The 57,671-nt window shown below is 50.4% G+C and carries 54 protein-coding genes (1 of these 54 cut by a window edge); 42 read left to right on the forward strand and 12 right to left on the reverse strand.

Going from position 1 to position 57,671, the window contains the following annotated elements; genetic code table 11:
- Positions 1-3 precede the first annotated feature (3 nt).
- Positions 4-1,137 carry a sodium ion-translocating decarboxylase subunit beta gene (locus OIM03_03745; protein HJI73391.1) on the forward strand — a complete coding sequence of 378 codons (1,134 nt, stop codon included), beginning with the start codon at positions 4-6 and terminating at the stop codon, positions 1,135-1,137.
- A gap of 389 nt (positions 1,138-1,526) precedes the next feature.
- On the opposite strand, the gene OIM03_03750 is transcribed toward OIM03_03745, so the two are convergent.
- Together OIM03_03750 and OIM03_03755 are read right to left on the reverse strand one after the other, a co-directional pair.
- Positions 1,527-2,153, reverse strand: a complete 627-nt coding sequence (locus OIM03_03750; protein ID HJI73392.1) for a LysR substrate-binding domain-containing protein — start codon at positions 2,151-2,153, stop codon at positions 1,527-1,529.
- A 15-nt stretch (positions 2,154-2,168) separates the two neighbouring features.
- Positions 2,169-2,441 (reverse strand): LysR family transcriptional regulator, encoded by a 273-nt coding sequence (locus tag OIM03_03755; protein ID HJI73393.1) that lies wholly within the window; start codon positions 2,439-2,441, stop codon positions 2,169-2,171.
- A 575-nt stretch (positions 2,442-3,016) separates the two neighbouring features.
- Between OIM03_03755 and fsa the strand changes: the two genes are divergently transcribed.
- The 3 genes from fsa to OIM03_03770 all read left to right on the forward strand — a co-directional run bounded on the left by fsa (position 3,017) and on the right by OIM03_03770 (position 6,474).
- Complete coding sequence (gene fsa, locus OIM03_03760; GenBank protein ID HJI73394.1) at positions 3,017-3,664, forward strand: fructose-6-phosphate aldolase; 648 nt, start codon at positions 3,017-3,019, stop codon at positions 3,662-3,664.
- A gap of 148 nt (positions 3,665-3,812) precedes the next feature.
- Positions 3,813-5,429: a gamma-glutamyltransferase family protein gene (locus tag OIM03_03765; GenBank protein HJI73395.1), complete on the forward strand. Its 1,617-nt coding sequence runs from the start codon at positions 3,813-3,815 to the stop codon at positions 5,427-5,429.
- A 10-nt stretch (positions 5,430-5,439) separates the two neighbouring features.
- Positions 5,440-6,474 (forward strand): uroporphyrinogen decarboxylase, encoded by a 1,035-nt coding sequence (locus OIM03_03770; GenBank protein HJI73396.1) that lies wholly within the window; start codon positions 5,440-5,442, stop codon positions 6,472-6,474.
- Positions 6,475-6,609: 135 nt separating this feature from the next.
- On the opposite strand, the gene potE is transcribed toward OIM03_03770, so the two are convergent.
- Positions 6,610-7,947 (reverse strand): putrescine-ornithine antiporter, encoded by a 1,338-nt coding sequence (potE, locus tag OIM03_03775; GenBank protein HJI73397.1) that lies wholly within the window; start codon positions 7,945-7,947, stop codon positions 6,610-6,612.
- 1,672 nt (positions 7,948-9,619) lie between these two features.
- Between potE and greA the strand changes: the two genes are divergently transcribed.
- The 12 genes from greA (at position 9,620) to OIM03_03835 (ending at position 22,361) form a co-directional block, all read left to right on the forward strand.
- Positions 9,620-10,093 carry a transcription elongation factor GreA gene (gene greA, locus OIM03_03780; protein ID HJI73398.1) on the forward strand — a complete coding sequence of 158 codons (474 nt, stop codon included), beginning with the start codon at positions 9,620-9,622 and terminating at the stop codon, positions 10,091-10,093.
- Positions 10,094-10,133: 40 nt separating this feature from the next.
- Positions 10,134-12,101 (forward strand): lysine--tRNA ligase, encoded by a 1,968-nt coding sequence (gene lysS, locus OIM03_03785; GenBank protein HJI73399.1) that lies wholly within the window; start codon positions 10,134-10,136, stop codon positions 12,099-12,101.
- A gap of 510 nt (positions 12,102-12,611) precedes the next feature.
- Positions 12,612-13,520, forward strand: a complete 909-nt coding sequence (locus OIM03_03790; protein HJI73400.1) for an NADAR family protein — start codon at positions 12,612-12,614, stop codon at positions 13,518-13,520.
- A 197-nt stretch (positions 13,521-13,717) separates the two neighbouring features.
- Entirely contained in the window at positions 13,718-14,110 is a 393-nt protein-coding gene (locus tag OIM03_03795) for a DUF2185 domain-containing protein (protein HJI73401.1), read from the forward strand.
- Between the two features lie 381 nt (positions 14,111-14,491).
- Positions 14,492-15,328 carry a hypothetical protein gene (locus OIM03_03800; protein HJI73402.1) on the forward strand — a complete coding sequence of 279 codons (837 nt, stop codon included), beginning with the start codon at positions 14,492-14,494 and terminating at the stop codon, positions 15,326-15,328.
- 16 nt (positions 15,329-15,344) lie between these two features.
- On the forward strand, positions 15,345-16,184 hold the full coding sequence (locus OIM03_03805) for a GIY-YIG nuclease family protein (GenBank protein ID HJI73403.1): 840 nt from the start codon (positions 15,345-15,347) through the stop codon (positions 16,182-16,184).
- Positions 16,185-16,245: 61 nt separating this feature from the next.
- The gene (locus tag OIM03_03810; GenBank protein ID HJI73404.1) at positions 16,246-17,571 is read left to right on the forward strand and encodes a hypothetical protein; all 1,326 of its coding nucleotides are present in this window, start codon (positions 16,246-16,248) and stop codon (positions 17,569-17,571) included.
- Complete coding sequence (locus OIM03_03815; GenBank protein ID HJI73405.1) at positions 17,571-17,819, forward strand: YkgJ family cysteine cluster protein; 249 nt, start codon at positions 17,571-17,573, stop codon at positions 17,817-17,819. The genes OIM03_03810 and OIM03_03815 overlap by 1 nt, the downstream gene beginning before the upstream one ends.
- Positions 17,820-17,821: 2 nt before the next feature.
- The gene (locus OIM03_03820) at positions 17,822-18,850 is read left to right on the forward strand and encodes a hypothetical protein (protein ID HJI73406.1); all 1,029 of its coding nucleotides are present in this window, start codon (positions 17,822-17,824) and stop codon (positions 18,848-18,850) included.
- Positions 18,851-19,337: 487 nt separating this feature from the next.
- Entirely contained in the window at positions 19,338-20,369 is a 1,032-nt protein-coding gene (locus OIM03_03825; GenBank protein ID HJI73407.1) for a zinc-binding alcohol dehydrogenase family protein, read from the forward strand.
- Positions 20,366-21,031 (forward strand): hypothetical protein, encoded by a 666-nt coding sequence (locus tag OIM03_03830; protein HJI73408.1) that lies wholly within the window; start codon positions 20,366-20,368, stop codon positions 21,029-21,031. Before OIM03_03825 ends, OIM03_03830 begins: the two co-directional genes overlap by 4 nt.
- A 100-nt stretch (positions 21,032-21,131) precedes the next feature.
- Positions 21,132-22,361: an RtcB family protein gene (locus tag OIM03_03835; GenBank protein HJI73409.1), complete on the forward strand. Its 1,230-nt coding sequence runs from the start codon at positions 21,132-21,134 to the stop codon at positions 22,359-22,361.
- Between the two features lie 57 nt (positions 22,362-22,418).
- Here the strand turns inward: OIM03_03835 and OIM03_03840 are convergent, their stop codons facing one another.
- On the reverse strand, positions 22,419-23,603 hold the full coding sequence (locus tag OIM03_03840; GenBank protein ID HJI73410.1) for a GGDEF domain-containing protein: 1,185 nt from the start codon (positions 23,601-23,603) through the stop codon (positions 22,419-22,421).
- A 519-nt stretch (positions 23,604-24,122) separates the two neighbouring features.
- Between OIM03_03840 and cytX the strand changes: the two genes are divergently transcribed.
- Positions 24,123-25,301, forward strand: a complete 1,179-nt coding sequence (gene cytX, locus OIM03_03845) for a putative hydroxymethylpyrimidine transporter CytX (protein ID HJI73411.1) — start codon at positions 24,123-24,125, stop codon at positions 25,299-25,301.
- Positions 25,302-25,444: 143 nt separating this feature from the next.
- Here the strand turns inward: cytX and OIM03_03850 are convergent, their stop codons facing one another.
- The gene (locus tag OIM03_03850) at positions 25,445-25,906 is read right to left on the reverse strand and encodes a hypothetical protein (protein HJI73412.1); all 462 of its coding nucleotides are present in this window, start codon (positions 25,904-25,906) and stop codon (positions 25,445-25,447) included.
- A 76-nt stretch (positions 25,907-25,982) separates the two neighbouring features.
- On the reverse strand, positions 25,983-26,738 hold the full coding sequence (locus OIM03_03855) for a hypothetical protein (protein HJI73413.1): 756 nt from the start codon (positions 26,736-26,738) through the stop codon (positions 25,983-25,985).
- A 169-nt stretch (positions 26,739-26,907) separates the two neighbouring features.
- Here OIM03_03855 and OIM03_03860 point away from each other — a divergent pair, with 169 nt between their 5' ends.
- Positions 26,908-28,641, forward strand: a complete 1,734-nt coding sequence (locus OIM03_03860) for a carboxylesterase family protein (GenBank protein HJI73414.1) — start codon at positions 26,908-26,910, stop codon at positions 28,639-28,641.
- 47 nt (positions 28,642-28,688) lie between these two features.
- Here the strand turns inward: OIM03_03860 and OIM03_03865 are convergent, their stop codons facing one another.
- Positions 28,689-29,120 (reverse strand): nuclear transport factor 2 family protein, encoded by a 432-nt coding sequence (locus OIM03_03865; protein HJI73415.1) that lies wholly within the window; start codon positions 29,118-29,120, stop codon positions 28,689-28,691.
- 120 nt (positions 29,121-29,240) lie between these two features.
- On the opposite strand from OIM03_03865, the gene OIM03_03870 reads away from it, so the two are divergent.
- The 9 genes from OIM03_03870 (at position 29,241) to OIM03_03910 (ending at position 36,890) form a co-directional block, all read left to right on the forward strand.
- Positions 29,241-30,128, forward strand: a complete 888-nt coding sequence (locus tag OIM03_03870; protein HJI73416.1) for a LysR family transcriptional regulator — start codon at positions 29,241-29,243, stop codon at positions 30,126-30,128.
- Positions 30,129-30,255: 127 nt separating this feature from the next.
- Entirely contained in the window at positions 30,256-31,887 is a 1,632-nt protein-coding gene (locus OIM03_03875) for a carboxylesterase family protein (GenBank protein HJI73417.1), read from the forward strand.
- A 224-nt stretch (positions 31,888-32,111) separates the two neighbouring features.
- On the forward strand, positions 32,112-32,615 hold the full coding sequence (locus tag OIM03_03880) for a nitroreductase family protein (GenBank protein ID HJI73418.1): 504 nt from the start codon (positions 32,112-32,114) through the stop codon (positions 32,613-32,615).
- Positions 32,616-32,634: 19 nt separating this feature from the next.
- On the forward strand, positions 32,635-33,843 hold the full coding sequence (locus OIM03_03885) for a GNAT family N-acetyltransferase (GenBank protein HJI73419.1): 1,209 nt from the start codon (positions 32,635-32,637) through the stop codon (positions 33,841-33,843).
- Positions 33,844-33,873: 30 nt separating this feature from the next.
- A complete protein-coding gene (locus OIM03_03890; GenBank protein HJI73420.1) occupies positions 33,874-34,323 on the forward strand; it encodes a hypothetical protein in 450 nt (149 codons plus the stop codon).
- 29 nt (positions 34,324-34,352) lie between these two features.
- Positions 34,353-34,799, forward strand: coding sequence for a hypothetical protein (locus tag OIM03_03895; protein HJI73421.1), 447 nt, complete (start codon positions 34,353-34,355; stop codon positions 34,797-34,799).
- Positions 34,800-34,834: 35 nt separating this feature from the next.
- Entirely contained in the window at positions 34,835-35,035 is a 201-nt protein-coding gene (locus tag OIM03_03900; protein HJI73422.1) for a hypothetical protein, read from the forward strand.
- Positions 35,036-35,246: 211 nt separating this feature from the next.
- Positions 35,247-36,116, forward strand: a complete 870-nt coding sequence (locus tag OIM03_03905; GenBank protein HJI73423.1) for an alpha/beta hydrolase — start codon at positions 35,247-35,249, stop codon at positions 36,114-36,116.
- Between the two features lie 99 nt (positions 36,117-36,215).
- On the forward strand, positions 36,216-36,890 hold the full coding sequence (locus OIM03_03910; GenBank protein HJI73424.1) for a hypothetical protein: 675 nt from the start codon (positions 36,216-36,218) through the stop codon (positions 36,888-36,890).
- 970 nt (positions 36,891-37,860) lie between these two features.
- Here the strand turns inward: OIM03_03910 and OIM03_03915 are convergent.
- A complete protein-coding gene (locus OIM03_03915) occupies positions 37,861-39,366 on the reverse strand; it encodes an IMP dehydrogenase (GenBank protein HJI73425.1) in 1,506 nt (501 codons plus the stop codon).
- A 399-nt stretch (positions 39,367-39,765) separates the two neighbouring features.
- Positions 39,766-40,332 (reverse strand): TetR/AcrR family transcriptional regulator, encoded by a 567-nt coding sequence (locus tag OIM03_03920; GenBank protein ID HJI73426.1) that lies wholly within the window; start codon positions 40,330-40,332, stop codon positions 39,766-39,768.
- Positions 40,333-40,759: 427 nt separating this feature from the next.
- Here OIM03_03920 and OIM03_03925 point away from each other — a divergent pair, with 427 nt between their 5' ends.
- From OIM03_03925 to OIM03_03990, 14 genes are all read left to right on the forward strand, one after another.
- Positions 40,760-41,392, forward strand: coding sequence for a hypothetical protein (locus tag OIM03_03925; protein ID HJI73427.1), 633 nt, complete (start codon positions 40,760-40,762; stop codon positions 41,390-41,392).
- A 365-nt stretch (positions 41,393-41,757) separates the two neighbouring features.
- Entirely contained in the window at positions 41,758-43,008 is a 1,251-nt protein-coding gene (gene sucC, locus OIM03_03930) for an ADP-forming succinate--CoA ligase subunit beta (GenBank protein ID HJI73428.1), read from the forward strand.
- Between the two features lies 1 nt (position 43,009).
- A complete protein-coding gene (sucD, locus tag OIM03_03935; GenBank protein ID HJI73429.1) occupies positions 43,010-43,912 on the forward strand; it encodes a succinate--CoA ligase subunit alpha in 903 nt (300 codons plus the stop codon).
- A gap of 127 nt (positions 43,913-44,039) precedes the next feature.
- Positions 44,040-44,267 carry an RNA helicase gene (locus OIM03_03940; GenBank protein ID HJI73430.1) on the forward strand — a complete coding sequence of 76 codons (228 nt, stop codon included), beginning with the start codon at positions 44,040-44,042 and terminating at the stop codon, positions 44,265-44,267.
- Positions 44,268-44,401: 134 nt separating this feature from the next.
- Positions 44,402-44,989: a phosphatase PAP2 family protein gene (locus tag OIM03_03945; protein HJI73431.1), complete on the forward strand. Its 588-nt coding sequence runs from the start codon at positions 44,402-44,404 to the stop codon at positions 44,987-44,989.
- Between the two features lie 4 nt (positions 44,990-44,993).
- Positions 44,994-46,031, forward strand: a complete 1,038-nt coding sequence (locus OIM03_03950) for a WYL domain-containing protein (GenBank protein HJI73432.1) — start codon at positions 44,994-44,996, stop codon at positions 46,029-46,031.
- Entirely contained in the window at positions 46,028-46,846 is an 819-nt protein-coding gene (locus tag OIM03_03955) for a hypothetical protein (protein ID HJI73433.1), read from the forward strand. Before OIM03_03950 ends, OIM03_03955 begins: the two co-directional genes overlap by 4 nt.
- The gene (locus OIM03_03960; GenBank protein ID HJI73434.1) at positions 46,839-47,279 is read left to right on the forward strand and encodes a spore germination protein GerW family protein; all 441 of its coding nucleotides are present in this window, start codon (positions 46,839-46,841) and stop codon (positions 47,277-47,279) included. The genes OIM03_03955 and OIM03_03960 overlap by 8 nt, the downstream gene beginning before the upstream one ends.
- A 161-nt stretch (positions 47,280-47,440) precedes the next feature.
- The gene (locus OIM03_03965) at positions 47,441-47,857 is read left to right on the forward strand and encodes an OmpH family outer membrane protein (GenBank protein ID HJI73435.1); all 417 of its coding nucleotides are present in this window, start codon (positions 47,441-47,443) and stop codon (positions 47,855-47,857) included.
- Positions 47,858-48,093: 236 nt separating this feature from the next.
- Positions 48,094-48,615 (forward strand): HD domain-containing protein, encoded by a 522-nt coding sequence (locus OIM03_03970; GenBank protein HJI73436.1) that lies wholly within the window; start codon positions 48,094-48,096, stop codon positions 48,613-48,615.
- On the forward strand, positions 48,608-49,081 hold the full coding sequence (locus tag OIM03_03975; GenBank protein ID HJI73437.1) for an 8-oxo-dGTP diphosphatase: 474 nt from the start codon (positions 48,608-48,610) through the stop codon (positions 49,079-49,081). Before OIM03_03970 ends, OIM03_03975 begins: the two co-directional genes overlap by 8 nt.
- On the forward strand, positions 49,078-50,130 hold the full coding sequence (gene mutY / locus OIM03_03980) for an A/G-specific adenine glycosylase (protein ID HJI73438.1): 1,053 nt from the start codon (positions 49,078-49,080) through the stop codon (positions 50,128-50,130). The genes OIM03_03975 and mutY overlap by 4 nt, the downstream gene beginning before the upstream one ends.
- Before the next feature lie 70 nt (positions 50,131-50,200).
- A complete protein-coding gene (locus OIM03_03985) occupies positions 50,201-51,319 on the forward strand; it encodes a metallophosphoesterase (protein HJI73439.1) in 1,119 nt (372 codons plus the stop codon).
- A 486-nt stretch (positions 51,320-51,805) separates the two neighbouring features.
- On the forward strand, positions 51,806-55,147 hold the full coding sequence (locus OIM03_03990; protein HJI73440.1) for a hypothetical protein: 3,342 nt from the start codon (positions 51,806-51,808) through the stop codon (positions 55,145-55,147).
- A gap of 69 nt (positions 55,148-55,216) precedes the next feature.
- Here the strand turns inward: OIM03_03990 and OIM03_03995 are convergent, their stop codons facing one another.
- The 3 genes from OIM03_03995 to OIM03_04005 all read right to left on the reverse strand — a co-directional run bounded on the left by OIM03_03995 (position 55,217) and on the right by OIM03_04005 (position 56,971).
- Positions 55,217-55,483 (reverse strand): hypothetical protein, encoded by a 267-nt coding sequence (locus tag OIM03_03995; GenBank protein HJI73441.1) that lies wholly within the window; start codon positions 55,481-55,483, stop codon positions 55,217-55,219.
- Positions 55,484-55,575: 92 nt separating this feature from the next.
- Entirely contained in the window at positions 55,576-56,214 is a 639-nt protein-coding gene (locus OIM03_04000) for a hypothetical protein (GenBank protein ID HJI73442.1), read from the reverse strand.
- A gap of 250 nt (positions 56,215-56,464) precedes the next feature.
- Positions 56,465-56,971 carry a succinate dehydrogenase gene (locus OIM03_04005; protein HJI73443.1) on the reverse strand — a complete coding sequence of 169 codons (507 nt, stop codon included), beginning with the start codon at positions 56,969-56,971 and terminating at the stop codon, positions 56,465-56,467.
- Between the two features lie 325 nt (positions 56,972-57,296).
- On the opposite strand from OIM03_04005, the gene gyrA reads away from it, so the two are divergent.
- Positions 57,297-57,671: the beginning of a DNA gyrase subunit A gene (gene gyrA, locus OIM03_04010; GenBank protein HJI73444.1), read on the forward strand. The gene runs 2,091 nt beyond the window's last position; the window shows 375 of its 2,466 coding nt (coding positions 1-375); the start codon lies at positions 57,297-57,299; the stop codon falls past the right edge of the window.

Here is a 57,671-nt window from a genome sequence, read left to right on the forward strand (position 1 = left end):
AACATGGATATGGGTCAGCTTTTAGCAGCTCTCCTCACAGAACTTCTTCATCAGACAGACCTCCTGGGCCTGACTCTTGGAAATCTCATTATGATTACCGCAGGATGCGTCCTGCTTTACCTGGGTATTGTAAAGAAGTACGAACCATTCCTTCTGGTCGGCATCGGCTTCTCCTGTATCGTCGTCAACGCTGGCGGTTCTTCCCTGACTGATCCTGGTGGCCTTTTCTATTTTGCGTATCAGGGCGTAGAACAGCTGATTCTTCCTCCGCTCATTTTCCTGGGCGTAGGTGCAATGACTGACTTTGGTCCTATGATTGCAAACCCGAGCCTTGTTATTCTTGGCGCAGCTGCCCACCTCGGCATCTTCGTTGCCCTGATCGGCGCTAACTGCCTCGGCTTCAACCTTGGCGAAGCTGCTTCCATCGGCATCATCGGTGGCGCAGACGGCCCGATGGCTATCTACACCACCATGAAACTGGCTCCACATCTTCTTCCGCAGATTTCCGTTGCAGCATACTCCTACATGGCACTGATGCCTCTCATCCAGCCGCCAATCATGAAGCTGCTCACCAACTCTGACGAAAGAAAGATCATTATGAAACAGCCGCGTTATGTATCCCGTCTTGAAAAGATTGCATTCCCGATCGTTATCGGCGTCATCGTTAACATTTTCCTGCCGCCAGTTGCTCCGCTGATCACCATGCTCATGCTCGGCAACCTGCTTCGTGAATGCCTCGTTGTTACAAAACTGGCTGAAACAGCATCCAACACACTCCTCAACATCGTAACTATGGTTCTGACCGTTGCAATCGGTTCCACGATGGCAGCAGGAACCTTCCTGACCTACAAGACAGTCCTCATCATTTTCCTCGGTCTCGTTGCATTTGCATTCGGCACAGCATCCGGCGTAGTTTGCGCTAAGATCATGTGCAAACTCTCCCACGGCAAGATCAACCCGCTCATCGGTTCCGCAGGCATCGCTTCCGTTCCGATCGCAGCTCGTGTATCCCACCTCGTTGGCCAGAGAGAATCCAGAAGCGTATTCCTTCTGATGCACGCTATGGGCCCGAACCTGGCAGGCGTATTTGGTACAGCTATTTCCGGCGGTATCATGCTCGCACTCCTCGGAGGCTGATTCTAAGGCTGTAAATGCTGGTCTTCCCGCCAGCTTGGCATAAAAAAGATGTGAAATCCCGATACCAGATTTCACATCTTTTTTTTATTTCCTAAAGGAAATGGGGAGGGGCGTGCAGGTGCAGCTGACAGTATCCGTAAGCGCCGAATCCAAAAGTCTTCCACTAGCACGAGCGAAGCACCGCTATACTCGCCTTCCCAGATGGGGAAGGGGGACCGCGGGACGCGGTGGATAGGGTTGATTTCCGACAGCCGCAGGCTGGTTGTATGGTTTTTAATCACCCTCTCGTATTAGCGAGGTTTTGCGTTTTTCCAATAACACAAATCCCATATCCCCGCACAAAAAAGGATGTGAATGACGACTGATCATTCACATCCTTTTATAGTTAATTATCTTTTCGGCGGAAGGCCTGCGTATTCTCTGGCGAAGTCAGAGAAGTTTTCCTTGATGTAATTCTTCAGCAGTTCAGCTGGCGGAGAGAGTTTTTCGCCCTTCTTCCAGGAGAGGGAAATATATCTCTGGCAGTTCGGGGAAGCAATCGGGACGAGTGCTACATGGTCGCCGCCTACGCCGTGCCAGGTGATTCTCGGAGCGAAGGAAACGCCGAGGCCTGCGCGGATGAATTCGCGGACTGTCGTCGGGCTGTCGCTTTCAAGGACGACATGGGGGACGAAGCCTGCCATACGGCAGTAGAAGTCCGTGATCGTACGAAGGCTTGCGCCTGCTTCCAAAGAGATGAAGCCTGCCTTTTCGAATTCGTCCAGATTGACGGATGGTCTCTTGGCATGCGGATCGGTATCAGGCATAGCCAGCATAATATCTTCCTTCAGGAGCGTGACGGAATGGTCATTCTCGATCGGATTGATCGAAGAAGAAAGAGAGAGGTCGACGTGCGTCTGATTCGTCTGGCCCGGCTTGTTATGCTGCTGCAGGATTTCGAAGCGGATATCCGGATGTTCCTGACGGAAACGGGTGAGGAAGGCCGGGATGATCATGGAAGCGGCAAAAAGCGAGATCGTGACGGTCAGCTTCTATGCTTCCTTCGTATCGGCCAGTTCCTTCTGTGCGCCATTCAGTTCCTGCATGATGCGGTTCGTGTGGCGGAGAAGGATTTCACCATAACGCGTGAGGACGATATTGCGCCCACTTCTGGAGAAAAGCGGCACGCCCAGCTCGGTCTCGAGCACTTTGATCGTGTGGGAGAGGGACGGCTGTGAAATATGAAGCGCCTCTGCAGCTTTCGTCAGGTGCTGCAGCTCAGCGGTTTTCTGGAAATAGCTCAGAGCGAGGAGTGTTAATTTCATGGGACCCTCCTAGGTTCAGGTATGGAAATGAATAAAAAAGGCATCTGATTACTTTGTCCCTAATTATACCTGTTTATCTATCAATAATCAATGAATAAGGTCTTATATGCATTATAAGTCAACTATCATGCAGATTTATTACTTGCACGTCAAGTTGATGAAATTTCCTCGATTCGAAACGATATCCATCAATGAATCGATTCATTTGACTATGAATTCCGCCATATATGGATGAATAAGGGAAAACAGGCGAGAAATACGCTTCTCACGGCGTCCCATCGCATTTTATAGATGAAAAAAGGATGAGAACGCCCCTGAAGGGGATTTTCCCTGCGTCTCATAATGTATACGCTTGTCTTTTCATCATGGAAGGGAAATGGAGGTCTTGCTCCCTTATCCTGAGAAATGCCGGAAAACACTGTATTTTGCGGCATTTCCTCCTATATCGCCCTGGATGAAATCCTGTTTCTAGTATGCTATTTTTACATGCATTCCTTTTATTATTGACATTCCGCTGAATCAGTGCAAAAATGGAATACATGCTGAATATATTATAAAGATAAAAGGAGAAAGAAATGGAATTTTTTATTGATACCGCTGATGTCGAAGCCATTCGCAAAGCCAATGACATGGGATTCATTTCCGGCGTAACGACGAACCCGTCCCTGATCGCCAAGGAAGGAAAGGACTTCCATGCAGTCATTAAGGAAATCGCCTCCATCGTGGACGGCCCTATTTCCGCTGAAGTGCTCGCTGATGACGCAGAAGGAATGATCGCAGAAGGTCAGGTCCTCGCAGGCCTTGATCCGCATGTAGTTGTCAAAGTACCGATGACCCCGGAAGGCATGAAAGCCGTCAAAGGTCTGAAGAAGCTTGGCATCCGTACAAACGTCACCCTCGTCTTCTCCGCTAACCAGGCACTGCTTGCAGCACGCGCAGGCGCATCCTTCGTCAGCCCGTTCGTAGGCCGCATCGACGACATCGGCTGGGACGGTGTGGAACTCATTCAGACCATCTCTGAAATCTTCGAAATCCACGACATCGATACAAAGATCATTGCTGCTTCCATCAGAAAGCCGCAGCACATCTCCCAGTGCGCACTCGCAGGTGCTGACATTGCTACCGTTCCGTTCCAGGTACTCATGGATGCCATGAAACACCCGCTGACAGACAACGGCATTGCACGCTTCAAAGCTGACTGGGCTGCTGCCAACATGAAATAAAAATAATAGAAAAAGGCTCCTCAACAGGGGTCTTTTTTTATTGCCCTAAACGGGTTGGGGAAGGGTGCATCGATGAAGTATAATAGAAAAAGAATCCCAGTATTTTCGAGGGAAATACGCGGCCAGTCCGCAAATCAGGGGAGGAATCATGAATATAAACTTTAATCTCGGGCAGCGCTACCGCTATCCGTCCAGAAGAAGCGTCGTCTTCGGAAACCGCGGCATGGTCGCTACGGCATCCCAGCTCGCGGCCGGCGCAGGCATGGACATGCTGAAAGCCGGCGGCAATGCCGTCGACGCAGCGATTGCGACAGCCATCTGCCTTACCGTCGTAGAACCGGTTTCCAATGGCATCGGAAGTGATGCTTTTGCCATCATCTGGATGAAGGATCATCTCTATGGATTAAACAGCAGCGGCTTTGCTCCTGGCGCCATCAGTGCCGATATCGTAAGAGGCATGGGACACACGGAAATGCCGATCCGCGGCTGGCTTCCCGTCACCGTGCCGGGCGCGCCTGCCGCATGGAGAGAACTCTCCCGCCGATTCGGGCGTCTTCCTTTCAGGAAACTCTTCGAACCGGCTATTGGTTACGCCAGGTACGGCTATGCCGTTTCACCTTTTGTTGCCCACGAATGGGAACAGGAGAGGAAGGCACTTTCCGTCTATGCAGAAGATCCTGCCTTTTCAGGCTGGTTCGATACCTTCCTGAATGCAGGAAGAGCGCCGCGCCCGGGTGAAATCGTCCGCCTGAAGGACCATGCCGATACACTGGAAGAAATCGCAGAATCCGAGACAGCCGCCCTCTATGCAGGACGCATTGCTGACATCATCGATGCCTTTGCAAGGGAGACCGGCGGGTACCTCAGGAAAGAAGACCTCTCCGCATGGAATCCTGAATGGGTCGATCCCGTCAGCATCAATTACAGAGGCTATGACGTATGGGAGCTTCCGCCGAACGGCCACGGCATCGTGCCGCTGATGGCGCTCAATATCCTGAAAGGATACGATTTCACGGAAAGAGACACCGTAGAGACACTGCACCGCCAGTTCGAAGCCATGAAGCTTGCCTATGCGGACGGCAAGAAATACATCACCGAGCCATCCTGCATGACAAGGACGGTGGAAGAACTCCTCTCTGACCGCTATGCCGAGGAGAGAAGATCCCTCATCGGAGAAACGGCACTGGAACCCGAAGCCGGCGATCCCAGATGCGGAGGCACCGTTTACCTTTCCACGGCAGACGGCGAAGGAAATATGGTTTCCTATATCCAGAGCAACTACAATTACTTTGGAAGCGGCATCGTCATCCCGGGGACCGGCATTGCCCTCCAGGACAGAGGCGCCAACTTCAGCCTGGATGAAAACCATGACAATTGCCTCGCACCGAGGAAACGCACCTACCATACGATCATCCCCGGCTTCCTCACGAAAGAGGGAAGAGCCGTCGGACCCTTTGGCGTCATGGGAGGCTTCATGCAGCCGCAGGGCCATCTGCAAGTCATCACAAATACCCTCGACTTCAGAATGAACCCGCAGGAAGCCCTCGACTGCCCGCGCTGGCAGTGGGTCGGCGGGAAATCATTCCAGGTCGAAAGAGGTTTTGATCCATACCTCATAGAACAGCTCCGGAAACGCGGTCACGATATCATCATCAAAGATGACCTGCAGGGCTTCGGACGCGGAGAAATGATCTGGAGAAATGAAGAAGGCGTCCTTATGGGCGCTACAGAACCAAGAGCCGACGGCACCGTCGCTGCCTGGTAAAGGAGGCATTATGAAAAAGAAGAAAATCCTGAAACCCATGACGAAGAAAGAACGCATCGAAGCCGCCATCCTTGGTGAACATGTCGACCGCATTCCTTACTCCCTCTGGTCGCACCTGCCCGGCATCGATCTCGATCCCGTGGCCAATGCAGAACATACCTATGATTTCTACAAGACCTACGACGTGGACATCCTGAAAACCATGAACAACGGCATGTACAGCGTCGAAGACTTCGGCGTCAAAGTCGACTACTCCGACATAGAAAAAGGCGGCGTAGCCAAGATCGTCGACACGCCCGTCAAGACTCCCGAAGACTGGGAAAAAGTCACATCCGTCTCCGTCAACGAGGGCGCCCTGGCCCGCGAGCAGAAATACCTGCGCCTCCTCCTTGATAAGACACAGGGAGAAGTCCCCGTCGTATTCACCATCTTCAGCCCGCTCACCACAGCATCCAAGGTCTGCCCGGACATGATGAAGCACATTCAGGAAGGCCACGGAGAACGCGTAAAAAAGGCCCTCACAGCCATTACCGAGACGACATGCGCACTTGTTCAGCGCGTCATCGAAATGGGCGCTGACGGCATCTTTTTCGCCACACAGCTCTCTTCCTATGCCAAGACAGAGGAGTCCTTCTACAAAGAATACGGCATGCCTTATGACCTTGCCGTCCTCTCCGCCTCCTCCGGCTGGTGCAACGTCCTCCACGCCCACGGCCCGGACATCATGTTCCCGCTCTTAAGGAAATACCCCGTCCAGATCTTCAACTGGCACGCATGGGAATCCCTCCCGGAAATCGGAGAAGCAGCCCTCCTGACAGGCAAATGCCTCATGGCAGGCCTCGAACGCATGGACATCACAGAAGGCCATAAGAACGAAATAGAAAGACAGATCTACGAAACCCTTCGCCAGACAGGAGGAAGAAGAATCATCGTATCTCCGGGCTGCGTCATCCGCTACCCACTGGACCGTGAAATGCTCTCCTTCGTCAGAAAAGCAAAAGAAGAAATAGAAGAGAAAATGTTCCCGAAACCCAAGATGAAATAAAGGGGAAGGGAAAATGAAACGGCCGTGCCAAATGCAGATGCTTTGGCACGGCCGTTCTTGCGTTGGGATATTCAATAAGAAGGTTACCTGGCACAAAAAAAATCTCCGCATTTCTGCGGAGATTTTCACATTCAATTATTTCTTGATTGGCGGATAGGTTTCCATACGCGGAGCGCTGTAGCGGAGCTTTGGGGAAACGATGAAGTAAATCAGGAGACCCATAGCTGTTACGAAAGCGCCTTCCATGATGACAGACCAGCCGCAGCCGTATACTGCGTATACACTGTAGATGCCGCCTACGATAGCTGCCATGTTGGCAAGTTTTGCTTTGTCATGCGGAATCTTTTCTACCTTCTGGAGATCGGCGACAGCTGCCATAGCCAGGAGGTAAGGAATCAGGTTGATCATGACGGCCAGGTTGATGAGTACGTTGAACTGCTTAAGCAGGGTCGGGCTCATGGTGGAGAGAGTCATGACAATCTGGATAGCTACCAGAGTACCGATAGCTGCATATGGAGAACGGAAACGGTTTACAGTGGAAAGGAACTTCGGGAAGAGTCCGATGGAGGATGCTTCTCTAGCTACTTCAGAAACGGTGAACTGCCAAGCGGTCAGGGATACGAAGCAGGAGCAGACGAGCATGCAGGAAACAATGTAGCCTGCGGTTGGTCCGAACATGGTAGCGTATGCAAGGCCGAAAGGAGCATTGGCATTCATCAGTTCAGTGTAAGGAACGAGGCCGCCGATGATAGCGGTGGAAGTGGTGTAGCAAGCGCCTGCGAGCAGTGTGCCTGCGAGAACAGCGATCGGAACATCCTTTTCCGGATTTTCAACAGTGTCGGAGTTAGCGCATGCAGTTTCAAGACCAAGGAAAGCCCAGAGGATAACTGCGATGGATTGCTTCATTGTTTCGTAGAAAGGAAGATCTCCCGGGTTCCAAGCCTGTACATAGACGTCAGGGCTGAAGAAGAATGCACCGGCGAAAAGCAGGCCGATGACCGGGGTTACGACGCACATAACGCCCAGAGTGGAGAACTTGCCGAAATTCTTAGGTCCTACGAGGCTGATCGTAGCAGCGGCCAGAAGGACGCCGATCGTAGCCAGGCAGACTTCAACCGGATCAAGGTTGAAACCGAAAACATAAGAACCGTAGCTGACAACGCCGCTTGCGATAGCAACGTTGGCGATGATCAGAGAAATCGTGTAGCAGAAGTTGGAGAGAAAATTGCCGGCTCTCCCGAAGCGGTATTCTGCATAACCGCCCATGCCTCCTACCTTTTTCGTGTACATCCCGCACTTAGAGAAAGCGTAAGCGAGAATAGTTGCACCGATGGAGGCAAGAATCCATGCGAAAATAGAGACCGTCCCGATTTCAGCCAGCGTAGCTGGAAGAAGAATAATACCGGAACCCATCATGTTGATGGCAGTGACTGTCGTTAACTGGACGACTCCCATTTTTTTGCTCTTAGACAAGGTTGTTCCCTTCTTTCTTTTGTTGCTTCCATAATCAGAGGGAACCCTCTGACAGGGGGAAAAAGTTGTCCCGGAATGAACCGGATGATGCTGTCGTGAAATCATCAAGGCATGCATGAACCCCATTTGCTTTCGTTATGGTGAAAGAAACAGGGTGAAAAAGAAAACCATCTGACGCAGACCGCCAGGCGCTGCTCTACTGCACTTCTGCAGGGCGCGGTGAATTTTTATTTACTGAAATATAACACAGATGAAAGAGTATGACAAGACCTTTTTTAAAACTTTTTTGTAAAATTTTTGAACACGAAGTACCATGGACTTTTGAGAACTTTGAAGGAAAAACGAGGAAAATGGAAGAAAACGCTAGCCATCACGGATTGGCATGGATTGGCATTATAAATCAATATGTATCCATTTTTACGACATAGAAATGCAGAAAATCCCAAAATGCCCATATTATGGCGCATCTCAGCTTTTACCCTCAAATTCCATAGTATCTATATGTAAATAATTATGCAATATAGAAAATAAAAATACAGAAAGTTGTATATTGCCTAAAATCCATTTGGCCCCTCAGCGCCTGAAAACGCCCGAAATGCCCCCAAATAACCCCACAGGGCAAAATTTCAAATTTTAAATGAGAAAAAAGAAGATAAAATGAGAATAAAAGTTTTTTTGGTATCGTAGGTAAAGAATTATTTTATATAAGGATTTCCTAGTCTGCCTCGAAGAAATCCCCACTTTTTACAGAGAGAAAAATCGTAAGAAAACAGGAAATCAATAAAATGAAAAACGAAGGAAAACGCACGCCATCATCCTCTATCCATATCTATCCCGGAAATTCACAGGAAATTCAGGAAATTTAAGGGTACTCACCGACCCAAAATTGACCGTCAGCCACCCAAGATCCCCGCCAGTCCCATAAAATCGGCCAAAAAAGAAGCAAAAGGGAGGAGAGAGGCAGACTTGGGTTGTACGATTTTTATTTCCCTCAAGGCGTTAGCCTTAGTTTAAGGGTGTCAGAGCTCGCCCCTTAGGGGGAGCTAGCGCGCATGCGCCTGAAGAGGTTCATCTCCCAGGCTGCAAGCCTGTTGTATGGTTTAAACTTGCCTTCCCAGACGGGGAAGGGCGTATGGGATGGGGTACGAAAGGTCCGAAACAAATCAGAGCTGAGCTCTTTCTTTTATTCCTTGCGAGGCTGCCTCCTTCGGGGGAAGTGGCCATTATACCAATGATTACATATGAAATCACAGAAATGTTTGTGTTATTTCCATAATGGCCGAAAGGGGTGCAGTTTCTAATAAGAGGGTTGATTTCCTGCAAGGCGCAGCCTTGGTTATATGGTTTTGATCTGCACAATGTTTTTCATTTCCTGGTTCTCTCCCTCCATCCCATAGAATTCCTGAAAGCAAGATTCTATTCTCAAATTGAAAGAGCATTTTTAACACGCACTGCTCCTCCCAAATTTCCATCCTTCTCTATAAGGTACTAAATATATTAATAATATATATCCTTATATATAAAGAATTTCAAAGACTTTTGAAACCTTACGGCGATATTTCCCGATTTCCATTGACATGACTTTTTATTGTGCTATATACTATGAAATATGCCCTTACGCAGGGTGTCTTGTTTGTGTTTAAGAAATACTTAAGAAAAGAGGCAAATTGTCATGGCAGAAATGCAGAAGACCCTGATTACCAAAGAAGGCCTTGAAAAGATGCAGAAGGAGCTGGAAGACCTTCGCACCACGAAACGTGCGGAAGTAGCCCAGCGTTTGAAGGAAGCCATTGCAATGGGCGACCTTTCGGAAAACTCCGAATATGATGAAGCAAAGAATGCCCAGGCATTCCTGGAAGGCCGTATCGTTCAGTTGGAACAGCAGATCCGTACCGCTCAGATCATCGTCAAAGGCAAGAAGAACCGCATTGACGTTGGTTCTACCGTTACCATCGAAGATATGGAAGAACACGTAAAAGAAACCGTTACCATCGTCGGCAGCGCTGAATCCAACCCATTCGAAGGCCGCATTTCCAATGAATCCCCGGTAGGCTGTGCCCTCGTAGGCGCTAAAGCCGGAGACATCGTTGAAGCAGACGCTCCGAACAGCGTAATCAAGTACAAAGTCATCAGCATCGACGACTAAGATCCTGATGAAGAAATATACTAGTTGAAAGGAATTTCTAATGGCAGAGAATAATCAGAACAAGAACGTACAGACCAGCGGCCCGAAGCTGAATGACCAGATGATCATTCGCCGTGAGAAGCTGGACAAGATTCGTGCTCTTGGCGTTGAACCATACGGTGAAAAGTTTGAATGGGACCACCATGCAGCTGATATCCGTGCAAACGCAGAAGAACTTGAAAAGAATGAAACCACGGTCCGCATCGCCGGCCGCATCATGATCCGCCGCGGCGCAGGCAAGGCAGCATTCGCAGTCCTCCGCGACCAGACAGGCGACATCCAGTTATACTTCAGAAAAGACGTCCTCTCCGAAAAGGAATGGGACCTCTGGAAACTCGTCGACATGGGCGATATCCTTGGCATCGAAGGCGTCGTATTCACCACACATACCGGTGAACTCACCGTCCGTGTACACCACTTCACCATGCTGTCCAAATCCCTCCGTCCGCTGCCGGAAAAATGGCACGGCCTGACCGACAAGGAACAGCGTTATCGCCAGAGATACCTCGACCTCATGGTCAATCCTGAAGTCCGCACCACATTCGTCAAGAGAGCAGCCATGATGGCAGCTATCCGCAAATGGTACACCGACCACGGATTCCTCGAAGTCGAAACCCCGGTTCTCCAGCCACTCTATGGCGGCGCAAACGCAAAGCCATTCACCACCCATTTCAATGCACTCGACATGACCATGTACCTGCGCATTGCACCGGAACTCTACCTGAAGAGACTCCTCGTGGGCGGCTATGAAAGAATTTTCGAAATCACCAGAAACTTCAGAAACGAAGGCATGGATACCCGTCACAACCCGGAATTCACTGCCATCGAAACATACCAGGCATACGGCGACATCGAAGACGTCATTAAACAGACGGAAGAAATCGTCGAAGCCTGCGCACTCGCATCCTACGGCACAACCAAATTCACCTATGAAGGCACCGAAATCGACGTCAAAGGCCCGTGGCCAAGACTCACCATGGCTGGCGCTGTCAAGAAATACACAGGTGAAGACTTCGATGCATGCGAAACCATCGAAGACGCTCGCAAGATCGCTGACAAACTCCATGTAGAATACGGCGAATTCGACGGATTCGGCAAGATCCTCTCCGCTTGCTTCGACGAATACGTAGAAGCAAAGCTGATCCAGCCAGTTCACATCACTGAACACCCGATCGAAGTATCCCCGCTTTCCAAACTCGATCCGAAAGATCCGAGATACACCATCCGCTTCGAATCCTACATCTACGGACGTGAACTCGCAAACGGCTTCTCCGAATTAAACGATCCGATCGATCAGAGAAAACGTTTCGAAATGCAGGTAGAAGAAAGAGCACACGGCGACGACGAAGCTCATCCGATCGATGAAGACTTCCTTACCGCTCTCGAATACGGCATGCCTCCTACAGGCGGCCTCGGCATCGGCCTTGATCGTCTCTTTATGCTCATGACCGACTCCTCCAGCATCCGCGACATCATCCTCTTCCCGGCAATGAAACCGGAAACCGCACAGGAAAAAGCAAATGCGAAAGCTGCTGAAGAAGCTGCCATGGCAGAAAGTGGCAACGACGGATTCTTCAAGCCGAACAGCGAAATCGACTTCTCCAAAGTCAAAGTAGAACCACTCTTCACAGACTACGTAGACTTTGATACATTCAGCAAATCCGACTTCAGAGCAGTCAAAGTCAAGAGCTGCGAAGCCGTCAAGAAATCCAAGAAACTCCTGAAATTCGTCCTCGACGACGGCACAGGCACCGACCGCATCATCCTCTCCGGCATTCATGCATTCTATGAACCGGAAGAACTCGTAGGCAAGACCCTCATCGCGATCGTCAACCTGCCACCGAGATCCATGATGGGCATCGACTCCTGCGGCATGCTCCTCTCTGCTATCCATGAAGAAGAAGGCGAAGAAAAACTCCACCTCCTCATGGTCGACAACCACATCCCGGCAGGCGCAAAACTCTACTAATCAACAAAAAAAGCGTTCTTTCCAGAAATGGAAAGACGCTTTTTTTCATTGCGAAATAAAGGAAGAAGGGCCGTAGGCCGGTCTTAACCTTGCCCTGGAAGGGAAGGTGTCGGCGGAGCCGACGGATGCAGCATTTCGTCGAGCGGAGTGAGGTTTAGCTGACCCCGTTAGGGGAAAGTGGTGCGCATGCGCCGAAAGGGGTTCATTTTCTAAAAGGGCCAGACAGGGTTGATTACCGCGCAGCAGAGCTGAAGTTGTATGGTCTCCTCTTTCCATTTCCTCATCCCTCCGTCCACAAACCTACATACTGCAAGATACGGTGCGTTTTTACATTCATGCTTATACGAAAGGACCTGCTTTTTGTGCAGATTTATTTAAAATTTTAAATAAATCGTCATAATAATGACGTGCATGTATATTTTTGATAAAATAAGCGTATAAGGTCATGTCTCTTCGGATTTTCGGGGGAAAATCTTGGAAGAGAATTTTTAAATCTGGAGGAAATGATCTATGAAAGTGAATATTACGGGGGATAACGAATTCCAAGGCAGGAGGATCATGCCTCCGCCCTGGATGGTCTGCCCATATATCCGGCGCTCATCCGTCGGCTGGAGGACAGGCTTCGGCGGAGCTTATGCAGAAAAGTTCCAGACATGGCTCAAAATGATGACGCCAAAGGAAAAGAAAGTCTATCGGGAAATGTTCCCGGAACCCATCACCTGGAAAGGCTGGTGGGACGGTGAAGATAATACCGAGCTTCTGCGTTACAAGAATTACTCGACCTGTGCATGGCGCGAAGGCGGAAAGCCCAATTACACCAAGGCGCAGCTCATCAAAGAATGGGAAGAAGGAAACAGGCGGCCTTTCTGTTACTTCTGGGACCATGATGAAAAAGACGGCACGCTGACGCAGTCCTGCCTCAGCCAGTGGTATCCGTCCAAATTTTCCGTCGGCATCTATCAGTACAACTGCATGGAGCAGTACATGATGGCCGAAAAAGCAGACCTTTTCAGCGATGAAAAAGTCAGGGAAAAGATATTTGAAAGCGACGACCCGGCTGTCATTCAGGCACTCGGACGCACCGTCATTTACTTGAAACAGGACGTCTGGGACGAGTTCAAGCACTCGATTGTCGTCAATGGCAACTGGCGCAAATTCACCCAGAACAAAAAACTGCGTGATTTTCTCCTTTCCACAGGAGAGAACATCATCGTGGAGGCAAGCCCGTACGACACCATCTGGGGCATCGGCGCTTCCGCTTACGATGAAGAAGCAAGAGATCCGCGCGACTGGAAAGGGGATAACATGCTCGGCTTTGCACTGATGGAAGTCAGGGATGAACTCCGCCGCGTCTACCGCTGCGAAAGCTCCTGCGACTGGACTTATGCTAGAAAGAAATCTCCGGGAAAGAACAGCTAATTTCATATGAACTTTAAAAGCCGGGCAAACTGAATACGATGCCCGGCTTTTCTTGTCCAATGGTCAAGAATGCCTCTGTTGCCAGAGCGATGAAATCATCATAAACAAAAACGATGAAATTCAATGACGAAGAGGCAGTCATCTGATAGAATGAATATATACAGGATAACAATCCTGGGAACAAGGAGGGCTCAGTCATGCGCTGTGGCAAATATAGAGAAGGCGTGATCCTGAATGAATCCAGCATGAAAATGGCTGTTTTCATGGAGGATAGAAAAATCCAGCTTACAGAATGGGAAGGCCCCGACGGCTGTATTTCCACAAAGCGTGTCGCTGTGGAAAAGATGCAGGTAGGCTTCTGCTATCGCACGAAACCTACCGGAGAATGGGACAGCGGCTGGCGCTTCATGGCAGGCGATGAAAGCCATGAGTACATGGACAAACCGGAAAACTCCGGCATCTACAAACTCATCACCATCGTTTCCATCGACCCTGACGTCCTCCCGCTCCTGAAAGCCCCCTGCGGCTCTGCCTTCGAGCGTGACGAAAAAGGCATATTTCATCAAGTCGACGACTGGCATTTGGAATAAATAAGAAGTACAAAAAGCTGTGACGAAATGATCCTGCACTTTGTCACGGCTTTTTTGCTGTCCGGAAAGTGACACCAGTTAGGAAAAATCGCAACCGAAGTCAAGCTGTCCCCGTTAGGGGAAAGTGGCGCGCATGCGCCGAAGGAGAAGGTGGCGCCGAAGGCGACGGATACAGTAGTTCCACGAGCAGCGCGAGGTTTTATGGTGTTTTCAGCCGTTAGGCTGGTTGTACGGTTTTCATGTTTTTCCTATTTTTCCTATTTTTCTCTTCCCCTATCTTCTCCCAAATCCCAAAAACATCTCCATTATCTCTTTCTTTATTTTTTTGATAGAATTAATATATAAATGAAGCAGTCTGAAATTTCTGGCGGAGGTGAGGGAATGGTTAAGGAAAAAGATTATTTCGTCCTTGTTTCGGAGAGGCCTTCCTTGAATGGGAGTCCGGATGATATCGTGGAACAGACTCTGAAGATCTCGGATACCGGTCTTGCCTGGTTTGCCACCCGCACGGCCAGACAGAAGGAAACGGGACGCGGATATCACGAAAAATACGTGTCGAGGATAGGGGAATGGAGAGCGGAGATTCTTCTTAGGATGACAGACCGGGTGAAACAGCAGGCGGAGTTTCCTTCCGGAGACAGACCTTACCTTTTGACCCGCCATTGGAAATTATCGGGAGACAAGATTGTCGTTGGCCAGCAGAACGGAGTTCCTGTTCTTTGGCAAGCGGATAGAAGCCTTGACCTGACGGAAATGTACCAGCGCTTTCTCCCCTTCCATGACATCTGGGCCTTTGGCAGATGCATGCCGCTTCCTCAAATGAACTGGAAGGAAAGGATTCATCAATTTGCCGAAGACTGGGTAGATTTGCTGAATCAACGTGAAAGTAATCCGAAAAGATTTTGGATCCACTTCATCGGACTTGGGCGTGAATGCGCGGAATCAGGGTTCTATATGGATACTGGAGTAGAATTTGGCAAACGTTATCCGGGTTGTTTTGATGTTGATGAATGTGACCGCTTGGAAAGAATCATTTCTTCCATTGATGACAGGGAAATTATCGGATCCGCCATCTTTTCCATGTGGCGTTACAAGACACATTGGGAAACTTTTGACGGCAGCATCATTTGGTCAGATAATGCGCAGAAATGGTTCCTGCTGCTCTTCCAGCGTCTTGAAGAAATGACGAGACCGGTGGCAGCAAAGAACGTTTTGTGAAATCGGGAGAAGAACTATGGAACAGGGAAAGGGGATTCAGGTATTCTTGCCGGAAGGCGTAGAAAAAGGAATAGCTGTTGCAACTATTGCAAACTGGAATGGTGAAGTCATAAGACTGCCACGCAGTGAAGTGAAGACTTATGAATCCGGAAAACTGAGCAAACCTGGCGTGTATTTTCTCTTTGCAAAAGAAGAAGGAGAACAAGAGCGTATTTATATTGGCGAATCAGAGAATGTTAAAAAGAGACTTATCCAGCATATACAGGATTATGCTTCAGAATCAGGAAGAGAAACATTCTATTGGCAGACTGCAATTGTTCTCTTGGGTGGCAATCTGAATAAAGCGATAATTCGTTATCTCGAGAATGCTTTTATTAAGATTGCGAAAAAGCGTAAGCAATATGTTCTCTTGAACAAAGAAATGAGCCCTGGCGTGCAGTTAGCAAATGCACAGATTACCGTAGCCGAAGAGTATATGGATTATGCAAAATTAGCTGGCTATATGCTAAAGACATTAGATTTGATAGACCAGCAGCAATCAGATGAAGATGAAACGTTATTGCTGCAGGCTGGGGATGCTGATGCAAAAGGGAAAGAAGTTCCGGAAGGTTTTGCTATTCTTAAAGGCTCCAAAGTGAACATGAATGGGAGTATGACGAATGCAAGTGATTCATTAAAACAAGAGAGAATCAGGCTGATTCATGACGGCATAATCAAAGACGGAATTGTAACGGAAGATATAACGATGTCCAGCCCGTCTGCCGCTGCTACGATTGTTCTTGGATATAGTGTCAGTGGTTTGATAAATTGGAAAGATGGGAACGGACGGACACTGAAAGAAATCATGGGATCATAAATCCTCCGCGCATACGGAGCCATGAATTCTTGCTTATCTTTTCCACCAGAAGGGGGAGTGTATGTCTTTGTATGAATCGATGAAGCCGGGCGCGATTGGAATCGAGAAGTATCCTGACGAAGAGGATTTGAAGCCTTATTTCTATCAGGACCGTTGCGACCGTTATGATTACCTCGCCGCTGCTGCGTGCGGTGCGATGGCGGGGTTGGTGGATATATTCCTCGTCGGCTCGCCGGCAGACAGCGCGCTCTCAGGCTGGACGGACGAGCAGGTCGACCATGCTGTCATGAAATTTGCCGACTACTGCGGATGGAGTCCCAGGCCCGGCAAGGAAGACAGCGTCGCCAGTGCGATCGGATTTCTTGAGAAGAAATATCCCGTCAATTACGATCAGGCATACACCACCGGCAGCGATGCTATTTTTGACATGTCCACGAAGAACCATCACATGAAATCTCTCGGTCATGCGCCGGACATCGTCGGCCTTTTCTTCTCCATCCTGAATCAGTTCACAGAGACCTCCACCTTCATTTCTGACGGTCAGCTCATCACCATCAAGAGCGATCCCATAGAAATGCAGGGAGGAGACCTTATTTCCAAACTCTTCTGCGGCGTGGCGAACTGGTTCGGCCATATTATGTCAGACGTCGTAGGAAGCTCCGGCGCATCAGGAAGAGGAAGCGGCCTTGCCATTCCTTTCTATGAGCTTTTCGGCCTCTGCGATTTCGGCACTTTCCAGGTCGGGCAGTACAGAAACACCCTTGCCAAAGTCGCGACGAAAGTCTTTCAGGAAGGCTACGACTTCCGCTTCGGCCTTACCATGGCGATTCCTGTCGTCCTCTGCGACCTGTCCATCCGCCTCATCTGGGCGCTCCGCCAGCATTTCTACTACCATCAGCCGCTTGAAGACTGCATTCCGAATCACCGCCATCCGAGCCTTCGCGTCATGCTACTGATAGGAAACGGGACGCTCTGCCTCATGGATGGCGCGGACGCAGCCCTTCGTTCTGGCGGGAATGCTCTGCTCTTCTTCACCCGCATGAATCTCATCGCCTGGGCGCGCTTCGGACTCCTCGCCGTGAAAGAAGTCCTCATCCGGATCGGCATCGCCTATCCGCTCCAGAGCCTCATCGACGCCTACAGGCGCATCAATATTTACCTCACCAATTACCTCAAGGAACTTGAAAAGATCGACTTCGAAGTCTTCGAAAGGGAAACCGCCCGGTATAACGAGCTCACGGCCCTCCTTTCCCGAGCAAAGACAGAAGAGGACCTCCATGCCGTCCTTACAAGCCAGTACGAAGCCCTCGGCATACCGCTGCCGTATAAAGAAAAGACCTTCGATGATTTCATGGAGAATCCTTCTTCAAGACTGGAGTTCAAATAATGTTCCACTGCGATATATGCGGAGAGTGCTGCCGCCATCTCGGACACTCTCTGATCTATAAAGACCTCGACGACGGCACAGGGAAATGCAGGTACCTCTCAGGAAACCGGTGCTCCATCTACGACCACAGGCCCGTCTTTTGCCGCGTCGATGAATGCTATGAGAAATACTTCAAGGAAACGATGGATTATGCAGACTACCTGCAGATGAACTACGACGCCTGCAGGAAATTAAAAGGGGAGGAATGACCATGCCAATACCATTTATCGTCGCAGGAATTGCCGCTCTGGCCGGAGCCGCAGGGGCTGCCAGCGCCGTCAAAGGCGTGTCCAAAATGAGAGATGCCAACAACCTCGTCGAAAGCGCGAACCGCCGTCACAAAAGAAATATCCGCCGGCTCGAAGAGTCCAATAAAGAAGCAGACAGAGCCATGGACGAACTCGGGACACTCGAGCTCCAGATCTTGAAAAGCTTCGAAGACTTCGCCAGCGTCTTTGAAAAGATCAAGAACAAACCGACCTTTGCTGCGTACGAAAAAGAAAATGTCAAGCTTCCTGAATTTGACGGAACGAAACTGAAAGAAGTCTCCGTCGGAGCCGGCGTTCTCTTAGGCGGCATCGAAGGAGCAGGCCTTGGTGCAGCCGGAGGCTTCGCTGCAGCAGGCGCAACAACAGCCGCCGTCATGGCACTTGGCACAGCGTCCACAGGTACAGCCATCGCATCCCTCTCCGGAGCCGCCGCCACGAACGCTACTCTCGCAGCCCTGGGCGGAGGTGCTATCGCAGCAGGAGGCGGCGGAATGGCACTCGGCAGCATGATCCTGGGCGGAGCCACATTAGGCGTAGGCCTCCTCGTAGGCGGCATCATCTTCAACATCACTGGCAGCAATCTCACTGACAAAGCCGACGAAGTATGGGGAGAAATGAAACGCGCCGAAAGGAAAATGGACAGAGCCCGCGCCTATCTGGACAAACTCCACCAGATCGCAGACACCTACAAAGACCAGCTAAAAACCGTCCAGCTCATCTACCAGGATCACTTAGATGACCTGAAAAATCAGGTAGAAGAGCAAGGAAGAACCGACTGGAGAACCTACACCAGCGAAGAAAAGAAACTCACAGAGAACACAGTTCTCCTCGTAGGCCTCCTCTACGCCATGTGCAAAGTCCGCCTCGTCCTCAAAGGAGACAACGACGAACTCAACACCATCAACGAAGCCGGCATCCAGAAATCCCTCACCGACTCCAAGAAAATCCTCGCAGACAACTTCGAGGGATAAAGGAAATAAGGGAATATAAAGGGGCTGTGGCAAAATGAGCAATCACTTTGCCACAGCCCCTTTAGTGCGCGAGAAATGATAAGGGATGCCATTGGCCTTGCTTCACTCAATGGAAATGATAAATCGAAGTTGATAATATCGGTAAGGATGACGGAGGGAGGTTTTGAGCTGCCTTGGAACAAGGATGACGCGAACGCTCACGTAGTGACAGGAAAGAGTGCGGTTTTCGAGCATAGCGAGGTTTGTTTGTTTTCCGTTTGCGAAGCAAGGAAATGGTTTCAGAGCTCGCCCCGGAGGGGGAGCTGGCGCGCATGCGCCTGAGAAAGTTCATTTCCACGGACGAAGTCCGGTTTTATGGTTTTCTTCTCTATTTCCATCACTTTATTTTCTTTATTTTTCCTTCATCTTCCCAATTGACTATATCTCATAGCGAAGACTACAATAATCTTAGATAAAAGATTTTAAATCTTAAGAAAGGGTGAGTAGGATGGCTGAAAAGATGAAGGCTGTGGGACTTTATAAATATCTGCCTATTACTGAAGGAGAGAGTTTCCTGGACGTGACTTTGGAAAAGCCTGTCCCCGAGGGACATGATCTTCTTGTCCGCGTGAAGGCGATTTCCGTGAATCCTGTGGACTACAAGGTCCGGGCACCAAAGGATACCGTCGAGGTGAAGCCTCGTATCCTTGGCTGGGATGCCTGCGGGATCGTCGAGGCTGTGGGCGAGGAATGCACGCTCTTTTCACCGGGAGATGAAGTATTTTATGCCGGCGATATCACTCGCCCGGGCTGCGACAGCGAGTACCACCTGGTCGATGAAAGAATCGTCGGAAGGAAACCGAATACGCTGGACTATGCAGAGTCCGCAGCACTTCCTCTGACATCGATCACGGCCTATGAAGCTCTCTTTGAAAGGCTCATGATTTCCCGTAAGAAAGAAGACAACCGCGGGAGGATGATCCTCATCATCAATGCGAGCGGCGGCGTCGGATCTATTGCGACCCAGATGGCAAAAGCAGCCGGCCTTACCGTCATTGGCACAGCCTCCCGCAAGGAAACAATCGAATGGGCAAAAGCACATGGCGCAGATTACGTCGTGAACCACAGGGAAAGCATCAAGGAACAGATCGAAAAGCTGGGCTATCCATTCGTTGACTACATCCTCTGCCTGAACAATACCGACTACCACTGGAAGAACATCACCGAAACCATCGCTCCCCTTGGCAGGATCTGCTCCATCGTCGAGACCGAGCATCCGCTCGACGTCGCACCGCTGAAGCCGAAGAGCGCTTCCTTCTCCCGGGAATTCATGTTCACGAAAGCCATGTTCAAGAAGGATATGATCACCCAGCACGACCTTCTCGACCGCGTCGCTGATTACGTCGACAAAGGCATTTTGGGGACGACCCTTCATGAAAAGAAATCTCCGATCAATGCAGAGAACCTCCGCCAGGCGCATCAGGAACTCGAGTCCGGAAAGACTATCGGCAAAATTGTCATCGAAGGATGGGAATCATGAAAAAAGATCACCATTCCAAGAAGAGACGCTGTCCCATTTGCGGCAGCATCCATACCGCGCGTATTCTCTGGGGACTTCCTCTTTTCGACAAGAAACTCGAAAAGGAAATCGAAGAAGAAAAGATCAGCCTCGGTGGCTGCAATATCTCAGATAATAATCCAGGATGGCACTGCTTCGACTGCCGGACAGACTTCGGAACGATTCCCTACATCCCGGAAACAAAGAGAGACTACCGTGACGATGTCGTCAGTATCACCTTCCGCTTAGGCCAGAAAGGGATGCCCTTCCGTGAATTGAATTTCACAAAGAGCGAAGATGGGGGAACATGTACCTTTTCGAAATTCTTTTCCCCTTTGGGCGGTCCGCCGCTTCGGGACATTCCGCTGACGATTCTCGAATGGATGGAACTTCTTGATACCCTGTACTACCATCTCCTCCTTCATGAATGGAGTCATGAATTTACAGGCACGCCCACCTTCAACGAAAAGAAATGGTCCCTCACCATCCGTCTGATCAACGGAGGGAAAGAGACCTACATAGGAAGAGATGCCTTCCCGCCATTCTGGCCCGAACTTCTCGAAACCTTCCGCCCTTTCGTCAAGAAAGCCGAAGCACTGCAGAAAAAAGAAACGGAAAAAGAAGAAGGAGAAGAAAGAAATTAAGCACAAAAAGAGCTGCAACGAAATGTACGATCATTCCGTCGCAGCTCCTTTTTTCGCCTGTGATATAATGCAGACAGAAAAGAATGGCAGGTGAAGCACGATGGAAAGAATAGAAGGCACAATAACGACCGCGATTTCCTTTGCAAAAATCATGGACGACAGAGCAAGGAAACAGATCCGGCGGATGTGCAGCAACGAACTGACAAAAGGAAGCAAGGTACGGATCATGCCGGATGTCCATGAAGGCAAAGGCTGTACAATCGGCACCACGATGACCATCATCGACAAGGCCGTACCCAATGTCGTCGGCGTCGATATCGGCTGCGGCATGTACACCGTCGATCTGGGATATCAGCCGATTGACTTTGCAAAGCTCGATAAAGCGGCCCACGAAATTCCCTCAGGGATGAATGTCTGGGACGAACCGCGGGTGTCTTTTGACCTGCAGGAACTTGACTGCTACGTCCGCCTCAAAGGCAAGAGCTGGATCAGCCGGAGCCTCGGAAGCCTTGGCGGAGGCAATCACTTCATTGAAGTCGATGAAACAGCAGATGGCCGTCATTACCTCGTCATCCATTCAGGCAGCCGCAACCTCGGAAAGAAAGTTGCCGAATACTATCAGCAGATTGCCATTTCCATGAATGGAAACGAAAAAACTCTGCACGAACGGACCGATGAGATGATCCAGGCCTACAAAGAAGCCGGCCGGGACCGGGAAATCAATCAGGCGATAAAAGACCTGAGAGCAGAAGAAAACAAGCATCATATCCCTGACGACCTTTGCTACGTGAAAGGAAAATACCTGGATCAGTACCTGCACGACGTTGCCCTCTGCCAGAAATTTGCCCGCCTGAACAGAGAGACCATGGCAAAAGAACTCCTCGCCCGCAGCGGCCTCGTGCCAGGAGAAGCCTTTCACACTATCCACAACTACATCGATGTCGACGAGATGATCCTTAGAAAAGGCGCCATTGCCGCCCATGCCGGAGAAAAAGTCCTGATCCCGATCAATATGAGAGACGGCAGCATCCTTGCCATCGGAAAAGGAAATCCAGACTGGAACTACTCCGCGCCCCACGGCGCAGGCCGCCTCATGTCACGGACAGAAGCAAAGAAACAGCTGACCATGGAAGAATACAAGAAAGAAATGGCCGGCATTTATACCACCTCCGTCAACGAAGGCACCCTCGACGAAGCGCCCATGGCCTACAAATCCCTGGATGATATTCTGGACATCATCGGAGACACCGTAGACGTCATCGAAGTCATGAAGCCAGTCTACAACTTCAAAGCCACAGAAGATGGTCCGATCGTCAAAAAGAAGAAGTGAAGAATAGTCCCATCAAAAAAGAGCTTGGCCGAATGAGTGGCCAGGCTCTTTTTATTATCAGATGAGATCTTCGAAGAAGCCGTTATCCAGGGCGGTGTGATGGCGTTTCTTGATTTCATACATCACAGCGTCGGCTCTGGAGAGGACTTCTCTTAGAGGGATATTGGGTTCAGTGAGTTCGAAAGCTCCGATGGATAAGTGGAGAGGAATCGCGAATTTGTTTTCTTCAGCAACATCCTTGATGGAGCGTCCGATCATGTGGTTCATGTTGTCGATGGTCTTCACCGTGCTCTTGGGAGCAAAGACGGTGAATTCATCACCGCCCCAGCGGGCGATTTTCAATTTGGAATGGCGCTGGAGTCTTTGGAGAGCTTCGGATACGATGATGAGGGCCTTGTCTCCTACGAGGTGGCCATATGTATCATTGATATCCTTGAAGCGGTCGATGTCGACCAGGCAGAAGATGAGCGGATTGCTGGGGCTCACGGACGGCGCATGGTCGTCATAGTCTTCACGAAGGCGGCGCCTGTTTCCTATGCCTGTCAGCATGTCATTGTAAATGCGGGCGGACTGTGTCGAGATGAAGACGAAGAAGATAGCGCTTAGGATGCCGATGGAAATGATCGGAGTCTGAGGAACAGCTACGTCGACGACGGCAGTGATGGCCGGGAAAATGATGAAAGAAATCAGGCGGATGTATCTCTGGCGGAGACGTTTCCTTCTTTCATGCGAAAGCTTGTAAGCAGCATGGAGCGTCGGGGCCATGACGAAGATGATATCCAGCGCGCCTACCATGAAGTAGAAAGGCCCGCGGATAATCTGGCCGTCATGGACGGCGAGGATGGATTCATTCTGGTAGCTGAAGACCAGGCAGAGGAAAATGACCATGAAAGGGACAAACGTGCAGATCTTGAAAATCGGCTTGTCCGTGAAGGCACTGTTCATCCGGTACTCTGCGTACCAGATCCATGCGAATTCAATCAACGACACAGCAAGGACGCCGACGGACGTGCTGATATAGATTTCCGTATCGGTCAGCGGCAGGTATCCTGGCACCATTAGCGCATATATACATTCCGTGACTGTATAGAGGCAGAAAGAGGCGCAAAGATATTTGAAGGCGCGGATTTCGTTTTCAGAACCGAAATCGTAGTTCGTCTTCCACATGATGATGGCGGTCACAATGAAAAGGGTGATTTCAATGGACACGTAGGAAAAAGTGTAGAGGAATGTGTAGTCCAACGCGGCCCCTCCTCCTTATTCAAGAAAATTAACTTTATAAATAAATAATATCATTTTTTTATAGATTTGTCTCCACCTAAATTGATAAATCTAAGTATATTGAATTAGGTATTAAAATATTTTTTGTGATTATATTTTGAAAAGCTCATATAATCGGGATTCATGGCCTAAATCTACATAAATAAGTGCAAATTTTATTCATTTTTCGTATATACAAATCTAACTAAATGACTAGAAACGTTAAATTTTCTAATGAATTTTGAGGAGGAAAAACAGAGGATAGTAAACCGGGAAACATACGGTTCGTTTATAATTTATAAACAATGCGAACAATTCGCAAAATCAATTCGCAAAATAAAGAAATAAAAAAGTACAAAAATGATGCAGCCCTTGTCCCGGCGACTATTTCTTTTGCTGTTTCTGCATTCCGGCTTTCCTTGAACTCATTCGGCCGTTATATTATACTTTTAGGAAATGATGAATGGCTCCTTAGGGAGCATTAAGAAAGCGGGGGCTTTTATGAGTGAGAATAAGACGAGTGTCTTTTCGAATGGGCTGCTCTGGTTCGGGGCAGGGATATCGATTGCTGAAATTCTGACGGGCATGCTTCTGGCGCCATTGGGACTGGCGAAGGGGCTTCTGGCTATACTGATCGGTCACGTGATCGGCGGCGCGGTGATGTTTGGCGCAGGGCTGATCGGCGGGCGCACGGGGAAGAGTGCTATGGAAACGGTGGCGATTTCTTTCGGCCATCAGGGAGCCAGACTCTTTGCCGGGCTGAATGTCATCCAGCTGATCGGCTGGACGGCGGTGATGATCGCAAGTGCTGCCGCGGCTGCAAATACGCTTTCCGGGATGGGAACTTCTGTATGGAGTGTCATCATCGGCGCTTTCATCGCTCTCTGGATCGTCCTTGGACTGAAGAATCTGGGGAAGGTGAATGTGGTCGTGATTGCAGCTCTCCTTCTTCTGACGCTTGTCCTGAGCGGTGTGATTTTCATGGGAGACCATGTGCCGCAGGCTGTAGGAGACATGACGCTTGGCGCAGCCATCGAGCTGACGGTAGCCATGCCTCTTTCCTGGCTTCCTGTCATTTCTGACTATACCCGCATCGCGGAGAAGCCTTTCAAAGCAACGGCAGCGAGCTGCCTGGCTTACTTTGCCGCAAGCTCCTGGATGTTCATCATCGGCATGGGCGCGGCTCTCTATACCGGGCAGGATGATATCGCCCAGATCCTTCTTCAGGCAGGCATGGGCCTTGTCGGAATCCTGATTGTCCTTCTTTCGACTGTCACGACGACATTCCTGGATGCTTTCTCTGCCGGCGTTTCCGGAAAGACACTGATTTCCGGCCTTTCTGAAAAAGCGCTCGCCCTCATTGCATGCGCAGGCGGCATCGGCCTTGCTGTCATGATGGACTCGAGCAGTTTCGAAGAATTCCTGTACTTCATCGGATCCGTCTTCGCTCCGATGACAGCCATCCTTCTTTCGGATTACTTCATCCTGAAGCAGGACCACAGCGAAGAAAGTGTAGACTGGCTGAACCTCGCCCTCTGGCTGGCAGGCTTCATCCTCTACCGCCAGCTCCTCGACGTCCAGACACCACTGGGAATCACATTCCCTGTCATTGTCCTCGTCATGCTGGCCAGCGCCCTCGTCCATAAAGCCGTAGGCGCAAGATGCGTGCAGTCCAGATAATGAAATCATAGAAGAAGAAACCCCGGGTCAGGGAAATGATGTTCCTGACTCGGGGTTTTGTAATGAGTAAAAGCTGCTTTCACGGAAGAGCTAGGGGAAGACAGAGGCAGATTTCTATACTGACGAACAGAAATTAAACAAGGCTATTGTTGCATTTTCCACTTTTCTATTTGCTTAATCACTTTAGGATCTTCCCAAGGCTGATAATTTGGGTCCGTCATGAGACTGACCTTCTTGCTGCTTTCGAGAATGGATACTGCAAAGCAGTCAGTAAAATCACCATATGCATCCCAGTTTTTATCCAAATCGATTCGAAAGAGAACGTATCCAACAAGCTCATAGGGATTAGGAACTGGTTTTTGGTCAAAGAGGTAGACAAAGTATAGATTAGTGGCGTTGTAGACTGACTCAGCGGTCGTACAGTTTTGTGTCAAATGCTTGAAAAAATAGCCATAGATCTCGTCCCAGCTGTAGGACTGCAATACCTTCTTCGCAAAATGTTGGTGGTCTTCATGACCTTCAGGATCAAAGGCGTCGTCAAAGAAATTGCAGTCAAACAAGTAATCCATGTCAGATTGTAAATTGGTTATATCCATATCTGTCATTCCCTTCTGAAATCTTTGTGGAACAGGGGAAAGTAAAACCTTTCGCAGTGCAGTTTACTGCTGTTATCGAAATGCGTTATCTTTCTTTCTTCTCTTTGTCTGCTGTCTGGCTGCCTGCTACGGTTTTGGCGAAGGAGGCGAGGGTGTCGAGAAGATTCTCGGCGTCATTCTTATCTTTGTTTGTTTTCTTGATGGTGACTTTCTTCCTGCCGTCTTTGGCTGTGGTCATGACGCCCGGGGTCTTGATGCCGCCCGGAGCGGGTTCTCCTCCAACGATGGGTCTCTGGTCGTCTTTCATGTAGTCTGGCTCTACGTCATCGGGTGTGGCTGCGGGGATGATGGCGGGTTTTCCATTGACACTTGCTTCAGTCGGAAGGGGATAGAGGGCGTCTTTGACGGGCGCGGCGCTCTCTTTTTCCTTTGCCATTTTCGCTTCATGCTCTTTCATGGCGGCGAGGACGAGGTTGTCGACGGGTTCGGGTTCCGTTTTGGCAGGGAGGACGTCGATGGTGATGACGGTGCTTTCGCCTTCGCCTGTCGTGCTTGTGGAAATAGAGGAAACAGCGACGTCTGCGTTTTCGCTGTTTTCATTGTTTCCTTCTTCCTGCGGTGCTGGTTCCTGCGTTTCCTCAGCCGTATTTTCCGAAGTTTCCTGTGTATCGGATGGCGTGATGGAGACGGTGACGGACGGATTTTCCTGCTGGGTTCTTGCGGCCGCGTCGGGACGTCCGTAGGCGTCGACGCCGTCTTCGGCAAAGGCAGTTCCCAGGGCGGGAAGGGTCGTAAGAGCAAGCGCCGTCAGGAGGGCTGCGGCAAGTCGTTTATGGTTCATGGATGAGTATCCTTCTTTCATTGGTGTTTGCTTATTATTATATACTGATGAGCAAATTTCCTCCTGTTACCCGCGTGATTTTGCCTGATAGTATTTCTGTATAAGACGCAGTAGCACTCAGGTAGTATACTAAATTCATGATTTTAATAATGAATCAGGAGGGATAGATATGAAAGGGAAACAATGGATTCTGGCGGCCATGGCTGCGGCCGCTCTTGTCATGCCGCTGTCTTCTTATGCGGCTGCTGCACCGCAGGCAGGTCCTGCTGCTGTCACGCAGAAGGCGCAGGTGCCGGCTCCGGCGTATGCGGATTCGACGCTGCAGGCGACAAGGTATGGTCTTCTTCAGGGCGCGCAGGAAGGCGATGATTTCGTCTGGCGCGGTGTGCCGTACGGTCAGGCAGAGCGCTGGAAAGCTCCGGAAAATCCTTCTTCCTGGACGGGCGTGCGCGATGCGCTGAAGACAGGCCCGATGGGAACGCAGGAAACGGCAAAGGGCGTGAAGGGCGTAGAAAGCTGCCTAAATCTCGACATTTTCCGTCCGGCTACGAAGGAGCAGAATCTTCCGGTCCTTTACTTCATCCACGGAGGAAATAACCAGAACGGTGCTGCCGATCAGGTGAACCTCTCGCAGTTTGCTAAGAGAGCGAACGTCGTCGCTGTCAGCATCAATTACCGTCTGGGGGCTCTCGGCTACAACCCGCTCCCATCTGTCCATCATGGCACGAAGGTGGAGAACTCAGGGAATTACGGGTTCCTGGATGCCCTGCAGGGTCTTGACTGGGTCAAGGAAAACATTGCAAGCTTCGGAGGCAATCCGGACAACATCACCGTCTCCGGCTTCTCTTCTGGCGGCCGCGACGTGATGGCGCTCCTTATTTCGCCGGAAGCAAAAGGGAAATTCCAGAAAGCTATTTCCTTCAGCGGCGGCATGACGACCTCCGACCCGTCCTGGGCCATCGGCATCTATGCCAAAGCCTTCGCTCCGCTCGTCGTCGCTGACGGCGTGAAGCCGAATGAAAAAGAAGCCATCGCATGGCTGAAGAAGGATACCCCGGAAGTTGCCAAGTACCTGAACGGCCTTCAGGCAGAACGCATTGCGACAGCCTTCGGCCACGCAGGTATCCGCATGGCAGCTTTCCCGCACCTCTTCACCGACGGCACCGTCCTTCCGAAAGACGGATTCAAGACAAAGAAATGGAATGAAGTGCCGCTCATCATGACGACCGGCACGGACGAATTCTCCCTCTACACGAGAACGGATCCTTACTTCGCACCATCCGTTAAGGACAAGACTGTCTTCACAGATGAAAAGAAATATGCGGAATTTACCTTCTCCAAGAAGTACGGCAGTGAAATGTACCGCCTCTTCAACGCAGAAGCTTCTGCCAGGCAAATGATCGACCGCTACAAAGCGCCGATCTACACCATGACGATCGCTTACGGAAATAATCCTGAACTCGTAGGCCCGGAAACAGCCTTCCTCTCCGGCTCCGTTCACGGCATCTGGATCCCGTTCGTCACGGGCTATGCGACATCCACAACTGCATCGTATCCGAAAGGCTCCTTCGATAACCCGGGCGCCCTTGATCTCACAAGAAAAGTCCAGCAGTACATCGCCAATTTCATGTGGGACGGCAACCCGAACGGCCAGGGCCTCCCGACCTGGAACCAGTGGACCAGCGCCAAGACCGGCCCATCCAACCTCGTCGTCAATGCCGATGGAGAAAAAGCAAACATCCAGATGACAGACACCCGGTCTTCCTATGACGAAGTCTTCAAGGAAATGGAAGCTGACAAGACTGTCGATAAGAAAGATAAAGAAGCTATCATCCACAACGTCCTCAATGGCCGCTGGTGGAGCAAGCCCCTCGATCAGCACTTCGGGACAAAAGAAAAATAATTTTTATGAGTTAAGTAAAAAGGACCTCTGAAGGTCCTTTTTACTTTTTATTTCATTTCTCTCTTTTCTACGATGACGAAGTACTGGTCGCGGATGGAGATTTTCCATGTGCCTTCTTCTTTGACGAGGGTGTCGACGTAGCGGATGCAGTTGTCGGTGATGTATGTCTTTCCGTTTTCTTCTGTGATGAGAGCGGCGCGGCAGTAGTGGGTGTCGGTCGCGGTGTTTCCTTCTATTTTAATGACCTGCTGCCCATTCATGTGGTGGGAGGCCTTGACGGCTTTGGTGAAGCCTTCGAACTGGTTTCGCATTTCTTCGGAGCCGTGGATGCCCATGGCAAGGGTTCCTCCCATGTGGACCATGATGTGGGCGTCCTTGGTGAAGAGTGCCTGCTGCGCGGGGACGTCGCATTCAAGGTTCGAAAAACGGTCGATGACTTCACGGATGGCTTCTTTTTCTTCTAAGATTTCAAGTGACATATGAATCGCTCCTTTTGGCTAATGAAATACTTTGATTGGTTTCATTATAGTTTTTGCATATTTAGAAATCTAATTGAGATATACTATAGTCAATAGAAAAAGTTGATTGGAGGAAGAGCCATGAATACGAAGCAGATCGACTATGCGCTCGAGCTTGCGCAGGTGAAGAATTTCAACCGGGCGGCGGAGAATCTTTTCATTTCCCAGCCTTCTCTTTCGTACCAGATCCAGGCGCTGGAGAGCGAGATCGGTTTTGCGCTTTTCCTTCGTTCGGGCCGCGGTGCGGAGGTGACGCCGGCAGGGGAGCAGTTCTTTCAGACGCTCAGGAATATCCGAGAGGAGCTGAGGGCGGCCATCGAGCAGGGGCAGAATTTCAGCGCGAGGTACCGGAGTGCGGTGACGATTGCTCTTCCGATGCGGTCGTGCCTGTACTATCTTCCTGAGGCGATGAAGGTTTTCGAGAAGTCGCATCCGGATGTGACGGTGATGCCGCATTTCTTTCCTTTCTCGGATTTCTCTTCATTCCTGAAGGGCGAGGAGGATCTGATCTTTGCCATGGCGGGAGATGCGAAGGGAATCCCTGATGTGCATTCCTATCCGCTTTTCGACAGCCGGATCTACCTTATCACAAAGAAGGATGATCCGCTTGCGGGGAAGGACATCGTGCATCCGGAGGATCTTCGCGGCCGTACTCTGATGGTGGGCGGCGGTTCGCCTCCGCCCCTTCGCCGTGTGCAGAAGCGGATGATCGAGGAGGTGGGCGTGGATTTCTTTACGAGCCATGATCATGAGACGACGCTGACAAATGTGGCAGCGGGAAGGGGTGTATGCCTGGCGCCCGGTTTTCTTGATGATCATAATGGGGAATTTGCCTGGACGCTCTTCGACTGCGAGGAGCGGATTCCCTGCGTCCTTCTCTCTCATGCGGAAGGCGGGAGCCGCGATGCGGAGGATTTCGCAAAAACAATCCTTTCTGTATATGATGCCCATCCGGATTTTGCTGTATAGATGTAATGAAATGTACATTTTGGGACATTATTTTTACAAAAAGTCATGCTGAAAATGGTATAATAAATAAAATAAAGAGAAAATGAACAAATTTGTTTAGATATATGAATACAGGGGGAATGAAGGGATGCATTTCAGAGACAGGGTGGCATCGAAGTACTGGTATGACACGATACAGAATACACGGTACGGATGCCTGGAAGGGTATCGCAGCGGAAAGACGCTTGTTTTCCGGGGTGTGCCCTATGGCAAGGCGGAGCGCTGGTCGCTTCCTGAATATCCGGATGCCTGGGATGGCGTGCGTGATGCGACGCTGAGCGGGCCGATGGGAATTCATGTGAACCGCGACGGCGTGCTGACGGGTGTCGAGGACTGTCTCAATATGGATATTTACCGTCCAGATACGCAGCAGACGGGTCTGCCTGTCATGTTCTTCCTGCATGGGGGAAATAACCAGATCGACGGGGCGGATCAGGTGGATTTCACGGAGTTCGCCTATGCCGCGAACGTCATTGCCATCAGCGTGAATTACCGTCTGGGGGCGCTTGGTTTCAATCCGCTTCGCGCCATCAAGGGTGAAGATCCGGCGCAGGCTTCAGGAAATTATGCCATCCTGGATGCGATCCGCGGTCTTTCCTGGGTGAGGGACAATATCACAAGTTTCGGAGGGAATCCGGGAAATATTACGATTGCCGGTTTTTCTTCTGGCGGACGTGATGTGATGGCGCTTCTTATTTCGCCGGATGCGAAGGGGTATTTCCAGAAGGCGATTTCTTTCAGCGGCGGCATGACGACGGCGGAGATCGAACCGTCACAGAAAATTTTTGCAGAGCACCTGGCTCCTCTTGTCGTGGAAGATCATGTGAAGCCGTATCTGTCAGAGGCAGAGGAATGGCTTCTTTCGGATGCGCCGGAGGTGAGGGATTACCTTTTGGGACTTCCGGCAGGAAGACTCGCGAAGGCTTTCGGCCCGGCTTATATCCGTATGAAGGAATTCCCGCATCTCTATCCGGATGGCATTGTGCTTGACTCGATGGGATTCAAGTCGAAGACGTTTACCACCGTGCCTCTTATGATGGAGACGGGGACGGATGAATTCTCGATCTATGCAGCACAGGATCCTTACTTCGCTCCGTATGTGGCAGACCGCTCCATCCTGACGAATGAGAAAATGAGGAAGGAATTCGAATTTGCCAAGAAGTATGGAAGTGCGATGTACCGCTTGTTCAATGCGGACGCTCCGGCAGCGATGCTTGTCGGGAAGTACAGGGCGCCGATCTATACGCTGACGATTGATTACGGCGACGATCCGAAAATTGGCGGGGATGCGGCATCGCTTCTCTTAGGCTCGGTGCATGGGATATGGATTCCGTGCGTGACAGGCAGGGCGACGTCGACGACGGCAGATTTCCCGATCCATGCTTTTGACAATCCGGGTTTCCAGGATATGAAGCGCATGATCCAGCAGTATATTGGAAATTTCATGAGGACAGGAAATCCGAATGGAAACGGGCTTCCTGAATGGCAGAAATGGATGACGGCCAAGGATGGCTTCGGCTCTCTTGTCGTCCACACGGACGGAAATACGGCCACGGCCGGACAGATCACGGCGCATGAAACGTATGAGGACGTCATCCGTGCTCTTGAGGCGGATGATTCGATCGATCCGGAAGCAAAGGATATCATCATCCACCATGTCCTTTCCGGACGCTGGTGGAGCGGTCCGATCGACCGTCATTTCGCGTATGAGGAAAATTGACTCTGAACCGAATCGGAGACGGCTGGACGACCGTAAGAAAAGACTCCATGAATCTTCTCCGTAAGGTATGACGGATTTGATTTCATGGAGTTTTTTTATTGACCGGTGCCTATTAAATCAATCGGTTTCTATGTGTTTTTATGGTATACTTAAGATGATCATAATAGCGCGGATGAGCGGCCGGGGATTGCCGCCAAAGGCCGCGTCGTCAAAGAAGGAGGCAGATGATGGATAATCTGTTCCACCGCGTAAGTGTACGTCAGTTCAAGGATCAGCCTGTAGAAGAGGAGAAGATCAAAGAGATGCTCCACGCAGGCATGCAGGCACCAAGTGCAGGCAATCAGCGTCCGTGGGTGTTCTATGTGGTCACGAATAAGGACACGATCCAGGCGCTTTCCAAGGTCAGCAGGCATTCCGCATGCGCAGCAGGAGCACCGCTCATTATTGCTCTGGCATGCAGGAAGGAAAAGCTCTCGTTTCCTGAAAAGATTCAGCAGGATATGGCGCTCTGCGCCGGCAATGTCTGGCTCGAGGCAGATAATCAGGGTCTGGGCGGCGTTTATCTTGGCGTCTATCCGGAAGAGGACCGCATGGCCAATACGAGAGCAGCACTCGACCTTCCTGCAGAATACGATCCTTTCTGTCTGCTTGCCATCGGCTATCCGGCTCGTCCGATGCGTCCGCAGCAGAATCGCTTCGACGAGACGAGGATTCACTATATCAAATAATTAGAAAAGGGGCTTACCATTGAAGTTAGTTAAGATCAAAATCAGTTCAGCCAGCACAGCATTCCGCCCGCGTCCGGAATTCAATGATGAAGTGGAGCAGCGGGTGACGATTCATGCCAGCGGCCGCGTACGTGTGCAGCGGATTCTTTTCGGCGATGAAACGGTAGATAATGTAGTCGCATCAAATGAGGAATTCCGCATCCCGCAGGGGGACGCAGAAGAAATCCTCGAAACATGCGCCGGATATTTCCAGTACTGGGAGACTCCGGAAATCACGACGGATATCGGCGGCTGGAAACTGACGATGACCGATGATGAAGGACAGAAGTACCGTGCAGCAGGACCGCTCGAGGGTGAGTACAAGCTTGGGGATAAGGATCTCAATCAGCTCATCCGTGAAAAGCTGGAACGCCGCTACGGTCTCTGGCTCTTCGATGGAAGACCCGGCAAGACAGGCTGGGAGGAAGGATACATCCTCCTCACGGTCGAATTCGTCAAGGGCGGCAGACGCTATTACTACCTGACGGATGATCCGCTGATCGAAGAAGGCGACCGCGTGGTCGTACCAATCGATGTGGATCTGACGAAGAAGGTGGCTGTCGTCGTCGAGAAGACGAAATTCACGAAAGAACAGGCACCGCTCGTTATCGATGATTTCAGCGCTGTCTTCGGCAAGGCCAGTCTTTTTGAGGAACCGAAGGAGAATAAGAAAAGCGAAGAGAATGAGGCAAGGGCTCATGTCGTCATCCGTCCTTTCAAGGGAGAGGATGCGAAGGAGGCCGCTCAGATATGGAATGAGGTCGTGGATGCAGGAAATGCATTTCCTCAGATTGAAGGACTCAAGACACCTGAGGAGGCAGAAGATTTCTTCCGTGCGCAGTATACAGCTGTCGCAGAGCTTGACGGTGAGATTGTCGGCCTTTACATTCTTCATCCGAATAATATCGGCCGCGTCGGCCATATTGCCAATGCCAGCTATGCGGTAAAGAGCAGCTGCCGGGGGCTCCACTTGGGTGAGCTTCTCGTGAAGGACTGCCTGAAGCAGGCAAAGGCGCTCGGCTACCAGATTCTCCAGTTCAATGCAGTGGTCGCTTCCAATGTCCATGCGTACCATCTATACCTGCGTCTTGGCTTCACGGACCTGGGCATCATCCCGGGAGGCTTCAAAAATAAAGAGGGCGAATACGAAGACATTCATGTGATGTATCGTCTGCTTGCAGGTGAATAAAGACACGGAGACGATCTTTCGGGAGGGATAATGAGAGACGGTATTCCGGAGCTGAAGAAGGTCAAGGTGACATCAGAAAATAAGAATGCCTTCAAGGCTCCCGCGGGAAGTGAGGTCCGCGAGGAGGTCACAATCCGCAGAAACGGCCGTATTTCGGTCAAGAGGTTTGCATATAAAAAGACAAAATCCGAAAAGGAACCTGTGCTCAAGGTCAAGAGCGAGGAAGATTTCCAGATCCCGGGAAAAAAGGCGAAGGAGCTTCTTTTCGAGTACCAGCGCATTTTTTCCATGCACCCGGACAGGGAGCCTGTCAGGGGTGATGAAATCTGGGAAGTGAAACTGCAGCTTGAGGACGGAACGAAGTGGACGGAGACAGGCTTTGCGGAAGCGAGGGACTCCTTCGCACGCTTCCTTGACGGACTGACAAGAAAGATGCTGCGGAGGAGGGATTTCCGGCTCTTCACCGGCAGTGATGAGTAGCAGCCGGATAATCCGGGAAAGGAGAGATCATGAAAGCAGCGAAGATTACGATCGAGTCGAGGCTTGCTTCCGTAAAGGATGCGGAAGCGCCGGGCACGGAAAAGGGCCAGACGGTCACGATCGGGCGCAGCGGAAACGTCACAATCACGGGACAGAATCCGGGCGAATCGGCTGAAACGAAGACGTATGACTGTCCGGACCAGCATCTCCAAATCCCATCTGAAAAGGCAGAGGAAATCCTGAATCTTCTGGAAGCCTTCTTCGGCGGGAAGGAAGATGGAGCCGACAAGGGCGAAGGAAACTGCTGGGTCGTCCGAATCGAGGGCGAAGACGGAAAGGTCCTGACGGTATCGGGAGAATATATACCGATCGATGAGAATTCGATTCCGTCATGCTCGGCAAAGCTGAACGAACTTGGAGACAAGATCCGCGAGGCAGTTTCAAGACCGCGCCTCTGGCTTTTCAATGAACCGTAACGGCCTTTGATGAAGGCCTAAGGGCAGGAGAGTATATGAAGAAACACAGTCAGTTGAGATGGCTTGCATCGCTCGCGCTTGGCGCAGGCGTGCTGGCCGCTTATGGTATCCATGATGCACAGGCAGCCTATGCAGCGCTGCCGGCAGACGGAACGGCATGGAAGCGGTTAAGGAAACATTCGGGAAGATGGAATACCCCTTCTTCTGATTGCATGGCACACGGCGTTCCTGGATAATTTCCCTGTCGTATGGGCGGGGATAGAATCCTTCCTTGATGCGAAGGAATCTGATCTCCTTCCGTCAAAGAAAGCGGCTTACAATGATAAGATTCTGGAGAGCGGGAATCTGGGAGACATTCATTAAATTAAATCCTTGGTGGAGAACTCCCTTCAGGGGAGTGGAGGATGGAAGTAAGACCCGGAGCGGGCATCGAAAGAGGGACATATTATGCGGTACTTTTTGCAGCCTCAATTTACGGAAGGCAGCGAAACCCCGTATGGGAATAATCCGGAAGCGGGGCACTATGTCACATCTGGTGACGCAAAGATTTACTACGAAGTGTATGGACTGGGGGATGATGTCGTCATCCTGAATGAAGGGGGCACCGGCTGCTCCTATGAGCTGGGGAGCATGATTGATGAAATACGCGAGTATTACCGCGTCATCGTCGTTTCTTCACGCGGACAGGGAAAATCGGAAATGGGCCATATGCCTTTTTCCCTTTCTCAGAAAGCAGCAGACGTCCTGGCTGTCATTCATGAAGAGGCGGAGGATCCTGTCATGATTGTCGGCGTGGGTGATGGCGCTTATGCTGCCATGGAAGCGGCCATCGAGGAACCTGAGATAGTCGACCGCATCGTCGCTATCGGAGCGGGAACGCTGAAGAAGGGATTCATCCCGGCCACGATTCCCTATTCGGACGTTGTCAACGCCGATCCGGATTTCATTGAGCAGCAGAAAAAACTCATGCCGGAATCCGAAAGGGCCGAAGAAATCTTCAATACGCAGATCAGCTACCTCCATTCGCTGGAGATTGACGAAGATTTCCTTTCACAGATCGAATGCCCTGTCCTCCTCGTATGCGGAGACGGCGATACCCACTGCCCGATGGTGACTGCTTTTGCCGCATCCCAGTGGATCCCGCACTCCTGCCTCTGCATCGTGCCAAGATCCTGGCATACCGTGTATATGTACAATTTCCCGCTGATCCGCGCGGCCATGCTGCCATTCATGGGAACATCCAAAGCCGGGCTTGTCACGACGAGGAAGATTGCATACAACATCGAAGCACTGCAGAGAGGCATGTATGAAGTGTAGGGAGAAGAACAGATACCTTTCGGAAAACCGATTTTATACTGATGGAAGGCGCAGGCAAGGGAAGGAAGAGCCCGGACCCTGCGTGAGTATGGAGAAACAATGAGCTTTGACAAAATAAAAATCATTTCCACAAGGCTGAAGTACGGCGTATCGCCGTCACCGGCCGATGAAGTGGAACAGCACGTGACGATCTGGTCAAACGGGGAAGTGAAGATCTCACGGTACGTATTCGGAGATATCAGAAGCGGCTATGTGAAAGCCTGGTCCGATACCTTCTTTATCACAAAACCGGATGTTGAAAACATCTTCGAACATATCAGCATGTACTTCGCTGAAAACTATGAAAAGAAGAAAAAGAAAGACAATCCCGGCTGCTGGGAAATGACAGTAACGATGGAGGACGGCATGCGCAAGAAAATCCGCGGCCACCTCTGTCATGACGAATACGAGGCAGGCGACATCGAACTCAGCCGCCTCATCAGAGAAACGCTGGCGCGGCCATATCCGCTCTGGCTTTTCAATGGCCGTCTGGAGGAAGGAAGGGGCCGGTATGTCCTTCGCGTAGAAACGAAGGATGGTTCCCGTCTTTACGTAACAGATGACGAATCGATCCGGGAGGGCGATACAGTCCTCCTTCCGGCTGGCATCGACGGCCAGAAGATGGAGGGAACGGTCACCGCAAGAAAGCCGTATCAGGAAAGCGAAGCTTCCAAAGTGCTCTACAGCCTGAGCACCATCAGCGGCCGCATCGAACGCCTCCAGGAAGAAGCGTAGGCAGGATAGAAGAATGGTATGAAGGATGGAAGGCAGAAAGGCTCTCGAAAGAGAGCCTTTTTGCGTGGGGACGGGGAAGAAGGAAGTTCGACAGGGAAGGACGAAAATGAGCGGAAGAGAAGACGGAAATGGGGCCCGTCGAAGGCTCCATTTACGCGTAAGCCAGGGATTACAAAACCGTACAACCGCAATACAATCGTGGGGAAATGAACCTCCTCAGGCGCATACGCGCCAGCTCCCCCTGCGGGGCGAGCTCTGACACCATTTCCTTGCTTCGCAAAGGGAAAACAAGCAAACCGGACTTCGTCCGTGGAACTGCACCCCTTTCTGCCGCATTCGCGGCATCCTTCCCCGACGGGCAGGTCAAAACCTTTTGCAGTCATTCTTGTCGATATTATCATTATCATTTAAATACGTTCACCATAAATGACAATCGTAAGGCACTCATTCGATACTATCCATTAGCAACGAAGCGTAGGACTTCGACCTCCCCGTCGGGGGAGGATCCGGCCTATCTTTTAACTGTTGCCGGAGAAAGGGGTGTAGTATTCATCGCACTTTCCAATATAAAAAGGTTCCACGAGCAACGCGAGATTTAAGTGGTGTTGACCTTTCCAGACGGGGAAGGGAGTATGGTATGGGATGGGGTACGAAAGGTCAAAAACAAATCAGATTTGAAATCTTTTCTTTATTCCCTGCGAAGCTGCCCCTTTCGGGGGAAGTGGCCATTATACCAATGATTGCATATGAAATCATGGAAGTGTTTGCAGTATTTCATAATGGCCGAAAGGGGTGCAGTAATAAGTAAAGGATATTCCTTTTGCGGTGGATAGGGTTGATTACCAACAGCCGCAGGCTGGTTGTATGGTTTTAAATCTTTCTTTCTCCCGCAAGGTCGTATGGTTTCTTTCTTCCTCCCCAAAGCACACAAAAAGACCGCTCTTTTCGGAGCGGTCTCTTTTTATTTCAATTAACGGTCGGAACCGTCTTTTTCTTTACGGATGACGTCGTGTGCGCCGCCTTCTACGATGGAGGTTGCGGATACGAGTGTCAGCTTAGCTTTCTGCTGCAGTTCCGGAATGGTGATAGCACCACAGTTGCACATGGTAGCTTTGATCTTAGCGCAGGTCTTTTCGACGTTGTCTTTGAGCGGACCAGCGTAAGGAACGTAGGAGTCAACGCCTTCTTCGAACTGGAGTTTCTTTTCTCCGCCGAGGTCATAGCGTGCCCAGTTTCTGGCTCTGTTGGAACCTTCGCCCCAGTATTCTTTGACGACTGTGCCGCCAACAGTTCTGGTCGGGGTTGGGGATTCGTCGAAGCGTGCGAAGTATCTGCCGAGCATGACGAAGTCTGCGCCCATAGCGAGTGCGAGGGTGATGTGGTGGTCGTATACGATGCCGCCGTCGGAGCATACCGGTACATAGATGCCGGTTTCTTTGTAGTATTCATCTCTTGCCTGGCATACTTCGATGAGAGCGGTAGCCTGGCCGCGGCCAATGCCTTTTGTCTCACGGGTGATGCAGATGGAGCCGCCGCCGATGCCGACTTTGACGAAGTCTGCGCCAGCTTTAGCGAGGAAGAGGAAGCCGTCTCTGTCGACGACGTTGCCTGCGCCTACTTTTACTTTTTCGCCGTAGGTGTTGTGGATCCATTCGAGGGTGATCTTCTGCCATTCGGAGAAGCCTTCGGAGGAGTCGATGCAGAGTACGTCAGCGCCTGCTTCGAGGAGCAGCGGTACGCGTTCTTCATAGTCTCTGGAGTTGATGCCAGCGCCTACTACGAAACGTTTCTGGGAATCGAGCATTTCATTTGGGTTTTCCTGATGGGAATCATAGTCCTTGCGGAATACGAAGCCATACAGACGGCCGTCCTCATAGAGTACCGGCAGGGAGTTGATCTTGTTGTCCCAAATGATGTCGTTTGCTTCGGAAAGGGTGATGCCGTATTTAGCTTTGACGAGCTTGTCAACCGGTGTCATGAAGTTCTTGACCTTTTCAGATCTGTCCATGCGGCTGACTCTGTAGTCACGGCTGGATACGATGCCGACCATCTTGCCGGAAGAGGTGCCGTCTTCGGTGATGGCGATGGTGGAATGACCTGTCTTTGCCTTGAGGGCGAGGACGTCAGCAAGAGTGTTTTCCGGCGAAAGGTTGGAGTCGCTCGGAACAAATCCTGCTTTCTTAGCTTTAACTCTGGCAACCATGGCTGCTTCATCTTCAGGGGACTGGGATCCATAGATGAAAGAAACGCCGCCGTTTCTTGCGAGTTCAATGGACAGTTTTTCACCAGATACTGACTGCATGATAGCAGATACCATTGGAATATTTAATGTAATGGCCGGTTCTTCACCTTTTTTGAATTTTACGAGCGGGGTTCTGAGAGATACGTTGGCCGGAATGCAGTCCGTGCCGGAGTAGCCCGGGATCAGAAGGTACTCGTTAAAGGTATGTGCCGGTTCATTAATATAGATTGCCATTATTTCCTCCTTCGATAACAGATAAATCCGTAAAAAAAATAAGTGTAAAAGATAATTAAGCACAACTATACTCTTTTCCGCGGATGCGGTCAAGTGCAGATGCGCTTCTTCTACAAGGCGGAGAGAAAATTTCCCTTCCGCAGATATATTTGTACTATTATAGCGTAAAAAAGGAATTGTAGAAAGGGGAAAATCATTAGTTTTCAAAAAGTTTGTGAAAACACGAAATCCAAAGAGCATACAAGAGGATAAAGAAGGTTTTCTTCTTATCTTTATATATATCAAAAGGAAACCCGGCCGCCGGGCGAAAGGTTTATCGACTACAGTATTTCCCTCCCCACGACAAAAAAAGCCCGCAAATTTCTGCGGACTTTTCTTTAGTCATTCTATGAACTTGTCTTAAATAATGTTGGAGATGACGGCGTGGAAGTAACGGTCGAGTTCTTCCGGTGTTTCTTTCATGCCGTTTCTGACCCACCACTGAACCATTTCGACGAAGCTGCCGGAGATGTGGTTGACGAGGAAGCTTTCCGGAACCTGTCCGCGAAGCTTGTTGTTTTTCAGCAGGTAGGATTCGATCAGCTTATCGAGGCTCTGCTTGAAGAAGCGTAGGAAAATGTCCGAGCTCTCGGAAGTCAGCAGGTCGCGTGTATGATTTGTGTTGGCCGCGATGTGCTGGAGCAGGTGACAGAAAACGGGATCATGACCGTTTATCGTTTCATGTGCGTCACTGTCGCTCGGGAGGTCGTCGTTCATGACGCCTTCAATGATGTGATCGAAGAGTTCGCCGCACATTTCTTCAAGCAGGGATTCTTTGGTCTGAAAATGAGCGTAGAATGTGCTTCTTCCAATGTTGGCCAGGTCAATGATGTCCTGAATAGTGATCTTTGCATACGGTTTTTCGGAAAGGAGTGCGCTGAAAGATTTGAAGATAGCGGTCCTTGTTCTTTTTTGTCTGCGATCCATAATTTATCCCTTTATTTTTTTTAGAAACATAACAAACTGAGGCTGCCGATGGGTAACCTTAAGTATCAGTTTAAAATAAAATGTACTAAAAAGCAAGAAAAATATGTAAAAAATGCCCTGTCACATATGACAGTAATATAGCATATTTTACTAATGTTTTACACAGGTATCCTATTGAATTTTATAACTCTGCTTATATAAAGAAAAAATAGGCTGCGGAGCGGTGTTCGCGGAACACGCTGTATTAGATTTTTTTGCATTCTGATAGAATTTGTTTTAAAATTCTTTGTCATCGTGAGGCTCGTTTGGTAAGATAGAAATAAGGGATGGTTCCCCTTAGAAAAAACGGGCGACTGGAGGTTTCGCGGAATGCTGCGCGGAAACGCCGGCCGGTTTTCAAAGCTTGGCTTTGAGACAGGAGGCATTCATGAGTCATACAGGAAAAATTACAGCAGTTCTGGCGGGTCTGGCTTTTCTATCAGGCGGTCTTGTCGTATCGGCGAATGGCGGCATGCATTACGTAGCAGCGGAGAATCGGTTTCTGGGACCGGAAATTTCCTGCGAGCTGTCAGAGGAAGCAAGCGATACCGCTGTCAAGACGGCTCTGATCGAAGGATTGGAAATTCCGCAGAAGGAGCTTTCCGGAACGCGCTGGTATTATGATTACGTGGATCTCTCGGGAACGGGAGAAAGAGATGTACTTGCGCTCCTCTCGGGGCCCTGGTTCTCGGGGACGGGCGGCGACACGCTTGTCTGGCTTGTGCCGGATGGCAATGGCTGGAAAGTGCATCAGACTTTGACGCTTGTCAGAAGTCCTGTCATTACTGCTGATCTTTCAGGAAACGGGAGAAAGAGTCTCATCGTTTACCGCGCAGGCGGCGGAGCCCGAGGCATGTGGGCCGAGCTTGATCAGGTGCGGCAGGAAAATGGTGAATACCTTTTCACGACGGTCAATGACGGCATAAAGGCGCCGGATCTCGGGACGCTGAAAGGGACGGCTCTCTTTGCAGACGATATGATCCTTGATCAGATGACAGGCAGCTATAAGACGCTTGGATAAGGCGCCGGACATTACCTTATATAAAATCCAATACGAAGAGCGAATGTGAAATGAGATGATACATCTTGTTCCACATTCCTTTTTCATTATAGAGTATATAGCGAAAATCACAGATATGAGGGTTTTGCAAGTTTTGGAGTCTCTTTTGAGGGAAAGAAATATTTAATATAAGGATATAGATAAATAAAGCGAGGCAGGCACGGTTTTCTGTGCGTTTTTCTCATACCATTCCGCCTGTCTTCGTGGTATCATCAAAGGTGAAATCGAATGTTTTCACTGTTGGTATTATTTCGCCGCTTCCATGAGAAGGGAATCTTTACAGCTGGACGGCGGTATTTGTCCTCGATCAAAGGGGGAAGTTTTTTATGAATATTCATGAATACCAGAGTAAACAAATTCTAAGGCAGTACGGTCTGCATGTACCGGAAGGCTACCCGGCCTTCACGGTCGAAGATGCTGTGCAGAGTGCGAAGCGTCTGGACACACCGGTCGTCGTCGTCAAGGCACAGATCCATGCAGGCGGACGCGGCGAAGCAGGCGGCGTCAAGATTGCCCATTCTCTTGATGAAGTCCGTCAGTATGCAAGAGAAATCCTGGGCAAGACGCTCGTAACAAAGCAGACCGGCCCGAAGGGCAAGAAGGTCACCCGTCTTTTGATTGAAGCAGGATGCCATATCAAGAAGGAATATTATCTGTCCTTCCTCGTCGACCGTCAGGCTGAATGCATCGTCATGATGGGTTCTGAATCCGGCGGCATGGATATTGAAACGGTAGCTGCCCAGCATCCGGAAAAAATTCTGAAGGAATACATCGATCCGGTCATCGGCCTTGCTGATTTCCAGGCAAAGCGCATGGCTTACGGTCTTCATTTCGAACAGGTCGCTGTCAACAAGGCAGCTGCTTTCATGAAGTACCTCTACCAGGTCTTCGTCGGCAAGGACTGCTCGCTGGCTGAGGTCAACCCGATGGTTCTGACACAGGAAAATGATGTCATCGCTCTTGATGCGAAGCTGAACTTCGATGACAGCACACTGGCTCGTCACCCGGATATCGTGGCTCTGCGCGATGTTCTTGAAGAAGATCAGAAGGAAGCACAGGCTGCCCGTGAAGGCTTGAACTACGTCAACCTCGGCGGCGATGTAGCGTGCATGGTCAATGGTGCAGGCCTGGCTATGGCGACAGTCGATATCATCAAGGAAAATGGCGGCGATCCGGCCAACTTCCTGGATGTCGGCGGCGACTCAACTCCTGAAAAGATCGTTGCGGCATTCCGCATCATGATGGAAGATAATCAGGTCAAAGGGGTATTGATCAATATCTTCGGCGGCATCAACAAGTGCGATGTCATTGCAGAAGGCATCGTGGAATCAGCAGCTCTCCTTTCGGAAGGGAAGGCTGAATTCCCGATCCCGGTCATCGTAAGACTGGAAGGCAGAAACGTAGAACGCGGCAGGGAAATCCTCCATACCGCTCATATCAAGAATTTGTACCCGGCTACCTCCATGGAAGAAGGCGCTATCCGTGTCATCCAGCTCGTCAAGGAGCAGGAAGAACGTGAAAAGGCTGCAGCTGCACCGACTGCTCCTGCAGAAACCGCAGAAGGGGAGGTAAAGTAAAATGGCGATTCTGATTAATAAGGATACGAAGGTCATTGTACAGGGCATCACAGGCAAGGCTGCCCGTTTCCATACAGAACAGATGAGAAAATTCGGCACGAATATCGTAGCCGGTGTATCTCCGGGAAAGGCAGGCCAGCTGGTGCAGGGGATTCCTGTATTCAATACGGTCCGCGATGCTGTCATTGCGACCGGGGCTAATGCTTCCATCATTTTCGTACCGGCTCCGTCGGCTGCTGATTCCATCATGGAAGCAGTAGAGGCTGAAGTGCCGCTCGTTGTCTGCATCACGGAACATATTCCTCTCGAAGACATGGTTGTCGTTCACCGTTACATGGTTGGAAGAAAGACACGTCTCATCGGACCGAACTGCCCGGGTCTGCTTATGACCGATCAGTGCAATATCGGCATCATCCCAGGTGAAATCTTCAGGAAAGGCCATGTAGGCGTCGTTTCCCGTTCCGGCACGCTGACATATGAAGCTACATTCCAGCTGACAAATGCAGGCATCGGACAGACGGGCGCTATCGGCATCGGCGGCGACCCGATCAAGGGCACGGATTTCATTGATGCTCTGAAGTTGTATAATGAAGATCCGGATACGGATGCAGTCCTCATGATCGGCGAAATCGGCGGCAATGCAGAAGAGGAAGCTGCCCAGTGGATTCATGAAAATATGAAGAAACCGGTCGCAGGCTTCATCGCAGGACGCATGGCACCTCCAGGAAAACGAATGGGCCATGCAGGCGCTATCATTTCCGGCGGCAAGGGCACAGCTGCTGAAAAGATCGCAGCTCTTGAAGCAGTAGGCATTCCTGTCGCACCAACTGTCGCTCATATCGGAAGAACGGTCATCGAGCTTCTGAAGAAGAACGGCCTCTATGAAAAGTGCCACACCTGCTGATTTTTGAAAGAACAAGCGGGAAACTGATATAATAGAATAAGGGAGCCGCCAGAGAGTGATCTCCGGCAGCTCCTTTTTGTATTCAGGCGTTAATGCCATTCCCGGCAGTCTTGCCGCAGGAGGATTTATGTTTGACAAATTTCAGGATGCGCTCGTCGTTCTCGTTTTCTTTTATATGGTGTACCGCGTGGGCTGGGGAAGCGGGATGACGGCCATCAATACGTTCATGCTGCTCTGCGCCGTCGTGGCGCTGATCTCGATCGCTTTGAAGCGCACGGGATACCTGGATAGGATGAAGGAAAGGAAGCTGGAAGAGGAGCGGAAACTGGAAGAAGAGAAAAAGGAAGCGAAATAAGAGTTTCCTCGCTCATGCTTCCCTGCAGGCGCGTTTTTGCGATTGATCTATGTCTGTGATAAAATCATGAATATAACATTAAATTTATGAGAAAATGGGAATGATTTCCACTTTTTCGCAAAGAGGTGTCTGAGATGAATGCTGATCTGAAAGCGGCTGTGAAGATTAACAGCCTGGCCGGGAAAGTTCGGCCTTTTGATCTGATGATGGATCTGATAACCCGGTACGGGCACTGGGCCTTTGTGATTTACGGTCTTCTCCTCTGGTTCACTCCGGGAAAGACACGGGAAGACAGGAGAAATGCATGCGCTTCCGCTTTTATCGGCGTATGCATAGCTTCGCTTATTTCCTATGCCATAGGACGCGTATGGAAACGTGAGCGTCCCTTCAGGGAAAGTCCGATGATCTGGAATTTCACGGGCCACCGCGCGAATGCTTCTTTCCCGAGCAATCACACGATGAACGGGTGCGTGGTTGCTATGGAGCTCATCCGCCACAATACGAAAGGCTCGAAGCTGATGGCAGTCCTCGCGGGAATTCTTGCTTTTTCCCGTGTGTTTGCAGGCATGCATTACCCTTCCGACGTGCTTGGCGGGGCTGCGATTGCGGCCATCGTCCACAAAGCTGTCCATATGCCGGCTCTTTCTGCTCTGACCGGGGTGCTGGCAGCTTTCGGCTCGTGGCTGTCTGACGATCTTGTCAGGAAAGTAACGGGCAGGTGATCCTATGGCGGTGGAAAAGGGAGATACAGGGAGCAAGATGTCGATCATCCGTATCGTGCAGGTGCTTCTGCGCGAGTCGGATAAGGATCACCCGCTCTCGCAGCAGGAAATCCTCGACTATATGGAAGGAAAGTATGGCATGGCGGTGAACAGGAAGTCTGTGGGACGAAATCTCACAAGGCTTCGGGATGCAGGGCTTCCTGTGTTCTGCCGCGAGGTGCCGCGCATGATGAACGGGAAGAAAGTGCCTCTCTCTCTTGACTGGTACTGGGATCATGTGCTGGCCAGGGAGGATCTGAAGGCGCTCATCGATCTTCTCTATTTCTCTCATCTTCCGCCGCAGCAGGTCAAGCAGCTTGCTGAGAAGCTGAAGAGAATCCAGATCCGCTCTTTCGACGACGGAAAGACTCTGGTAAAGAATCTTCCATCTGCAGGGAAATCTGCGGATTTCGATCCGGTGATTGCGCTTTTGACGACGGCAGGCGAGGGAAAGAGGAAGATTTCCTTCTACTATGACCATTATGAAGCGGACGGCAAGCGTCATCATGGAAGGCTGCCATCCGGCGAAGACAGGCTTCTTACGGCAAGCCCGCTTCTGATCATCGCTTCAGATGACCGTTATGCGCTTCTGGCGGAAAAGGATGAAGGCGGGATCGAGGTATACTTCCTTGATCTCATGTCTGACGTGAAGCTTCTGGAGGACCCGGCATCGGATACACTGACGCAGGCCCAGATCCAGGCTTTGAAGCCGTCGGATTACCTGTATTCTGCCCATGAAATTTTCCGCGGGAAACCGGAGCTCTGCACGTTCGAGGCAGACTGGCATCTCATGACGGACATCGTCAATGATTTCGGCAAGACGGCTCATCTTTCATCAGGCAATCAGACGAAGGTCACGATTGAAATCATGATACAGCCTGAAGCGATGAAGGCATGGGCGATGCGTCATGCGCCGCTCGTCAAGATTCTTTCGCCCGCTTATCTCGTGAAGGAGGTGAGGGAGGCTGCGGCTGAACTGGCCCGCCTCTATGGACTTCCATGAAAATTGCGATGATCGTAATCGGAGTTTTGCTTCTGATCATCCTTGTGCTTTTGATCCCGATCCGGTACCGTTTCTCTTTTGAGAAATGGAAGGCGCAGGTGACGGTGAAAGCGTTCTTCGGCCTTTTCAAGAAGGAGGTATCCTTCCCGGGAGAAAAGGAAGAAGAAACGGATGATTATGAAGACGAGGGTATGGAAGAGGAAGAAGTCCGGGAGATGAATGCCTATCTCGAGGAGATGGAGCATGATGCCCGGGAAAGGGAAGCGGAGAAGGAACGGGAGACTTCAGAAGCTTCCAGGAAGGCCCCTGCCAGGGAAGATGATGCCAGGGCAGAAGAGGCAGAGATCGTGAAGGAAGAACCGATCGATCTTTCAAAGGAAACGAAGGAAGTTTCCAAAGATGATTCCGAAGAAGAAACAGAGGAATCAGAGGAATCAGAGAAAATTAAGAAAAAAACACCTTCCTATCTTGCGCAGTTTCTTTTTGCGTTAGATAATGGACTTATAAAGAAAGTTCTCATAGCTGCCGCCAAGGTTCTGGCTCACAGTTTTCCGGGCAGATGGAGAGTCAAAGGAGCTTTCGGCACGGGGGATCCCATGTCGACCGGCGTTGCCTGCGGAATCGTGAAAGCATTCCTGCCAGGGCCCTTTGAAGACGTGGAATGGAATTTCACGGATAAGGTCTTCACTCTCAAGGGAGAAGGAGACGGAAGGATCATTCCTTTGTATGTCGTTTATATCCTGCTCACGCTGGCAGTCGCCCGTGAGACGAGGGAATTCTGGCATTTCAGAAGAGGGGGAAAAGTAAATGGATGACGAAGTAAGAAAGCAGATTTTCGAAGAATTTAAGGAAATGATTACGACAGAATCTGTTGTCGGGGAACCGATTCATCTGGGGGATGCAACCATCGTTCCTTTCGTTGATATTTCCTTCGGCTTTGGCACGGGCTCTCATGGCACGGCCGGAGCTGGCGGAGCAGGCGGCGGAAAAGTCACACCGACGGCTGTTCTGATCATGAAGGGTGAAAGAGTTGAACTCTTCTCCATCAAGAATGCGGCTGCCAACACGACGATCGACCGTGTCCTCAATATGGTGCCGGAAGTGATTTCCCGTTTCTCCAAGAAGAAAGAGAAGAAGGAAGAAGTCCGTGAAGCTGCCCTGAAGGAAGCAGAACAGGCCATGAAGGAAGAGAAAGAAACGGCTGTCCTTGAGGCGAAAGCAGACGGAACGACGGAAGAGAAGAAGTAGTATATACTTATTCGAACCAGTATAGTTTAAATTGAACTAAAGAACAGTTTAATAAAAATTGAATTATAGCTTTTAACATTGACACTTCGAAAATGTTAGCATATAATGAATATATGCTCATTACCCCAGGGGGCTTAGGGGTTCGTAAGGAGGAAAAATCTATGAAAATGAAAAAGACAGTTGCAGCTATCGCTGCTGGCATGATTACTCTTGGCGCTATGGTTTCTGCTTCCGCAGCAGGCATCGGCTACGTCAATTCCAACGCTCTTCTGCAGGCTCATCCGAAAATGCAGAAAGCTCAGCTCGACATGAGAAATGCAGCTCAGAAGGCTCAGGAAAACTTCAAGAAACGCGCAGCAGGCAAGAGCGATCAGGAAAAACAGCAGATTGCCAATGAAATCCAGCGCGACCTGAACCAGGAAGAACAGTCCACCATGCAGCCGATCCTCTCCGATATCATGAAAGCTATCCAGAGAGTTCGTCAGCAGAAGGGCCTCGACATCGTTCTTGAACAGGGCGCAGTCGTAGACGGCGGCATCGACATCACATCCGAAGTCAGCCAGCAGCTCGCAAAATAATTTCAGATACTAAGCAGCGCGGCGGGAAATCCTGCCGCGTTTTTGTGTGGAAAAAATAAGATTTCTCTGATTTCATCAGCGTATGATGATATTTAGGTATACCTTTGAGGAATCTTTATTTTTGATATACAATAAGAAAAGGCCACGCTCACGGGAAGGCCCCGCGGGGCAGGCCGAAAATATAAAATAAATGGGCGCAGGGCATATATGCCTTAAGCCTGTACAGGAGGAACATTATGAATCAGCTCGCAGAACTTTGCAAAGCCATGATTGCTTACGACAAGGGTGATCCGAAGAGGATCCATCATTTCCTGAAGGTAAACGCCTTCGCTCATCAGATCGGCCTGGAGGAAGGCGTTTCTGACAAAATCCTTTTCCTTTTGGATGCAGTAACGTATGTCCATGATATCGGCATACATGAAGGGGAAAGACGCTTCGGAAGAAATGACGGCATGATCCAGCAGGAACTGGGACCGGATGAAGCGCGCCCGATGCTGGAAAAGCTGCAATTCGAGAAGGAAGATATCGACCGCATCTGCTGGCTGATCGCTCATCACCATTCTTATGGCAGCATCGACGGCCCTGATGCCCAGATCCTGGCTGAGGCTGATATGCTGGTCAACCAGTATGAAAGCGGTGCTTCCCGCCAGCAGAATGAAGCGCTCTACAAGCGTCTCTACAAGACAGAAGCAGGCAAGCGCCTCTTCCGTGAACTGTATTTTGAAACCTACGATCCGGGCGATAAGACAAATGCGTGATACGTCGCTCGTCTATCCGGTCGGAAAGGACGGAAGGATCCTCCTTGGACGCAAGAGAAGGGGCATGGGCTTTGGCAAGTGGAACGGCTTCGGCGGAAAGATCGAGGCGGGGGAAACGATGCGCGAATGCGCGGCCCGCGAGCTTTTCGAGGAGTCAGGCCTGAAAGCACGCCCGGAGGATCTCATTCCTGTCGGCGATCTCTATTTCCATCAGCCTTCGGATCCGGAGTGGTCGCATGCCGGTATCGTCTATTTCGTGAAGGTCTGGGAAGGGACGCCCGCTGAGACGGAAGAAATGCAGCCGAAGTGGTTCCTTCCTTCCGAGTTTCCTTATGAGGACATGTGGATGGCTGACCGCGTATGGCTGCCGATGATCCTCAAGGGCGAAAGAATCCGCGGCACCATCTATTTCGACAAGGATGGCGAGACGGTCTATGATTATGAATTCGAGGACATGGATCAATGAGTATGCCGGATAAAGACTGGCCGAAGCGCCTTCTTTCCTGGTTCGATGCAAATAAGCGCGACCTTCCGTGGCGGGAATCCAAGCCTAGGAATCCTTACCATGTGTGGGTCTCGGAAATCATGCTGCAGCAGACGAGGACGGAGGCGGTGAAGCCTTACTACGAAAGCTGGATGGCGCGTTTCCCGACGATCAAAGATCTGGCGGATGCCGATGAGCAGGATGTCCTTCACCAGTGGCAGGGGCTTGGCTACTACAGCCGGGCAAGGAATCTGCACAAGGCGGCGCGCGAGATGGAAGAGAAGTACGGCTCCGAAATGCCGGATACGGCAGATGAAGTCCGTGCGCTCCCCGGCATTGGCGACTATACGGCCGGCGCTATTCTTTCCATTGCTTTTGGAAAGAAGGAGCCGGCTGTCGATGGCAATGTCCTTCGCGTCTACGCAAGGCTCTACGGCATCGAGGATGATGTCCTGAAGACGGCAGGAAGGAAGAAGATCCGCGCGCTCTGCGAGGAAACGATTCCTGAAAGGGCAGGGGATTTCAATGAAGCACTGATGGATCTTGGCGCGAATGTCTGCATACCGAAGCATCCAAGGTGCAGCATGTGTCCTCTTTCCTCTTCCTGTCTTGCCTTGAAGGAGGGAAGGGAAGAAGAGCTTCCCATCCGCGGAAAGAAGCAGCCGCCTAAGGAGTTCTATGCAGCCTGTGCTATCTGCATCAAAGGAGGAAAGGTTCTTCTCCATAAAAGGCCGGAGAGCGGCATGCTGGCCTCCATGTGGGAATTTCCCATGGTCCTGACTGAGAAGGCAGATACAGCGGCAGATGAACTTTCCCATTTCCTTCATGGGAAACTGGAAGGACCTGTCTGGAAGTACAATCATGTCTTCACGCACCGCATCTGGTACATGAACGCGTACATGGCGGGAAATATCACCGTGCCGGAAGGGGAGTACAAGTACTTCTCGCCGGAAGAATACAAGGAAATCCCGCTGGCAGGACCGCATGCCAGACTTGCGGCTTTTGCAGAAAAGCTGATTTCCGATTTCTAACCAAAGAGTCCCTGCCTCAGAGGCGGGGATTTTGCGCATGTTTTTATGATTACACAGAAAGGAGCCGCTTATGGCATTTGGAAAATTCATCATCATGATGTTTGCGGTGATCGGACTCATCGACGGTTCGATCCTGGCGCTCGTATTTCGTAAGCGGCGCTTTTACTTATGGTCGCTGGGAGGTGCCATCGCAGGTGCGATCCCTGCCTGGTACTTCAACTGGTACGGGCTTGCCTATGACAGTCTGGGGATCTGGTCGCTTTATCTCGCCTACCTTCTGGACGGCATCATGGTCGCCTGTCTCATCATCCCGATTCCTGCCTTTATCCTTGGAATCCTTTCCTTCATCCCGGGGCTCAGGTACTTCATTTCCAATCTGGGAAAGGGCCTCATCGCCATTGCGCTTGTGATTGGCGTCTACGGCTGCGTGATGGGGAACAGCCGCGAAGTCGTCGAGTATCACGACATCTACGTCAAGGATCTGCCGGCCGCGTTTGAAGGGTACAAGGTCGCACAGGAAACGGATACGCACATCGGCGCTTACTTCCGCTACACGGATATGCCATCTGAGCTCCTCCGCGCAAAGAATGAAGGGGCAGACGTCCTTTTCTTCACCGGGGATCTCATCGACGATGTACGGTACATGCCGCAGGTCGCTGAGGATTTCACAAAAGCAGAGAAATATTTCCCGGATGGCATTTTCTACATCTGGGGCAATCATGAGTATTACAGGAATCAGCCGCTCATTGAAGAGGACCTGAAGAATACACCCGTCAAGATGCTGGTGAATAACCACACGTACATTGAAAAGGACGGACAAAGACTCTACGTCGCAGGCGTCGATTTCCCGTTTGCCAGAGGCACGCAGAAGGAAATCGAGGAAGAAAAATGGGCTGATGAAGCGTTCGCAGGCATTCCGAAGGGAGCTCCCGTCATCTTCCTGGCCCACCATTCCGATTTCATCGATCAGGGCTTCAAGCACGGCGCATTCCTGACGCTGACAGGCCATACCCACGGCACGCAGTTCGGCCTCTTCGGCAAGCCGATCATCACGCCATTCAAGTACACGAGAGGCATGTACAGCGACGGTACTCATTACGGCTACGTCGCAAGAGGCGACGCCAGCTGGTTCCCGTTCCGCTTCAGCTGCCCGAGAGAACTGACCATTTTCACACTCCACAGAGCATAAAAAAACATATTGAATGAAAACAAAAAGAGCTGTAGAAATGACTGTACATTCCTGCAGCTCTTTTTGATGCCTGTATTCCCTGGATTTCTTCTCTTTTCGATGCTTACCACTTTTTTATGGTAAACATATCCAGTATATAAAGATTTTATAGTTCTCTTTGGGAGTGCCCTGGCGGGAGGGGTTCTTTTCTTCCGATGATATCGAATGCCGGCCGTGTTTATCTATATTTAAATAGTTCATTATAGAAAGAGTTCATATCTATCGTACAGAGTTCTCTATAATTCTGCCAGATAGATATTTTTTAATCATGGAATTATGATTAAAAATAGAAAAGTGCTTGTTGGTTGAGTATGAGCTGCCTTGGGAGGGCTGCTCGGGGGAAGGAATCTGATGTTCCGGGAAGGCTTATGGATTCCTTGCAGGAAAGCACTTGTATCTTTTTTATGCATGCCAAGGGCTGCATTTCAAGGGGGAGGATGGCTGATTATGAAAAGGGAGTACAAAGTTTTGACAGCGCTGGTCGTATCCAGCTTAATGGGATTTTCTGCCATGACGGCAGAGGCTGAGGCTGTTACTGTGACGGGAACAATTACTGAAACGGAAATTACCGGCAACAGTGATACGGGGACAGCCAGCGGGAATACGCTGAACGTGACGGATGCGTCGTCGGACTCAACTGGAATAAGGATTTATGGTGGTACCGTCAGTGGAGGTGAATCAGGCGATGCATCGAATAATACAGTCAATGTTACAAATACGCAGGTAAGCCAGGCTGAGATTTACGGCGGCCAGTCAAGACTGGGTGCGACAGATAATAATACCGTGATCTTTGACAGCAGCAGCACTGCCGCTGCTGTCTACGGGGCCTATGGCAATACGGCTTCAGGAAACCATGTGGAAAGCGCAGGAACCAGTAATTTTCTATACGGGGGCAGATCTTATACAAACAATTCTGGGAACTCTGTGCTTGTTACAGGAGGATCAGTACAGTATACGCTGTCCGGGAGTCAGGCGGATAATGGTTCGGCGACAGATAATACTGTTGAAATTAGAGATGGTACATTTGGTGTAGTATACGGCGCACAGGGAAAGGGAGTAGAAAATAACAGCGTAACCATGAGCGGCGGTACAGTCAGTCAGATGATCTCTGGCGGTTTTAATAATCAACCAGAAGGAAGTGCTGTGAGCAATAAAGTTATCATGACTGGCGGTGCTGTAACAAGTTCAGGAGATACGGAAAGTGTAGTGCCTGTTGTAAGTGGAGGCTGGGCTATTTATGGGACGGCTGACCAAAACAGTGTAAAAATAAGCAAAGCGGTTTCTGTAGCCGGGAGCGTAGCCGGCGGCTGGTCTTATTTGGGAGATGTGACCAATAACGTTGTCAAAATTTCTTCGGGCAGTGTCGGAGGTATCGTTGCCGGAGGTTATACTACCGGCAAGGGGGCTGAAGGAAATAATGTCGAACTGAGCGGCACGGCAGACGTTTCAGGAAATATCTACGGCGGTTATGCATTACACCAGATGGATAATCCGCTCACTGGTGAGGCAGCAGCTGGCGATGCTTCTCAAAATACTGTCAAAATTTCAGATGTCACTGTCAAGGGCGAAGTCTATGGCGGTTATACGGCTGAGGGAACCACAAGCAATGATGCCACAGGCAACGCCGTCACCATCGAAAGCGGCACTATAGAAAAGACGGTCTATGGCGGGTATACGGCTGATGGTACTGCTTCTAAAAATACTGTCACCATCAATGGAGGAACGGTTGGAGTTGCTGACTCTACGGAAAGTTCAGATACCGTCTTTGGCGGTTATGCGGCAAGCGGCGAGGCTGTTTCCAATATCCTCACAGTCAGCGGCGGTGACCTGATCGGTCATGTCACCAGCGGCTATGGCAAGACAGGAGCCAGTGACAATACACTCACAATGACAGGCGGCTCTTCGACTAAAACGGTTGCCGGTTACGCCGAGACAGGGGATGCGGTCAATAATACTCTTGTATTCAGCGGTGGTACGTCCGCTATCACGATGGCAGCGCAGAGTGGGGGCAGCGCCACGGGGAATACGATCACCATTACCGGCGGAAATCCGGGGACAGTCACTGGCGGTGCCGGGGTGACGGGCGCATCGGAAAATACGGTCATCATCTCCGGCGGTACAGTTTCTAGTCCGGAAGACTTCGTACCTATCGTGACAGGAGGTATGGCCAGTACAGGAGATGCTGATGGCAATACTGTCACCATCAGCGGCGGCAAAGTCACAGGCGGTATCGGTATTTATGGCGGTTTTACTGTCGAAGGCGATGCGAATGGCAACACAATCAATGTATCCGGCGGCACGCTTGACACAGACATTTATGGTGGGCAAACCTACGATGGCGCAGCAGATAACAATACTGTCAATATTCTGGCGGGAGACCTGAATCCGGAAATGGGCCTCTATGGCGGCTATGGTACGACCGAAAGCAAGAACAATATGTACAATATGTACACCAAAGGCCAGACGGTCGCAGACTTCGCTTATTTCCAGAACCTGAACTTCTATGTCCCTGAAGGGACGACGGCAGGGGAAACCATGCTGACTGTCACAGGAAATACCGGCGATGACTTAATGCTGTCTGCTGTACAAAACAGCACGACGACCGACGGCACGACAGATCTCACCGATGCCACAGTCCTTGGCGGTGTACAGAGAAATACGAAGCTGAACCCGGGCGAGTACATCAACCTCCTCTACAATGCGAACGGCATCACGACCGATGACACGAGCTACGGCACGATCGACGGTCTCGATACCGTCACCTCGGCAGGCTTCATCAACTATACAGCCATCGTCGAAAAGAAAGATGCGAATACGATCGTCATCACCATTCCGAAGGACGAAAAAGGAACTCCTGATTCGGATACGAAGATCCTTCCGGAAGACAGGGAAAATGCAGTCAATACGATCAAGAACGCAGGCGACATCATTGCCGGCAGTGCCCTCCATGCCGCAGAAGGCGCGTGGATTGAAAACCATGACATCGAAGTAAAGTTCGTACCATATGCTATCGTCGGCGGATACGATCTCCACTATGATACCGGCTCCTACATCGACAGCAACGGCATGGCAGCCAACGTCGGTTTCGTAAGAAGAAACCAGCACGAAGGCCACATCGACACCATCATGCCATTCTTCGAATACGGCAAGAGCCACTATGCAAGCTACCTTGATACCGGAGCCAGAGGCGACGGCCGCCAGCACTACACCGGCGGCGGTATCCTCTTACGGCGAGACCTCGACAGCGGCCTCTACTATGAAGGCGCCGTCAGAGCCGGCTATCTCAAGGGCGACTTCCATGGCATGATTGCCAAATCCATGTCCCGCTACGACAGCGGCGCACCATACATCGCTGCCCAGGCAGGCCTTGGCAAGATCTACACCAGAAACCGTGACAGCTATGACATCTACGGCAAATTCTTCTACACCTACCTCGGAAGCGACAGTGCCGTCGTCCACAGCGGCTACGGCGACTCGAAGTACGACTTCGACTCCATCAATTCCTATGTATCAAGACTGGGCATGAGATGGACCAGAGACTTCGACCAGGTAAGATCCCTCTACGCCGGCATCGGCTGGGACTACGAAGCGGGCAGCAAAGCCAGAGCCACCTACGCAGGCTGGAACACCCCAAGCCCTACCGTCAAGGGCTCGAGCGGCTTCCTCGAACTCGGCTGGAAGTCCAAGATCGATAGCACCCACCCATGGGGCGTCGACCTCAAGGCCACCGGCTGGACCGGCAAACAGGAAGGCGGCACCTTCTTCGCGACCATCAGCCATAACTTTTAAGTGAATAGAGCGTGAATAGAAAAAGCCTCGTGCATTTGCACGGGGCTCTTTCTATCAATACATTGGAATTTATTTGTAATCAATTCCATTATAGTCCATGATCTCTTCAATATCTTTTTTCATTTTATCACTGAATTCTTCCAAATCAGATTTGTGAATGACGCCGTAAGCTGCAAGGTTCGCCAGATTAGAAAGCAGGCGGCGTCTGCTCATTTCAACGATTAGTCCGGGATTCTTCCTGTCTTTTTTGATTCTTTCTTCCAAAGTCCAGAATCTTTCCGATGCCGATACATCCTTTTGCAGAATTTCCATGTATTCCTGAACTAATTTTCCCATATATGCGTCCTGCCAGCCCCTTATTTTTTTCGGAACAGCTGCCAGTCTTTTTCAGATGGGTCACCTCTAAACAACATATACATCCCTCTTTCTTAATCATCATCACCACGGTTTTCTGTACAGATGATGTCCAGTTCACCGTCATCATAATAAATTCCCGCATCTATATAGGGGACAGGTCTGGGGCGCCCCATGGCATACCGCTTGCAGCTTTTCGGACCATAGCAGTAGCTCTCGAACCTTAATCTCTGGGAAACGCCCCAGTCGTATTCAATGATAACATTTGCCATGCAGGCCCATTTGCAGGTGAAGCATTTGCCTCTCCATCTCCGGCCGTCCAGCATGCGGCATCCGCGCCAGTTGTAAACATCTAAGGATGGAACTTCACCCTCCCATGGAGAAGTCTTTTCTTCATTGACAAACGCGGCCGGCTTTATCTTTTTCAAAGCCCCGGCCCGGTAATAATCGGCATAGTCGAGCTTTGGATACAGCTTTGTCCAGGCAGTTCCAGATATTTCATCACCGATGTGAAAGCGAAGCTTTTCCTGCTGCTTCTCTGAAATGGCAATAGAAAAATCCTTGTCTTCGCTGTCTGCCACTCCTTTCAGGAACAGGTTATAGCCCTTCATGCCATGTGAACGGTTATCCAGACGGTAGCGCCAGACATTGGCACGAGGCTGGACAGATACGATCCGGCCGAAAAATCTGATTTTCTCCTGCATATCCTTCATAAGGAATCCCTTCTTAAAATGCTTTCCTGATTGGGAGAATCTTTATTTCAATTATATGCTGAGCCGGCACCCGCAAGCAAGAGAGGCACGGGATGCCGATGGAGAAGTGCGATGGTAAAAGAAATCCGATAAAATGCATAGGCTGTCCCCGTCAGGGGAAAGTGGCGCGTATGCGCCGAAAGGGGTTCATTTCTCCCGAATAACGAAAAAGAGCTGTGAAAAATGATTTCCATTTCTCACAGCTTCTTTTTTAGCTTCTTGAGGAAGCCAGTGTTTTGTCGATTTTGTTTTCCGGTTTCTGAGAGATCTGTACGATCTGGCTCCGGATGCGTTCCATCTCGTCATTGTTATCGCCGGTCAGTTCTTTCAGTGTGACGGGTGTGTCATCTGCGTTGGTGAGGGGAGTCTCAATGGTTTTGTCGACTGCGTTGTAGGAGAAGCTCTCGGTCTTGCCATTCTTGAGAGTGACCTGCAGGCGTCCACCATCGACTTTCCCTTCGCCGGAAAGACTGCCTTCGATTTCACGGCTGCCAACCTGTACTTTGTGGTCTACAGTGATGGTGCCGTCGTCATTCCTGGTAAATGTAACGGTTTCCAGGTTTTGCATGTTGTCGCCGGTCCAGTTGACGCCGGCATCCTGCACGCCCCACCAGGTACCCTGCCAGGGGCCTCCGTTGAAGAAATGGAAAAACGCAAAAGCGCCGCCGGCTGCAATGAGCACGATCAGTATCAGAGCGGCTGCAATGTATTTTTTCATTACTTATGCACATCCTTTGATTCACGACTTTGAATGACAAAATTATTATACACTAATTGGACAGATTGTGGAATGAAAAAGGACGATATGATATAGGTTTCTTTTGCATTTCCAAATAAAGGCCTTTTTAAGCAAAAATAAAACTGAATTTGACTGGCTGTATGATTCTTATTGTCAACTGTGCAAAAACGCGTTTAAATGGCTTTATAACGCATTTTATGGTATAATATACACGTAAATCATTTAATTTTTTTGAGGACGCGGACTTTCCGCGTTCTTTTCATGGCATCTTTTTCGGATGCCGGAGCAAGGCAAAGGAGTTTTTATGGAGGATTGGAAAGAAGGTAAAATCATCTCGACGCCCCTTGAGGCGCAGATGAAAAATTCCTACATCGACTATGCGATGTCCGTCATCGTGACGCGCGCACTGCCTGATGTCAGGGATGGCTTGAAACCGGTTCACCGCCGCATCCTGTATGCGATGAATGAATCGGGCATGCTGCCGGGCAAGGCTTACAAGAAGTCCGCCCGTATCGTCGGCGATGTCCTCGGTAAGTATCACCCGCACGGCGACACAGCAGTGTATGAATCCGCTGTCCGCATGGCGCAGGATTTCTCTACCAGATATCCGCTGATCGACGGCCACGGCAACTTCGGTTCTGTCGACGGCGACTCCGCGGCTGCTATGCGTTATACCGAA

This window comes from Veillonellaceae bacterium (assembly GCA_025992895.1).
Lineage (GTDB): Bacteria > Bacillota > Negativicutes > Veillonellales > Dialisteraceae > Dialister.

Excerpts from the sequence above, each read along its gene's own strand:
- OIM03_03745 (HJI73391.1), top strand. The coding sequence starts at position 4 with ATGGATATGGGTCAGCTTTTAGCAGCTCTCCTCACAGAACTTCTTCAT.
- OIM03_03755 (HJI73393.1), bottom strand. The coding sequence starts at position 2,441 with ATGAAATTAACACTCCTCGCTCTGAGCTATTTCCAGAAAACCGCTGAG.
- fsa (HJI73394.1), top strand. The coding sequence starts at position 3,017 with ATGGAATTTTTTATTGATACCGCTGATGTCGAAGCCATTCGCAAAGCC.
- OIM03_03765 (HJI73395.1), top strand. The coding sequence starts at position 3,813 with ATGAATATAAACTTTAATCTCGGGCAGCGCTACCGCTATCCGTCCAGA.
- OIM03_03770 (HJI73396.1), top strand. The coding sequence starts at position 5,440 with ATGAAAAAGAAGAAAATCCTGAAACCCATGACGAAGAAAGAACGCATC.
- greA (HJI73398.1), top strand. The coding sequence starts at position 9,620 with ATGGCAGAAATGCAGAAGACCCTGATTACCAAAGAAGGCCTTGAAAAG.
- lysS (HJI73399.1), top strand. The coding sequence starts at position 10,134 with ATGGCAGAGAATAATCAGAACAAGAACGTACAGACCAGCGGCCCGAAG.
- OIM03_03790 (HJI73400.1), top strand. The coding sequence starts at position 12,612 with ATGAAAGTGAATATTACGGGGGATAACGAATTCCAAGGCAGGAGGATC.
- OIM03_03795 (HJI73401.1), top strand. The coding sequence starts at position 13,718 with ATGCGCTGTGGCAAATATAGAGAAGGCGTGATCCTGAATGAATCCAGC.
- OIM03_03800 (HJI73402.1), top strand. The coding sequence starts at position 14,492 with ATGGTTAAGGAAAAAGATTATTTCGTCCTTGTTTCGGAGAGGCCTTCC.
- OIM03_03805 (HJI73403.1), top strand. The coding sequence starts at position 15,345 with ATGGAACAGGGAAAGGGGATTCAGGTATTCTTGCCGGAAGGCGTAGAA.
- OIM03_03810 (HJI73404.1), top strand. The coding sequence starts at position 16,246 with ATGTCTTTGTATGAATCGATGAAGCCGGGCGCGATTGGAATCGAGAAG.
- OIM03_03815 (HJI73405.1), top strand. The coding sequence starts at position 17,571 with ATGTTCCACTGCGATATATGCGGAGAGTGCTGCCGCCATCTCGGACAC.
- OIM03_03820 (HJI73406.1), top strand. The coding sequence starts at position 17,822 with ATGCCAATACCATTTATCGTCGCAGGAATTGCCGCTCTGGCCGGAGCC.
- OIM03_03825 (HJI73407.1), top strand. The coding sequence starts at position 19,338 with ATGGCTGAAAAGATGAAGGCTGTGGGACTTTATAAATATCTGCCTATT.
- OIM03_03830 (HJI73408.1), top strand. The coding sequence starts at position 20,366 with ATGAAAAAAGATCACCATTCCAAGAAGAGACGCTGTCCCATTTGCGGC.
- OIM03_03835 (HJI73409.1), top strand. The coding sequence starts at position 21,132 with ATGGAAAGAATAGAAGGCACAATAACGACCGCGATTTCCTTTGCAAAA.
- cytX (HJI73411.1), top strand. The coding sequence starts at position 24,123 with ATGAGTGAGAATAAGACGAGTGTCTTTTCGAATGGGCTGCTCTGGTTC.
- OIM03_03850 (HJI73412.1), bottom strand. The coding sequence starts at position 25,906 with ATGACAGATATGGATATAACCAATTTACAATCTGACATGGATTACTTG.
- OIM03_03855 (HJI73413.1), bottom strand. The coding sequence starts at position 26,738 with ATGAACCATAAACGACTTGCCGCAGCCCTCCTGACGGCGCTTGCTCTT.
- OIM03_03860 (HJI73414.1), top strand. The coding sequence starts at position 26,908 with ATGAAAGGGAAACAATGGATTCTGGCGGCCATGGCTGCGGCCGCTCTT.
- OIM03_03865 (HJI73415.1), bottom strand. The coding sequence starts at position 29,120 with ATGTCACTTGAAATCTTAGAAGAAAAAGAAGCCATCCGTGAAGTCATC.
- OIM03_03870 (HJI73416.1), top strand. The coding sequence starts at position 29,241 with ATGAATACGAAGCAGATCGACTATGCGCTCGAGCTTGCGCAGGTGAAG.
- OIM03_03875 (HJI73417.1), top strand. The coding sequence starts at position 30,256 with ATGCATTTCAGAGACAGGGTGGCATCGAAGTACTGGTATGACACGATA.
- OIM03_03880 (HJI73418.1), top strand. The coding sequence starts at position 32,112 with ATGATGGATAATCTGTTCCACCGCGTAAGTGTACGTCAGTTCAAGGAT.
- OIM03_03890 (HJI73420.1), top strand. The coding sequence starts at position 33,874 with ATGAGAGACGGTATTCCGGAGCTGAAGAAGGTCAAGGTGACATCAGAA.
- OIM03_03895 (HJI73421.1), top strand. The coding sequence starts at position 34,353 with ATGAAAGCAGCGAAGATTACGATCGAGTCGAGGCTTGCTTCCGTAAAG.
- OIM03_03900 (HJI73422.1), top strand. The coding sequence starts at position 34,835 with ATGAAGAAACACAGTCAGTTGAGATGGCTTGCATCGCTCGCGCTTGGC.
- OIM03_03905 (HJI73423.1), top strand. The coding sequence starts at position 35,247 with ATGCGGTACTTTTTGCAGCCTCAATTTACGGAAGGCAGCGAAACCCCG.
- OIM03_03910 (HJI73424.1), top strand. The coding sequence starts at position 36,216 with ATGAGCTTTGACAAAATAAAAATCATTTCCACAAGGCTGAAGTACGGC.
- OIM03_03915 (HJI73425.1), bottom strand. The coding sequence starts at position 39,366 with ATGGCAATCTATATTAATGAACCGGCACATACCTTTAACGAGTACCTT.
- OIM03_03920 (HJI73426.1), bottom strand. The coding sequence starts at position 40,332 with ATGGATCGCAGACAAAAAAGAACAAGGACCGCTATCTTCAAATCTTTC.
- OIM03_03925 (HJI73427.1), top strand. The coding sequence starts at position 40,760 with ATGAGTCATACAGGAAAAATTACAGCAGTTCTGGCGGGTCTGGCTTTT.
- sucC (HJI73428.1), top strand. The coding sequence starts at position 41,758 with ATGAATATTCATGAATACCAGAGTAAACAAATTCTAAGGCAGTACGGT.
- sucD (HJI73429.1), top strand. The coding sequence starts at position 43,010 with ATGGCGATTCTGATTAATAAGGATACGAAGGTCATTGTACAGGGCATC.
- OIM03_03940 (HJI73430.1), top strand. The coding sequence starts at position 44,040 with ATGTTTGACAAATTTCAGGATGCGCTCGTCGTTCTCGTTTTCTTTTAT.
- OIM03_03945 (HJI73431.1), top strand. The coding sequence starts at position 44,402 with ATGAATGCTGATCTGAAAGCGGCTGTGAAGATTAACAGCCTGGCCGGG.
- OIM03_03950 (HJI73432.1), top strand. The coding sequence starts at position 44,994 with ATGGCGGTGGAAAAGGGAGATACAGGGAGCAAGATGTCGATCATCCGT.
- OIM03_03955 (HJI73433.1), top strand. The coding sequence starts at position 46,028 with ATGAAAATTGCGATGATCGTAATCGGAGTTTTGCTTCTGATCATCCTT.
- OIM03_03960 (HJI73434.1), top strand. The coding sequence starts at position 46,839 with ATGGATGACGAAGTAAGAAAGCAGATTTTCGAAGAATTTAAGGAAATG.
- OIM03_03965 (HJI73435.1), top strand. The coding sequence starts at position 47,441 with ATGAAAATGAAAAAGACAGTTGCAGCTATCGCTGCTGGCATGATTACT.
- OIM03_03970 (HJI73436.1), top strand. The coding sequence starts at position 48,094 with ATGAATCAGCTCGCAGAACTTTGCAAAGCCATGATTGCTTACGACAAG.
- OIM03_03975 (HJI73437.1), top strand. The coding sequence starts at position 48,608 with ATGCGTGATACGTCGCTCGTCTATCCGGTCGGAAAGGACGGAAGGATC.
- mutY (HJI73438.1), top strand. The coding sequence starts at position 49,078 with ATGAGTATGCCGGATAAAGACTGGCCGAAGCGCCTTCTTTCCTGGTTC.
- OIM03_03985 (HJI73439.1), top strand. The coding sequence starts at position 50,201 with ATGGCATTTGGAAAATTCATCATCATGATGTTTGCGGTGATCGGACTC.
- OIM03_03990 (HJI73440.1), top strand. The coding sequence starts at position 51,806 with ATGAAAAGGGAGTACAAAGTTTTGACAGCGCTGGTCGTATCCAGCTTA.
- OIM03_03995 (HJI73441.1), bottom strand. The coding sequence starts at position 55,483 with ATGGGAAAATTAGTTCAGGAATACATGGAAATTCTGCAAAAGGATGTA.
- OIM03_04000 (HJI73442.1), bottom strand. The coding sequence starts at position 56,214 with ATGAAGGATATGCAGGAGAAAATCAGATTTTTCGGCCGGATCGTATCT.
- OIM03_04005 (HJI73443.1), bottom strand. The coding sequence starts at position 56,971 with ATGAAAAAATACATTGCAGCCGCTCTGATACTGATCGTGCTCATTGCA.